54 protein-coding genes and 6 tRNA genes (2 of these 60 cut by a window edge) are annotated in these 57,671 nt (G+C 43.9%); 21 read left to right on the top strand and 39 right to left on the bottom strand.

The window, feature by feature from the left end; all coding sequences use genetic code 11:
- The 5 genes from IMZ28_RS09960 to rdgB form a co-directional block, all read right to left on the bottom strand.
- Positions 1-352, bottom strand: partial view of an adenylosuccinate synthase gene (locus IMZ28_RS09960; RefSeq protein WP_197548451.1) — the start only. It extends 899 nt beyond the left edge of the window; 352 of the gene's 1,251 nt are visible here — the first part of the coding sequence; its start codon is at positions 350-352; its stop codon lies off the left edge, out of view.
- Between the two features lie 8 nt (positions 353-360).
- Positions 361-1,206, bottom strand: a complete 846-nt coding sequence (locus IMZ28_RS09965) for an ATP phosphoribosyltransferase regulatory subunit (protein ID WP_197548452.1) — start codon at positions 1,204-1,206, stop codon at positions 361-363.
- Positions 1,203-2,330: a pyridoxal-phosphate-dependent aminotransferase family protein gene (locus tag IMZ28_RS09970; RefSeq protein ID WP_197548453.1), complete on the bottom strand. Its 1,128-nt coding sequence runs from the start codon at positions 2,328-2,330 to the stop codon at positions 1,203-1,205. The genes IMZ28_RS09965 and IMZ28_RS09970 overlap by 4 nt, the downstream gene beginning before the upstream one ends.
- A gap of 255 nt (positions 2,331-2,585) precedes the next feature.
- Positions 2,586-4,418, bottom strand: coding sequence for an invasion protein CiaB (gene ciaB, locus IMZ28_RS09975; RefSeq protein WP_232087473.1), 1,833 nt, complete (start codon positions 4,416-4,418; stop codon positions 2,586-2,588).
- On the bottom strand, positions 4,415-5,029 hold the full coding sequence (gene rdgB / locus IMZ28_RS09980) for an RdgB/HAM1 family non-canonical purine NTP pyrophosphatase (RefSeq protein ID WP_197548454.1): 615 nt from the start codon (positions 5,027-5,029) through the stop codon (positions 4,415-4,417). Before rdgB ends, ciaB begins: the two co-directional genes overlap by 4 nt.
- A gap of 60 nt (positions 5,030-5,089) precedes the next feature.
- On the opposite strand from rdgB, the gene IMZ28_RS09985 reads away from it, so the two are divergent.
- Positions 5,090-6,424 (top strand): MFS transporter, encoded by a 1,335-nt coding sequence (locus IMZ28_RS09985; RefSeq protein WP_197548455.1) that lies wholly within the window; start codon positions 5,090-5,092, stop codon positions 6,422-6,424.
- Between the two features lies 1 nt (position 6,425).
- Here IMZ28_RS09985 and IMZ28_RS09990 read toward each other — a convergent pair.
- From IMZ28_RS09990 to IMZ28_RS10000, 3 genes are all read right to left on the bottom strand, one after another.
- Positions 6,426-6,503, bottom strand: a tRNA-Pro gene (locus IMZ28_RS09990).
- 85 nt (positions 6,504-6,588) lie between these two features.
- Positions 6,589-8,571 carry a transketolase gene (tkt, locus tag IMZ28_RS09995; RefSeq protein ID WP_197548456.1) on the bottom strand — a complete coding sequence of 661 codons (1,983 nt, stop codon included), beginning with the start codon at positions 8,569-8,571 and terminating at the stop codon, positions 6,589-6,591.
- A 106-nt stretch (positions 8,572-8,677) separates the two neighbouring features.
- Positions 8,678-9,526 (bottom strand): polyprenyl synthetase family protein, encoded by an 849-nt coding sequence (locus IMZ28_RS10000; protein ID WP_197548457.1) that lies wholly within the window; start codon positions 9,524-9,526, stop codon positions 8,678-8,680.
- Positions 9,527-9,582: 56 nt separating this feature from the next.
- On the opposite strand from IMZ28_RS10000, the gene IMZ28_RS10005 reads away from it, so the two are divergent.
- Entirely contained in the window at positions 9,583-9,807 is a 225-nt protein-coding gene (locus tag IMZ28_RS10005; RefSeq protein WP_197548458.1) for a hypothetical protein, read from the top strand.
- A gap of 53 nt (positions 9,808-9,860) precedes the next feature.
- Here IMZ28_RS10005 and IMZ28_RS10010 read toward each other — a convergent pair whose 3' ends face one another.
- Together IMZ28_RS10010 and IMZ28_RS10015 are read right to left on the bottom strand one after the other, a co-directional pair.
- Positions 9,861-10,373: a shikimate kinase gene (locus tag IMZ28_RS10010; RefSeq protein WP_232087474.1), complete on the bottom strand. Its 513-nt coding sequence runs from the start codon at positions 10,371-10,373 to the stop codon at positions 9,861-9,863.
- Positions 10,374-10,462: 89 nt separating this feature from the next.
- Positions 10,463-10,702, bottom strand: a complete 240-nt coding sequence (locus tag IMZ28_RS10015) for a hypothetical protein (protein WP_197548459.1) — start codon at positions 10,700-10,702, stop codon at positions 10,463-10,465.
- Positions 10,703-10,774: 72 nt separating this feature from the next.
- On the opposite strand from IMZ28_RS10015, the gene IMZ28_RS10020 reads away from it, so the two are divergent.
- Positions 10,775-11,470 carry an SDR family NAD(P)-dependent oxidoreductase gene (locus tag IMZ28_RS10020; RefSeq protein ID WP_197548460.1) on the top strand — a complete coding sequence of 232 codons (696 nt, stop codon included), beginning with the start codon at positions 10,775-10,777 and terminating at the stop codon, positions 11,468-11,470.
- Between the two features lie 140 nt (positions 11,471-11,610).
- On the opposite strand, the gene IMZ28_RS10025 is transcribed toward IMZ28_RS10020, so the two are convergent.
- From IMZ28_RS10025 to IMZ28_RS10040, 4 genes are all read right to left on the bottom strand, one after another.
- Complete coding sequence (locus tag IMZ28_RS10025; protein ID WP_197548461.1) at positions 11,611-12,936, bottom strand: MATE family efflux transporter; 1,326 nt, start codon at positions 12,934-12,936, stop codon at positions 11,611-11,613.
- A 40-nt stretch (positions 12,937-12,976) separates the two neighbouring features.
- Positions 12,977-13,333 carry a hypothetical protein gene (locus IMZ28_RS10030; RefSeq protein WP_197548462.1) on the bottom strand — a complete coding sequence of 119 codons (357 nt, stop codon included), beginning with the start codon at positions 13,331-13,333 and terminating at the stop codon, positions 12,977-12,979.
- A 156-nt stretch (positions 13,334-13,489) separates the two neighbouring features.
- Complete coding sequence (gene purN, locus IMZ28_RS10035) at positions 13,490-14,044, bottom strand: phosphoribosylglycinamide formyltransferase (RefSeq protein WP_197548463.1); 555 nt, start codon at positions 14,042-14,044, stop codon at positions 13,490-13,492.
- A 99-nt stretch (positions 14,045-14,143) separates the two neighbouring features.
- Positions 14,144-15,559, bottom strand: a complete 1,416-nt coding sequence (locus tag IMZ28_RS10040) for an NAD(P)H-hydrate dehydratase (RefSeq protein ID WP_197548464.1) — start codon at positions 15,557-15,559, stop codon at positions 14,144-14,146.
- 187 nt (positions 15,560-15,746) lie between these two features.
- On the opposite strand from IMZ28_RS10040, the gene rpsU reads away from it, so the two are divergent.
- The 6 genes from rpsU to IMZ28_RS10070 all read left to right on the top strand — a co-directional run bounded on the left by rpsU (position 15,747) and on the right by IMZ28_RS10070 (position 21,124).
- On the top strand, positions 15,747-15,959 hold the full coding sequence (gene rpsU / locus IMZ28_RS10045; protein WP_197548465.1) for a 30S ribosomal protein S21: 213 nt from the start codon (positions 15,747-15,749) through the stop codon (positions 15,957-15,959).
- 170 nt (positions 15,960-16,129) lie between these two features.
- Positions 16,130-17,296, top strand: coding sequence for a formate-dependent phosphoribosylglycinamide formyltransferase (purT, locus tag IMZ28_RS10050; RefSeq protein ID WP_197548466.1), 1,167 nt, complete (start codon positions 16,130-16,132; stop codon positions 17,294-17,296).
- Between the two features lie 37 nt (positions 17,297-17,333).
- Entirely contained in the window at positions 17,334-17,702 is a 369-nt protein-coding gene (locus IMZ28_RS10055) for a secondary thiamine-phosphate synthase enzyme YjbQ (RefSeq protein ID WP_197548467.1), read from the top strand.
- Positions 17,703-17,704: 2 nt separating this feature from the next.
- Positions 17,705-18,649 (top strand): D-2-hydroxyacid dehydrogenase, encoded by a 945-nt coding sequence (locus tag IMZ28_RS10060; RefSeq protein ID WP_197548468.1) that lies wholly within the window; start codon positions 17,705-17,707, stop codon positions 18,647-18,649.
- A 109-nt stretch (positions 18,650-18,758) separates the two neighbouring features.
- Positions 18,759-20,399 (top strand): FAD-dependent oxidoreductase, encoded by a 1,641-nt coding sequence (locus IMZ28_RS10065; RefSeq protein WP_197548469.1) that lies wholly within the window; start codon positions 18,759-18,761, stop codon positions 20,397-20,399.
- Complete coding sequence (locus IMZ28_RS10070) at positions 20,396-21,124, top strand: succinate dehydrogenase/fumarate reductase iron-sulfur subunit (RefSeq protein WP_197548470.1); 729 nt, start codon at positions 20,396-20,398, stop codon at positions 21,122-21,124. The genes IMZ28_RS10065 and IMZ28_RS10070 overlap by 4 nt, the downstream gene beginning before the upstream one ends.
- A gap of 230 nt (positions 21,125-21,354) precedes the next feature.
- Here IMZ28_RS10070 and IMZ28_RS10075 read toward each other — a convergent pair whose 3' ends face one another.
- Complete coding sequence (locus IMZ28_RS10075; RefSeq protein ID WP_197548471.1) at positions 21,355-22,635, bottom strand: 3-isopropylmalate dehydratase large subunit; 1,281 nt, start codon at positions 22,633-22,635, stop codon at positions 21,355-21,357.
- A gap of 204 nt (positions 22,636-22,839) precedes the next feature.
- Here IMZ28_RS10075 and IMZ28_RS10080 point away from each other — a divergent pair, with 204 nt between their 5' ends.
- The 9 genes from IMZ28_RS10080 to IMZ28_RS10120 all read left to right on the top strand — a co-directional run bounded on the left by IMZ28_RS10080 (position 22,840) and on the right by IMZ28_RS10120 (position 32,804).
- Positions 22,840-24,201 (top strand): NFACT RNA binding domain-containing protein, encoded by a 1,362-nt coding sequence (locus IMZ28_RS10080; protein ID WP_197548472.1) that lies wholly within the window; start codon positions 22,840-22,842, stop codon positions 24,199-24,201.
- Positions 24,202-24,256: 55 nt separating this feature from the next.
- On the top strand, positions 24,257-25,015 hold the full coding sequence (locus IMZ28_RS10085; protein ID WP_197548473.1) for a phosphatidate cytidylyltransferase: 759 nt from the start codon (positions 24,257-24,259) through the stop codon (positions 25,013-25,015).
- 148 nt (positions 25,016-25,163) lie between these two features.
- The gene (dxr, locus tag IMZ28_RS10090; RefSeq protein WP_197549853.1) at positions 25,164-26,237 is read left to right on the top strand and encodes a 1-deoxy-D-xylulose-5-phosphate reductoisomerase; all 1,074 of its coding nucleotides are present in this window, start codon (positions 25,164-25,166) and stop codon (positions 26,235-26,237) included.
- Between the two features lie 138 nt (positions 26,238-26,375).
- Positions 26,376-26,909, top strand: a complete 534-nt coding sequence (locus IMZ28_RS10095) for an RBBP9/YdeN family alpha/beta hydrolase (protein ID WP_197548474.1) — start codon at positions 26,376-26,378, stop codon at positions 26,907-26,909.
- Between the two features lie 121 nt (positions 26,910-27,030).
- The gene (tsaD, locus tag IMZ28_RS10100) at positions 27,031-28,044 is read left to right on the top strand and encodes a tRNA (adenosine(37)-N6)-threonylcarbamoyltransferase complex transferase subunit TsaD (RefSeq protein WP_197548475.1); all 1,014 of its coding nucleotides are present in this window, start codon (positions 27,031-27,033) and stop codon (positions 28,042-28,044) included.
- Between the two features lie 309 nt (positions 28,045-28,353).
- Positions 28,354-30,669, top strand: coding sequence for a DNA topoisomerase (ATP-hydrolyzing) subunit B (gene gyrB, locus IMZ28_RS10105; RefSeq protein WP_197548476.1), 2,316 nt, complete (start codon positions 28,354-28,356; stop codon positions 30,667-30,669).
- Positions 30,669-32,096 carry an EAL domain-containing protein gene (locus IMZ28_RS10110; RefSeq protein ID WP_197548477.1) on the top strand — a complete coding sequence of 476 codons (1,428 nt, stop codon included), beginning with the start codon at positions 30,669-30,671 and terminating at the stop codon, positions 32,094-32,096. Before gyrB ends, IMZ28_RS10110 begins: the two co-directional genes overlap by 1 nt.
- A 9-nt stretch (positions 32,097-32,105) precedes the next feature.
- Complete coding sequence (queF, locus tag IMZ28_RS10115; protein WP_197548478.1) at positions 32,106-32,483, top strand: preQ(1) synthase; 378 nt, start codon at positions 32,106-32,108, stop codon at positions 32,481-32,483.
- A 78-nt stretch (positions 32,484-32,561) separates the two neighbouring features.
- Entirely contained in the window at positions 32,562-32,804 is a 243-nt protein-coding gene (locus tag IMZ28_RS10120) for a hypothetical protein (RefSeq protein WP_197548479.1), read from the top strand.
- Here IMZ28_RS10120 and IMZ28_RS10125 read toward each other — a convergent pair.
- The 19 genes from IMZ28_RS10125 to IMZ28_RS10215 form a co-directional block, all read right to left on the bottom strand.
- The gene (locus IMZ28_RS10125) at positions 32,794-33,159 is read right to left on the bottom strand and encodes a hypothetical protein (RefSeq protein ID WP_197548480.1); all 366 of its coding nucleotides are present in this window, start codon (positions 33,157-33,159) and stop codon (positions 32,794-32,796) included. The two genes, IMZ28_RS10120 and IMZ28_RS10125, sit on opposite strands and share 11 nt — an antisense overlap.
- Before the next feature lie 202 nt (positions 33,160-33,361).
- Entirely contained in the window at positions 33,362-35,452 is a 2,091-nt protein-coding gene (gene fusA / locus IMZ28_RS10130) for an elongation factor G (RefSeq protein ID WP_197548481.1), read from the bottom strand.
- A gap of 11 nt (positions 35,453-35,463) precedes the next feature.
- On the bottom strand, positions 35,464-35,931 hold the full coding sequence (rpsG, locus tag IMZ28_RS10135) for a 30S ribosomal protein S7 (RefSeq protein ID WP_197548482.1): 468 nt from the start codon (positions 35,929-35,931) through the stop codon (positions 35,464-35,466).
- A gap of 249 nt (positions 35,932-36,180) precedes the next feature.
- Positions 36,181-36,552, bottom strand: coding sequence for a 30S ribosomal protein S12 (gene rpsL / locus IMZ28_RS10140; RefSeq protein WP_197548483.1), 372 nt, complete (start codon positions 36,550-36,552; stop codon positions 36,181-36,183).
- Between the two features lie 385 nt (positions 36,553-36,937).
- Positions 36,938-41,467 carry a DNA-directed RNA polymerase subunit beta' gene (gene rpoC / locus IMZ28_RS10145; RefSeq protein ID WP_197548484.1) on the bottom strand — a complete coding sequence of 1,510 codons (4,530 nt, stop codon included), beginning with the start codon at positions 41,465-41,467 and terminating at the stop codon, positions 36,938-36,940.
- Positions 41,460-45,617, bottom strand: a complete 4,158-nt coding sequence (gene rpoB, locus IMZ28_RS10150; RefSeq protein WP_197548485.1) for a DNA-directed RNA polymerase subunit beta — start codon at positions 45,615-45,617, stop codon at positions 41,460-41,462. Before rpoB ends, rpoC begins: the two co-directional genes overlap by 8 nt.
- Positions 45,618-45,818: 201 nt before the next feature.
- Positions 45,819-46,193 carry a 50S ribosomal protein L7/L12 gene (gene rplL, locus IMZ28_RS10155; RefSeq protein WP_197548486.1) on the bottom strand — a complete coding sequence of 125 codons (375 nt, stop codon included), beginning with the start codon at positions 46,191-46,193 and terminating at the stop codon, positions 45,819-45,821.
- An 81-nt stretch (positions 46,194-46,274) separates the two neighbouring features.
- Positions 46,275-46,763: a 50S ribosomal protein L10 gene (rplJ, locus tag IMZ28_RS10160; protein ID WP_197548487.1), complete on the bottom strand. Its 489-nt coding sequence runs from the start codon at positions 46,761-46,763 to the stop codon at positions 46,275-46,277.
- A gap of 236 nt (positions 46,764-46,999) precedes the next feature.
- Positions 47,000-47,704, bottom strand: a complete 705-nt coding sequence (gene rplA / locus IMZ28_RS10165) for a 50S ribosomal protein L1 (RefSeq protein ID WP_197548488.1) — start codon at positions 47,702-47,704, stop codon at positions 47,000-47,002.
- A gap of 77 nt (positions 47,705-47,781) precedes the next feature.
- Positions 47,782-48,207 (bottom strand): 50S ribosomal protein L11, encoded by a 426-nt coding sequence (gene rplK, locus IMZ28_RS10170; RefSeq protein WP_197548489.1) that lies wholly within the window; start codon positions 48,205-48,207, stop codon positions 47,782-47,784.
- Between the two features lie 36 nt (positions 48,208-48,243).
- Positions 48,244-48,774 carry a transcription termination/antitermination protein NusG gene (gene nusG, locus IMZ28_RS10175; RefSeq protein WP_197548490.1) on the bottom strand — a complete coding sequence of 177 codons (531 nt, stop codon included), beginning with the start codon at positions 48,772-48,774 and terminating at the stop codon, positions 48,244-48,246.
- An 8-nt stretch (positions 48,775-48,782) separates the two neighbouring features.
- Entirely contained in the window at positions 48,783-48,962 is a 180-nt protein-coding gene (secE, locus tag IMZ28_RS10180; RefSeq protein WP_197548491.1) for a preprotein translocase subunit SecE, read from the bottom strand.
- Positions 48,963-48,980: 18 nt separating this feature from the next.
- Positions 48,981-49,056: transfer RNA gene (locus IMZ28_RS10185), tRNA-Trp, on the bottom strand.
- 18 nt (positions 49,057-49,074) lie between these two features.
- Positions 49,075-49,227, bottom strand: coding sequence for a 50S ribosomal protein L33 (rpmG, locus tag IMZ28_RS10190; RefSeq protein WP_011979817.1), 153 nt, complete (start codon positions 49,225-49,227; stop codon positions 49,075-49,077).
- Positions 49,228-49,282: 55 nt separating this feature from the next.
- A complete protein-coding gene (gene tuf / locus IMZ28_RS10195) occupies positions 49,283-50,491 on the bottom strand; it encodes an elongation factor Tu (RefSeq protein WP_197548492.1) in 1,209 nt (402 codons plus the stop codon).
- Between the two features lie 112 nt (positions 50,492-50,603).
- Positions 50,604-50,678 (bottom strand) — tRNA-Thr (locus IMZ28_RS10200).
- A gap of 125 nt (positions 50,679-50,803) precedes the next feature.
- Positions 50,804-50,880 (bottom strand) — tRNA-Gly (locus IMZ28_RS10205).
- A 21-nt stretch (positions 50,881-50,901) separates the two neighbouring features.
- Positions 50,902-50,986: transfer RNA gene (locus tag IMZ28_RS10210), tRNA-Tyr, on the bottom strand.
- 47 nt (positions 50,987-51,033) lie between these two features.
- A tRNA-Thr gene (locus tag IMZ28_RS10215) sits at positions 51,034-51,109 on the bottom strand.
- A gap of 157 nt (positions 51,110-51,266) precedes the next feature.
- Between IMZ28_RS10215 and IMZ28_RS10220 the strand changes: the two genes are divergently transcribed.
- Together IMZ28_RS10220 and IMZ28_RS10225 are read left to right on the top strand one after the other, a co-directional pair.
- Positions 51,267-52,004: a YaaA family protein gene (locus IMZ28_RS10220; protein WP_197548493.1), complete on the top strand. Its 738-nt coding sequence runs from the start codon at positions 51,267-51,269 to the stop codon at positions 52,002-52,004.
- A 105-nt stretch (positions 52,005-52,109) separates the two neighbouring features.
- Positions 52,110-52,442 carry an SUI1 family translation initiation factor gene (locus IMZ28_RS10225; RefSeq protein ID WP_197548494.1) on the top strand — a complete coding sequence of 111 codons (333 nt, stop codon included), beginning with the start codon at positions 52,110-52,112 and terminating at the stop codon, positions 52,440-52,442.
- Here IMZ28_RS10225 and IMZ28_RS10230 read toward each other — a convergent pair.
- The 5 genes from IMZ28_RS10230 to IMZ28_RS10250 all read right to left on the bottom strand — a co-directional run bounded on the left by IMZ28_RS10230 (position 52,439) and on the right by IMZ28_RS10250 (position 57,442).
- Positions 52,439-53,101, bottom strand: a complete 663-nt coding sequence (locus IMZ28_RS10230; RefSeq protein WP_197548495.1) for a YeeE/YedE thiosulfate transporter family protein — start codon at positions 53,099-53,101, stop codon at positions 52,439-52,441. The genes IMZ28_RS10225 and IMZ28_RS10230 overlap by 4 nt on opposite strands.
- A gap of 1 nt (position 53,102) precedes the next feature.
- Entirely contained in the window at positions 53,103-53,609 is a 507-nt protein-coding gene (locus IMZ28_RS10235; RefSeq protein ID WP_197548496.1) for a YeeE/YedE thiosulfate transporter family protein, read from the bottom strand.
- Positions 53,610-53,704: 95 nt separating this feature from the next.
- On the bottom strand, positions 53,705-54,979 hold the full coding sequence (locus IMZ28_RS10240) for a nitroreductase family protein (RefSeq protein WP_197548497.1): 1,275 nt from the start codon (positions 54,977-54,979) through the stop codon (positions 53,705-53,707).
- Positions 54,979-55,329 (bottom strand): DUF309 domain-containing protein, encoded by a 351-nt coding sequence (locus tag IMZ28_RS10245; RefSeq protein WP_232087475.1) that lies wholly within the window; start codon positions 55,327-55,329, stop codon positions 54,979-54,981. Before IMZ28_RS10245 ends, IMZ28_RS10240 begins: the two co-directional genes overlap by 1 nt.
- 91 nt (positions 55,330-55,420) lie before the next feature.
- A complete protein-coding gene (locus IMZ28_RS10250) occupies positions 55,421-57,442 on the bottom strand; it encodes a thioredoxin domain-containing protein (protein WP_197548498.1) in 2,022 nt (673 codons plus the stop codon).
- 58 nt (positions 57,443-57,500) lie between these two features.
- On the opposite strand from IMZ28_RS10250, the gene IMZ28_RS10255 reads away from it, so the two are divergent.
- Positions 57,501-57,671 carry the 5' portion of a TraR/DksA family transcriptional regulator gene (locus IMZ28_RS10255; RefSeq protein WP_197548499.1) on the top strand. Its footprint extends 168 nt past the window's final position, so 171 of the gene's 339 nt are visible here — the first part of the coding sequence; it begins with the start codon at positions 57,501-57,503; the stop codon falls past the right edge of the window.

Raw genomic sequence — 57,671 nt, forward strand, 5'->3', positions numbered from 1 at the left:
TAAGACGTTCACGTGCCTGATCTATCTCTGCATGGTAAGGTAACAGCACATGTGCTTTGTCCGAAAGGAAAAGTCTGCCTTCAAGATTCTCGAACTGCTCCATCTCTTTGATAAAGTCTTTTGGGGAGAGTACCACACCGTTACCGACAATATTCTTCGCCTTGGGGTTGAGTACCCCGGAAGGGATCAGGTGCAGCGCATACTTCTTCTTGCCAATAACAATGGTGTGCCCCGCATTGTGACCACCGGCAAAACGGCATACATAGTCATGCGTCTGTGCCATATGGTCAACAATCTTCCCTTTTCCTTCATCTCCCCACTGGAGTCCTACAATCAAATCTGCTTTACTCATAAATTACCCTATCCTCTTTTCATTTTACTCACAATACACTCATCAGTATAGAGTGCAAATCCCGCTGCTTCTACATCATCTATCATATAGATGCCTCCCATTGCCAGGAGACAATTGCCCTCGAACATCCGGAATGTCAAAGAGTCATAATAACGCATCTTTGCATAAAAGAGCGGGGAGATTACCATATTGGCAGACTCCACCTTTCCCGTTGCCTCTTTGATCTTCTCAAGTTCTGCCTGAATATCTTCCGGGAATGCACTTAGGTCATCCAGATCTTCAACACTGTTAAGTCTTACCAGCTGCTCTATCCATGGAAGGTCCGCTTCCAGTATCTGCTCTACATGCATCGCTTTGAGCACGTCAAGCGACACACCGTATTTCTCATTAAGCAGATGGGGAATACGGATATTGGCTACCTGCATCACCGGTTCAGCTCCGATCTCTTTTAAAAGCATACTACTCGTACGAACGATCTCTTCAAAGCTGCCGCCAAGTATTTCAGCACCGATCTGATACTGTTCTCTTGTCGGGAAAGAGACAGTCGGCTGAATATAGAACCACTTCTTGGACTCGGTAGAACGTCCCAGTCTTTTGGTCACGATACGCACCACATCGGCCGTAGAGTCCGCACGGAGTGTTACTTCATGATTTTCAGCATCGCCCAGTCTGACCAAAGGCTTCTTGTCGTCGAAATACTCATGCTGATGGTAAGAAAACAGTGGCGTAACGATCTCTTCAAAACCAAGATTTTCCAACATCTCGGCAGAAACAAACTCAATCTCCCTTTTAACCTTGGCAGACTCTGCAAAATAGAGTTTTGATCCACTCGGAATTTCATGTTCAAATATCATGTGTCTTCTTTTTTCAATATGCTTTTGAAATACTCTTTGTTAAAAACCCTGCTGGCTGTTCCGTCATACTCTCTGCGTCCCAGTTTTGCCAAGGCAAGCTCTATGGCATTGACCACCCATACCATTTCATACGGTTCAATAAGACCCATCTGGTTGATACGGAAAATCTTACCCTTAAGATGATCCTGTCCGCCTGCGACATTGACACCAAAGTCTGTCTTGAGCAGACTTCTTATCTCTGAAGCATTCTCATCATCGATCGTCGTCATAGAACGTGCCGGCATTTTCGGATAGGAATGCAGTCCCAACGCTTCAAGCGCAAAACGTGTTGCTTTGGCACGGCGGGCCGTATCACAATAGAGTTTACCGAACCCCTCACCCTCTTTGATCTGCCTTAGTACCGTACCAAGTCCGATAATGAGTGTCGTTGCTGCAGTATAGGCAGTAGTATTCTGACGCTGTTTTTTGATCTCGCTTGCAAGATTCAGATAATATCCCTTGCCTTCACCGATCTTCTCTATTGCTGCATTGCTCAACCCCAGTATCGCCAGTCCCGGAGGGAGCATCAGTGCTTTTTGGCTTCCTGCGATCAGACAGTCGATATGTGTCACATCAATACGCTCCACACCAACAGCCGTGATTCCGTCAGCGATGATCATCACCTCCGGTCTGACTTCCTTGACTGCCTTGGCAATCTCTTCGACCGGATGCCTGAGTCCGCCTGCCGATTCGCTGATCTGAATGGCAATGGCATCAACAGCCGGGTTGGCTTTGAGTACTTCAAGTACCTCTTCAACCGTTGCAGGCATATCCCACTCATGCTTGATCTCAACATTATTCAACCCATGAGCCTTGGCGATCTTCCCAAAACGTTCGCCGAACTTTCCGGCATTCACATTGAGCAGCGTATCATGACAGAGGTTGATCACTGCTGCTTCCATCGCACCCGTTCCGGTACTTGCCAGCATCACCACTTCATCGGTAGCCAACAGTTCAAACAAAAGTTCACGGGTATCCTTGAAGATCGCTTCAAACTCTGGTGTTCTGTGATGCAGTGTCGGTTCAGCCATTGCCAAACGTACGGATTCCGGTACTGGTGTAGGTCCTGGGGTAAAAAGTAGCATACATAATCCTCACAAAAACCGTTTTTATGACGGCATAGTTGTGAGGATTATAGCTAAAAACAGGTTATATGTTGGTGAAAGTCAAAGAATGCCCTTCACAGCTTTACTTCTTCTCCTTGTTACTTGCATCGAAAACACTCTTTAGATTCAAAAGTCCGCAGGAAAATATATCCTCTTTCAATCCAGGAAAGACTGACTTTTCATAAAAAAACTGCCTGTTTTACCTTGTAATACTACGGATTTTTTCTATCGTTGTCATGCCACCGTCTGCTGACCGATCTCTTTATAACGTGCGTAGTAGTGCTCAACAAAGGCTCTGACCTCTGATTGAAGTGGAAGGAAAAAACCATCTTCTTTTTGTGCATAGCGACTTAGGTACTCATTGGCATCGGCTTTATTGAGGTAATGTTGGGCCAGCATTTCATAAGCTTCAATATAGGCAGACTTCATTGCTTCATATCTGTCATAATCGATCCTGATCTGTCCATTATATGCAATCACCCCGGAACCAAAAAGGATATCAAGATGGATCAGGCCCTCACAGTAGTAAGGTAGTACTTCCCCCACCTCCCTCCATGCCATCAGACCCACTGCACGTGAAACAAGATCATCAATAATATGCTTTTTTAAAGCCTCTTCTTCATGATTGAAAAATGCCATCAATCCTCCTGTCGTTGCCTTAAACTCTTCAATATTCTTGAACTGCCCTGTAGCATTCATTTTGGTTTCGGTATCAGAATCAATCCATAATATATGCCCATACTCATGTCCTATCGTCGAGATATCATAAATCTTGTGCCAGAGTTCCGGTTCATTCTCTGCCAATGCTCTCTGCTTTTTGACAAACTCCTCTCCCATTATTTCTACAGAAAGTTTCATGACCGGTTTGCTTTTTTTGCTCTCGAGGACAAAATCTGCATAAGCGAAGATCTTTTTGCCCAGTTCAGTTGAGACCTGTTCATCATTTGGTACCACCTGTGCAGAAAAAAGTCCGTTGAACTCTGCCGCATAGTAAAGCATCGGTTGGCCGATGTAGAGCTGGGTCTGGTCAACCTGCAACAGGTTCTTGCTCATTGTCTGCAGCGCATCTTCACCAAATTTCTGTGCCATCTCATAGGCAAAAAGCTTAATGTTGTTGCGGGTATGGGAACCTTCCTGAAGTCTGGGGTTCACAATACGCAGATCCCACTCAAGCGCCACTGCCTTACGGTAATGGTCTTCATAGTACTCCAAAGGATGTCCTACCTGAAGTGGTGTGGTGATCGCCATCCAGCGTCTGTCAACTTCCGCCCACATCTTGATCAACTCATCAGTTTTGGTATGTGCAAATGCCTCTTTGAGTGCAGTAAAATAGGCAATCCACTCCTGTTTCTGTCCATAAACTTCATCTTCGTGCTGATTCAAAAGTGCAATAAGCTGTTCAAGGGCTACAACGACTGCATTCACTTCATTTTTAAATGCCTCCGCATACGAAACGCTCTTATATCCTTCTCCTTCTTTGACAAGTACAGAATAGCAACGGTCCCCGATACACCCCTCTTCTGTTCTGTCCAACAGTGACTCAGCCTGCAACACTTCAAAAACTTTGGCATCATCACCGTTGAACATCTCACTAAGCTGTGGATTGACCGTATGAAGAATGTGGTGTGTCCAGTGACTCTGCCACTCCGAAAGGCGCAGACCGACAAAGTGTACACCAAAGATCAACGCACGGTAAAAAGGGGAAAGAAGTTTTTGCTGTTCAATCCACCCTATCAGACTTTCATGACGGGTAATATGCAGCATACTGACAAAACCGTATGCCAACTCTTTTTTGACTCGCACCTCCTCTTCACTGAGTTCCAGCCTGCCAAGTACCTGTTCAAGTGCATCTTCACGCAAATTAACAATGCGTGTCAGTGCTGCCATTTCACTCTCTCTGTCCCTGGGAAGATCCAACAGTTTCAAAAAGGCATTAACTACCTCATCCGCTTTACTGTGCTCTTTGTTCTTATCCAGAAGATCATAATAGCCGTTAAGTTCCGCCTGTCTATCCTGTAACTCCAGATAAACTGCCTGAAGATCATTCATAAATTGTTGCTTTGTCAATGTATATCCTTCCTACGTAACATCTGTATAATCGGTTTAGCCAAAGCCAATGCTTTCCCACGGTGCGAGATCTTCGACTTTACTTCATCATCGAGTTCTCCAAGCGTTTTCTCAAACCCGGAGGGTATAAACATCGGATCATAGCCAAACCCTTTATCACCTCTGACCTTATCGATCACTTTGCCGTGCATCCATCCATGCACCACATATTCACCATATTGGGAGACAATGGCGATCGCAGCTGTATAATAGGCAGGAGTCTCTTTCAATCCTTTGGCTTTGACCGCATTTATCAGCTTATAGAGATTGTCTTTATCATTTGCACCCTCACCGGCATAACGTGCGGAGTAGATACCCGGTGCACCATCCAGTACCGGCAGAGAGATACCGCTGTCATCTGAAATCACAAAGTAGTTGCCGGACGGATACGTTTCTTTAAGCTTCTTATAAATCGTACGTGCCTTTATGAGTGCGTTTTCAGCAAAGGTTGCCCCATCCTCAACGATATCAAATGCTCCCAGAAGATCTGAGAAAGCTACCACCTCATCCTGGCACATCTGCCTGAACTCACGCAATTTACCTTTATTTCCCGTTGCTAAGACCAATTTCATGGCTAATTAACCTTTACGTATTATAATTAAGACAAATTTTACCCTATTGGAGATATTAAGATGATTAAACAGATCATGCCATTGAGCCTCATTGTAGCACTGCGTTTTTTCGGACTCTTTATTGTCCTTCCAGTTCTCTCCATCTACGCGCTTGAAATGGAGGGGGCCACTCCGTTTCTGGCCGGGCTGGTCGTAGGGGGATATGCTTTGACACAAGCGGGCTTCCAAGTGCCTTTCGGGCTGATGAGTGATAAAATAGGACGAAAAAAAACGCTGCTTTTTGGTCTTCTTATCTTCATTGCAGGTTCTGTCACTGCCGCAATGAGCGATAATATCTATATGCTTCTCGCTGGACGTTTCCTGCAGGGAGCAGGTGCTATTGGTTCTGTTGTTTCAGCCATGATCTCCGATCTGGTCAAAGAAGAAGAAAGAGCTCACGCCATGGCGATCATGGGAGGAACCATTGCGCTAAGTTTTGCCGCAGCAATGATAGTCGCACCTGTTGTAGGAGGCCACTGGGGTATCGATAAGCTGTTCTGGCTGACTGCCATTCTCTCAGTCATGGCGATCGGCATTTTGTTTACTGCCGTACCTCAGCCTCCAAAGATCGTCCACTCCTATGCGGAAGAGGAGTCCAAGATGCTCGACGTATTCAAGGATAAGTCGCTGACTCGAATGTACATCACTTTCCTCTTCCACTCCTCCATTATGACAATGGCATTCTTCATCATCCCCCTCGTCATGACCCAGTCACTTAGTGAAGGCGGTTTTGGATGGGAAAAAGCCGAACTTTGGAAAGTCTATCTGCCAGCTATGGTTTTCGGACTGATCGCCATGGGACCAGCTGCAGTCTTTGGAGAGAAGTACGGCAAAGGCCGTGAAGTATTCATGATCTCTGTTACTGTCATCCTCTTTGGCTTCCTCGCTATGGGCTTTGCCACTTCTCCCTGGCTCTTCATTATTGGTGTCATACTTTTTTTCATCGGGTTTAACATGTTCGAACCGCTGCTTCAGAGTTTCGTAAGCAAATTTGCCAAAGTACACCAAAAAGGTGCGGCACTGGGTGTTGCAAATACCTTTGCCTATATAGGAATCTTTATAGGTGGTCTGCTTGCAGGATATCTGATGCAGCACTTTGGAAGGGAGACTCTGGCAATCTTTGTTGCCCTGCTCTCAGCTGTGTGGTTCATCTGGGTAGCGACCATGCCAAATCCCAATAACAGAGGCAATATTTATCTGCCGCTTGACATCTTTGACAGAGATAAGATTGCAGCATTGACAGAGCACCCTGCCATTGTTGAAAGCTATGTGAATGAAACTGAAAACATTGCTGTAGTCAAATATGAAAAAGAGATGATCGACGAAGATGAAGTAAGAGGGATGTTATTAGATTAAATGGTCGGAGCGACAGGACTTGAACCTGCGACCTCTACCACCCCAAGGTAGCACGCTAGCCAGACTGCGCCACGCCCCGATAGTTGAAGAGCAGCATTATAAAGCAGTTGCTCTTAAAGAAGGTTGAGACTTACCGGAAGATCCTTCTGCCGGCAAGACTGGAATTAACATTTTCCAAGATCCACCACTCGATACTCAGCACCCATCAGATCACATGCTCTTTTGGTGATGTTCTGAACGGTAAAGCCGAACTTCTCGAAAAGCTGGTTTGCCGGAGCGGATGCACCGAAGCTCTCCATGCCGAGTACCTCATCCGCATAGCGGTAATACTCTGATGCTGTCGCTGCTTCTATGGCAAGGACTTTGGTGTTCGGATCGATGACGGCTGCTTTGTATTCGGTATCTTGTTCATTGAAGAGGTCAAGACACGGTACAGAAACCACATTGGCTTTGACACCAAGTACTTCCAGATGGCATGCTGCCTGAAGAGACGGCATTAGCTCAGAACCGCTTGCCATCAGTGTCAGAGTAGCTCCTTCACGTTTTTTGACAATGTAGGCACCTTTGCTTACATCACCAAAGTCTCTTTTGGGTTTGAGTGTTTTAAGCTTTTGGCGGCTCAATACAAAAGCCTGCGGTGCTTTAATAGTAAGCGCTGTCTTCCACGCTTCGACATTTTCTGTTGCATCCGCCGGTCTCCATACATAGAAATTCGGCAAAGCTCTAAACTGGCTTAAGTGTTCGATCGGCTCATGCGTAGGCCCATCTTCTCCTACACCGATACTGTCATGTGTCCAGACAAAAAAGTTCTGAATACCTGTCAGTGCCGCAATACGAGCTGCTGGCTTAAGGTAGTCAGAGAAGACAAAGAATGTTGCATTGAACGGGATCGTCGTACCGTAGAGTGCAATAGCATTGGTGACCGCTGCCATTGCATGTTCACGGATACCAAAATGTATATTTTTACCTTTAGGGAACTCTCCCATATCTTTAAGCTCCGTCTTGTTACTCGGAGCAAGATCGGCAGAACCTCCGATAAATGATGGTACCGCTTTTGCAATCGCATTAAGGATCTTTCCGTTGGAATCTCTGGTTGCGACTTCTGCATCATTGCTGAAGTCAGGGTAGTCAATAGCAGAGAAGTCAGGGTTCAGCAGTTTTTCAAGAGCAATATTCTGCTCTACAAGCGGTGCCTCTTTTTGTCTGTGTATCCACTCTTTTTCTGCCAGCTCTCCCTTTTCAACAGCACATCTGAACCTGATAAGTACATCTTCAGGAATCTGAAAAGTTTTATCCGGATCAAACCCTTCTTTGGCTTTGGATTCACGGATAATCTCCTCACCAAGCGGTGCACCATGTGTATGGTGGCTTCCTTCAAGCTCACACGCACCTTTGCCGATGATCGTATTGGCGATGATAATGGTCGGTTTGCTTGCCGACTTTGCTTCATTCAACGCTTTGTCTATATCATCATAGCAATGGCCGTTGATCTTCAGTACATTCCAGTTCTGTGCCTCGAAACGCTTGGCAACATCCTCACTCCATGCAATACTTGTATCTCCCTCGATAGTAATCTCGTTGGAGTCATAGATAAGAATAAGATCCTTTAGCCCAAGGTGACCTGCCAATGCACACGCTTCGTAGCTAATACCCTCTTGAAGGTCACCATCACCACACAGACAGTAGACTTTATGGTCAATAAGCTCACATGTTTCGGAGTTAACCTGCTTTTTGGTGAAAGCTTCTGCCATAGCAAATCCTACTGCATTGGCAATCCCCTGTCCTAGCGGACCTGTAGTCATTTCAACACCGGCAGTATGCCCATATTCAGGATGTCCCGGTGTTCTGGAGTCAAGCTGACGAAAACTCTTAAGATCATCAAGGCTTACATCGTATCCCCAAAGATGGAGCAGTGAGTAGATAAGCCCTGTTCCATGTCCTCCGGAAAAGACAAGACGGTCACGGTTAAGCCATTTTGGGTTCTTTGGATTATGGTTAAGGTGTTCACCAAGAACCACAGCGATATCTGCAAGCCCCATAGGAGCACCCGGGTGTCCAGAGTTCGCTTTTTGCACCATATCCGCTGCCAAAAAACGTATCGTATTCGCCATCTTTTTACGCATTTGATTCTGCTCTGTCATTGCCATTGTTTATCCTTAAAATTATATGCAAGTACGTCATTTTGAACTTGATTCAGGGCCCTGTTCGGTTTCATCCCCTGAGATCCTGAATCAAGTTCAGGATGACACTGTATCATTGATGTCTATATAGATATTTCTCCATCAAAGGACGGAGTGCCTCTTGCAGCTTTGGATCAAACGCTGCAAATCGTTTTTGCAGATCTTCTGCCAGATCATTTGCTTCTGTAACACTCTGCTCAAGTCCCAAAAGCGTCACAAAACTGTTTTTATCAGTATCATTCCCTGTCGTTTTTCCTGCTTCTTCTTCACTCTGTGTCTCATCTATAATATCATCTTGTATCTGAAAGAGCAGACCAAGATCGATCCCGAAATCATAGAGTGCCTTTTGTACCTCAGCTTCAAGTCTGACGATCACTGCACCCATTTGCAGACTTGCAGCGATCAGTTTTGCTGTTTTATTCGTATGCAGTACCTTTACCTGATCAAGTGTGAGCGGCTGATTTTCAAAATAACAATCGATCGCCTGCCCCAGTACCATTCCCCGACTCCCGCCATCACGTGAAAGCAGCTCAACCAGTTTGATTTTCACATCCTCACGCAGCGGTGCTTTGGCTATCAGGTAAAAAGCATCAGAATTAAGTGCATCACCTGCCAGTATCGCAGTTACTTCATCAAAACGTTTATGCAGTGTCTGATGTCCACGGCGCAGATCGGCATTGTCCATTGCGGGAAGGTCATCATGTATGAGTGAATAAGTATGAAACATCTCCAGAGCCAAAGCAACGGGAAGTGCAGAATCATACAGCATCGGTTCATAGGCATCAACAATGCTTAAGAGCAGCATCGGACGGAAACGCTTTCCGCCAGCAGTCAGCATCGTTCCCAGTGCCTCTTCATAGACAGGGTGGAAACTGGTTACTTTAGGTAGGTTTTGGGCCAGATAGGTTTCAAATCTCTGCATATATGCTCACTCTATAATATTCTTGGAATTATATCTAATTTCGATAAAATAAGCATATGAGAGATAAACAGTTGCAAAATATCATAAAATGGTTAAAGCGCTTATTGGCTGCAGCAGCAGTTGGTGTATGGGTCTATGTCATGAGTATATTTCTTATAGAACCAGCACCTTTTTCCGAACTTGCACCCTACTGTATGGGCAGCACAATGCTGATCTTTGGTGTACTTACAGGGATATTCAAGGGACTGGAGTATTGGGAACAGCACGCAGGTAGCAGATAGCAGGTATATATTTTTATAACCTCTTTGTGCTCCCTATTTCTTACTTCTGTTCCTCATATCTTGCACTTTTTAGCAATCTCTTTTAAGATCTCTTCCATCTCTTTGCCTTCAACATTGACAACTACATCAGCTACTTTTTTGTATGCCTTTTCCCGCTCTCCGTAGAGCTTCTTTGCTTTTTTCTGGTCCTGAAAAAGCGGTCGTTTGGCAAGCTTCTGTTTACTGTTTTTGGCTGTTTTAAGGCGGTTATGTATCCACTCGAACGAAGCATCAAGCAGTACGACCGTTCCCAGTTTTTTAAGGTTTTTCACCTTGTAAAATCCACCGCCGCAGGAGATCAGTGTACCGGTCACACACTTTTCTATCCAGTCTGCTGTCTGCTGTTCACATTCACGGAAATAGGCTTCACCTTTCTTTTCAAAGATCTTTTTGATCTCTTTGTTCTCTTTGGACTCAATAAGGTCATCCGTGTCAATGTTGTAGACACCATACTCTTTGGCAAACGCCCGTGCAGTCGTCCCCTTGCCAACCCCCATGAAACCGATCAAAATAATATTTTTTTTCACACTCTACCACCTGACAAAAGCATTGCAGAGCAATGCATACATTCACTCTTCACTTCTCACTCCTCACTCGATGAAGCAATGCTTCATCACTACACCATATTGTAACGATCGATAATCTTTTTCAGACGTTTACGCAAATTTTTCAATGCGGCTTCCGCACTTTCACCCTCTGCAACAAGAGATTCAAATTCATCAAACTGGATCTTCGCTACCCATCCGATTTTAGTGTGTTTTTTAATTCCTACAAAACGCACCTCTCCAAAGTGCTCTTTTGCCATTCTATAGATACGTTCGATTCTTTCATCCAGTGTTTTAACGTCTTTGCTCATCTTCACTCTTCCTTTTTAGCTATAATTATAACATAGTAATGAACACAAAAGTATTACAGGAAGGAGAGTAGGATGAAGAGAGTCCTGATCACAGGCATTGGTTCAGGTTTGGGAGAGGCATTGGCACATACCTATTTGGAAAAAGGAGATCTGGTCTATGCTATAGGAAGGACGTTTCCAAAAATTTTTGAAAGCTATGCAAACTTTCACTTCTTCCCCTTCGACCTCAGTCAAGTCCGTCTGCTCAGATACAAAGTAGGGCCTTTTGTCGAAAACAACACTTTCGATCTTGTTATTCTAAATGCCGGCATACTCGGAGAGATCAAAGTGCTTTCTCAAACCGATATCATGGAAATCCAAAAGGTGATGGATATCAATGTATGGGCAAACAAAGAGCTGCTCGACCTACTCTCGGAAAAAGCAGAGGTTAAACAAGTAGTAGGTATCAGCTCCGGAGCTGCGGTGAATGGTTCAAAAGGATGGGGTGCCTACTCTCTTTCCAAATCGGCACTCAATATGCTGCTGAAGGTCTATGCCAAAGAGACACCGCATATCCACTTTACTGCACTGGCACCGGGTGTCATTGCAACACCAATGGTAGCCTATATCATTAACAATGTGGATACAAAGACATATCCCTCTGTCCGGCGTCTTAAAGAAGGGGTTATCCAAACTCCCAAAGAGGCTGCGGATAATCTGATATCTCTCTTTCCAAAACTTTTAGAGTATGAGAACGGCGCCTTTCTGGATATACGAACAATGACCTAACCGAATAGTTTTTTCATCTTATTGAAAAGAACAGCCATAATTCTGATCTGCTCCCACAAACGGTTCAACTTTATTCGTAAAGTAGTGTAATCATAATCAGATTAGACAATTATCGTAGAAATATTTGAAAACTCAAAAACTCATATAGTGATCTTCTGCCACTTCCCTTTACTGAAAGTACGCCAAAGCCACACTGCTTTTACAAAAGTATCAGAGATCATGGCAAGATAGACCAGTAGAATAGTGTGAAAATACCATGAGAGTAAAAAGGCAGGTACAATTCGCACAAACCACAATGAAACAAGATTTATCTTCAGTGTCCGCTTTGTATCACCTGCTCCTCTAAGTGCTCCGGAAAGCACAAAATTAAATGCCAAAGGTATTTGCGAAACTCCTACAATACGAAGATAGAGACTTGCCTCCTCTATGGTCCGGACATCATCAGTAAAGAACCATACGATCTTTTCGGGTATGAAGATCATAAAAAAGGAGAGGAAGAACATGAAGCCGGTAGTGTACTTCAATACCAAAAGCACATCCTCTCTGGCGCGTTCAGGGTCTTTTGCGCCTAACCCCTGTCCCATCAGTGCCATCGCTGCAATGGTAAACCCGATACCGGGCATAAAAGCAAGTCCTTCCACCCTCAACCCTATCTGATAGCCTGCAAGTTCTGCCGTTCCGTACTGCGCGATAATTGCCGTAAAGAGCATGAAGCTTCCAAAGGTCAAAGCACGTTCAACTGATGCAGGAATTCCCACTTTCAATGCCCGTCCCAACAGCCTTTTGGAGTAGTACCAAACAGGGAGATAGGGGGTATGTCTGCGCAAATAAAGCACCAGATAGACCACAAACTCCACCATATTGACGATTACCGTACCTACAGCCGCCCCCAGAACACCCAGCTGAGGGAAACCAAACGAACCAAAGATAAGGAGGTAGTTTAAGGTGACATTGAGAGCAATAGAGACAATTTTCACCTTCATCGGTGTCTTTGTATCTCCTGCAGCATTGAGTGCCGAAACAAAAACCAGCTTCATAAAAACAAACGGCATCATCCATGTAAGCATCCGGACATAATGCTCTCCGAGAACCACTACTTCAGAGACTGTACCAAACCAGACATAGATCGACGAAGCCAGAAAATACCAGGCTGCCATCGCGGGAATACTCAGAAAAAAGGCAAAACGAAGCAGTGTTGAGAGCCCTATGGAAGCACGCTTGAAACGCTGTGCTCCTACAAAACGTGAAAGCAGCGCCGAGGTTCCTACATGCAAGACGGTCAACACAGCAAAGACGAACATCAAAGACTGTAAGCCGAGGCCCACTGCTGCCACTGCAAAAGCAGAAAGCCGTCCGACCATGATCAGGTCAGTGATCACCTGCAGCATATCAAGCAGTGAATTGACAGCAGCGGGAATGGAAAGCTTAAGAATTTTTTGGTGTTTGGAAGGAAAGTATCTTAACAAAGCGACTCTTTTTGGGTTGATAATATGGGATTCTTCAAAATTATACTCCGACTAACTGAGAAAGAAAGGCATAGAGCAGAACAATAAACAGAGACGCCCATCCAAGCATCCAGCCTATAGCTCGAAGATACTTCTGCTTTCGGAACATTCTGCGTGTTTTATAAAGTACAACCGGATAGGCAAACATTACAAAAAGTACAGGTATATATACCATAAAAGTCAAATGGTACCTGGCAATCGCCAGTTTTAATGCTGATAAAGAAGTATAGACGAAACTATACACGATCAAAAGCATTAAAATCTGCAGGGCTGTAAAAACAAAATAGGCACCTCTGGCGTTCTCCTCATCACTGTAGTACTGCATACCATTTTTCCCTTTCTCATTTTCCGGAATCATACTATATCTCTCTTACGGTTTTGTAAAGTTGCAGCACAATACCTCCTTGAGAATCTTTACTGCATCATCTGTTAGGGAGGGGGAAGAAGCAGACAACCGTAACTCTATAGCATATCAAGAAGGTGATCTCAGACAAAGGTCCTGCCGATATGTATCCTATGACGATCCGAGAACTTTCATGATCGCTTCAGCCAATGCTTCTTTTTCAATAGTACGTATCTTTTTTTCATAACTTTCCAGATCCAAACCCGTTTTACAGATCTCTTTTTGCAAAACAATCTCTCCCCCGTCAAGCTCTGATGTAACAAAATGTACACTTACCCCTCCAGTCGCATATGCATCATGATAACTCTTCTGAATGGCATGAAGTCCTTTGTGCCTTGGGAGCAGTGACGGATGCAGATTGATCGCTTTAAGCTGTTCTGTAAAGAGAGGTGTCAAAATACGCATAAATCCTGCTAAAACTGTCAAGTCAGGTTGATAGTGCTGTAAACGCTTAACCACTTCAGCATCAAATGCCTCTCTACTGTCATACCCTTTGGAATCGATGGTCTCCAGAGGTATCCCGGCTTCTACTGCGATTTTTCTTCCTTCGGCATTGGGGTTGTTTGTCAAGGCAACAACCACCTCCAGTTCTTTTTGATGTAATGTGTTGACAATATAGGCAAAGTTTGTGCCTTTACCACTGAAAAGTACGGCTATTTTCTTCATGGCGGTATTGTAGCAAAATATTCTACGTTTCCCGCAGATACGATCACCTCAGAAGTTAAATCTTCATGAAAATATAGTTGTTTTTGTCCTGCGACACGATTATTTCTGTGACATTTCAAGATACTGTATCGCATCGATCAGGTCTGTCGGGAGTATTGCATAAGAAGCACCTTTATAGTTCTGTGCTGCCAGAGTAAGTGTGAGTGAACCTTGTATAGCTGCTTCCAGTCCGGTATATCCCTGTGCAAGCAGTGCGGCAATCAGCCCCGAGAGTACATCACCGCTGCCTCCTTTGCTTAGTACCGATGTCCCAAGCGGATTGATATAGAGCCGTTCTTCCTGCATAATGAGCATATTGGCCCCCTTAAGCAGCAGTGTTACATGCGGATACCTTGCATTGAACTTTCTTACCATTTCAAAACGGTTGCACTGTATCTCGTCTACACTGATCTCCTCACCGTTTATTTGACTCCAAAGTACAGAAAACTCTTTAGGATGCGGTGTAATAACCACTTCACGTTCGTTCTGTTCCAGAATACCAAGCAGCTCTTTTGAGTAGAAGGCATCTGCATCAAGCACGATCGGCAAATGGCTCTTAATGACATACTTGTCCAGGAACTCCTGGTCAAAGTGTGCACCAAGGCCCATACCTATGGCCAGTGCCGTTGCCGATGAAGGCACAACCGTTGTATGCATTAAAAATGGCGGTTGAGAGACCTTTTCATGTACGATCAGTGTTGTCAGACCCGCACCAAAACGACTGGCAGCCATCCCGGCTATAATGCCTGCCCCCTCTTTCTCCCCACAGAAGACAGCAGCATGTCCAAATGTTCCTTTATGAGTTGATGCTGCAGTCCGGATCGGCAGCTGAAGATCTGAGGCATCCAGTACAAATGTATCACTTTGGTCTTCATACCTCTCTCTACTGACCCCCAGATCGGTACACACGATCTCTCCGACCATATCTTTACTCTCATCAAGATAAAGGCTCTCTTTAAGCGCTCCCATCGTTATGGTCACATCCGCGTCAAAAGCAAACGGCATCAATCTACCGTCACTTCCCACACCTGTAGGCACATCACATGCAAGCTTGAAGCCGTTGAGGGCATTAAGTCTGTGAAGAAGCTGCTGCGTTGCCTCATCAAGCCGGCGATTCAAACCGGCACCAAAAAGCGCATCGACGATCACATCAGCCTCTTTTGGCTCATCACAAAGTGATATGCCAAGCTTTTGTACGCGCTCAAGCTGTAATCTTGCCATAGGCGATTTCACACCAAACGGCATATAAAGATGGACCTCATAAGCACCAAAAAGCTGACGTGCTAGGACAATACCGTCTGCACCGTTATTCCCGGGACCGGAAACAATCAGTACGGACGCACCTTCCTCAAAGCGGCCTTTGATATACTCTGCCATTCCTCTTGCAGCATGCTCCATAAGAATATCTTCATTTAACCCGTATTGTTCATAGCATTTTTGATCCAGTGCATAACAGGACTTGAATAGTTTCCGCATCTGTATATCTCCTTTGTTTCTTACATATTTTAGCACAAATTAAAATTGTTTGGGTATAATCCATTTCTATTTTATCGCTTTTGCCAAAATAGGAAATCAGGAACTTGGATAACCAGTCACTCTGTGACATCTTATCTGAGGTCAGACCCATGGCAAAAAATTTTGATAAGGAAGGGGGTGCTTTGATATGCCAGGAATTAAACTTACTCCACGTGACTCTTTTGATGATGCGTACAGAAAATTCAAAAGACAGTGTGACAGAAACCTTATCGTGACTGAAGCAAGAGCTAGACAGCACTACGAGACAAAGACTGAAAAGAGAAAGAAAGAGAAGATCGCTACCCGCAAGAAGATCCTCAAGAAACTTTTCATGCTCAGAAGATACGAGTCAAGACTGTAATAACAGTTCTTTGGCAGAGCGTCAGCTCTGTCACTCGATACCACTTTTTTACTACAAACCCTGTAAAACATTTCCAAACTCATTACAACTTAGACAACTTTTTGATAGAATATCCCATCAGTATATTAACGACTCTTGTTAATTATAAATTCAAAACCGAAGGTTTCCCTATGACATTTACTGCCCCCTTACAAAAAGATGCTATCAAGATCATGCTGCTTGGTTCGGGAGAACTGGGTAAAGAGGTTGCCATCGAAGCCCAAAGGCTCGGCATCGAAGTGATCGCCGTGGACAAATATGAGAATGCCCCTGCCCATCTTGTCTCAAACAGAAGCTATACGATCAATATGCAGGATGAAGCTGCCGTTCTTGAAGTGATCAAAAAGGAGCATCCGACTTACATCCTGCCCGAAGTAGAAGCCATCTCGATCTCCGCACTCTTTGAAGCAGAAAAACGCGGTTTTCATGTCATTCCAAATGCCGAAGCAGTCAACAAGACGATGAACCGAAAGAATATCCGTGTCTTTGCTGCAGAAACACTTGGGCTTAAAACCTCAAAGTATGAATTTGTCACAACCCTTGAAGGACTCAAAGCTGCCGCAGAGCGTATGGGCTTTCCTTGTGTCATCAAGCCTGTAATGAGCTCTTCGGGACACGGGCAGAGCATTGCAAAAACACCCGATGATATTGAAAAATCATGGGAGATCGCAAAAGAGGCCCGCGGAGATGCATCTGAACTCATTGTCGAAGAGTTCGTTCCTTTTGATTACGAGATCACACTCCTGACTGTGCGCAACGAAACAGGTACTGTCTTTTGTAAGCCCATTGGTCACATACAAAAAGACGGGGACTTCATCCTCTCCTGGCAGCCAATGCCTATGAGTAATGCTGCCCTTGAGAAAGCGCAGGATATCGCCAAAGCAGTTACAGACGGACTTGGCGGCCGCGGGATCTTCGGTGTCGAATTTTTTGTCAAAGGAGAAGAAGTCTATTTCTCAGAGCTGAGCCCGCGCCCGCATGATACAGGGATGGTTACGCTCATAACCCAAAGCCAGAGCGAATTTGCCCTGCATGTACGCGCTGTCCTGGGACTGCCGCTTGACTTTACCTTCTACGGTGCTGGTGCCTGTGGAGCTTACAAAGCAAAGAATGAAAGCTGCACACCGGTACTTGATATCCCCGATGATGCCTTTACGGCAAACAGTTTCGTGCGTGTCTTTGGAAAACCTGAATCACACATCGGCCGTCGTATGGCTGTCAGTCTTGTACTTGACAACGATGTCGAAGCAGCTAAAACACGTGCTACACAGATCATTTCACAGATCGATGACCACTAAGCAGTTCACACTGACTCTCCCTCCCCTTTCCCGGGGTATGCACCTGATCACAGAACAGATCGAAGCGAAGATCAAAGGCGGTATCTCCATCGGTTTGGCACATCTTTTTCTCCAGCACACCAGTGCCTCACTCTGTATCAACGAGAATATCGACCCGACCGTACGCAGCGATGCGGAAACCTTTTTAAATGACCTTGTGCCTGAAGATTATCCGAAGTTCCGCCATACTTACGAAGGAAGTGACGATATGCCTGCTCATTTGAAGAATATGTTTCTGGGCACTTCATTGACAATTCCCATAACTCATGGTAAGCTTGCTTTAGGTACATGGCAGGGGATATACCTTTTCGAACACAGGGATCATGCCGGAAGCAGAGCCATTATCATAACACTGCAAGGAGATTAGAGATGCGAAAACAGATCGTCATACTCGATATGCTAACACTCGGAGAAGACCTTGATCTTACAGTACTTGAAAAGTTCGGTGACGTAAGAGCCTATAAGAACAGTACGGTTGACGCAACTCTTGAGCGTATACAAAACGCGGATATCGTAATCAGCAACAAAGCCGTACTTACTGAGGAGATGATGCAAAAGTCACCAAAACTTGCATTGATCTGTATCGCTGCAACAGGGATGAACAATGTCGATCTCAATGCTGCCCAAAAACTTGGGATCGCCGTTAAAAATGTTGCCGGCTACTCTACCCAGTCTGTCGTACAACATACCTTCGGCATGCTCTTCTATCTTCTAGAACATCTCAATTACTATAATGATGCTGTACAGACAGGTCTTTGGAGTATGTCGGGTCTCTTTACAGATCTCAGCCATCCTTTTCATGAGATTTCCGGGAAAAAATGGGGAATTATCGGTATGGGGACCATCGGCAAGGAGGTCGCTAAAGTAGCTACAGCCTTTGGCGCAAAGATCAGTTACTACTCTACCAGCGGAGACAATCTCGACCAACCATATATCAACCAGCCTCTTGATGTACTTTTAAGTACCAGTGATATCATATCCATACATGCGCCGCTCAATGAGAAAACCTATGCCCTGATAAATGAGACCAATCTACCTCTTCTCAAAAAGAAAGCTGTCCTGCTCAACCTTGGCCGAGGAGGGATCATTAATGAAACTGACCTTGCATATGAGCTTGACAGACGGGAGATCTATGCAGGACTGGATGTACTGGAAAAAGAGCCTCTTGATCCACACAACCGACTCAATCAGATAGAGCATAAAGAGAGACTGCTTATAACCCCTCATATCGCATGGACAAGCATTGAAGCGAGAAAAAGACTGCTTGAGGGTATTGTTGCAAACATCAAATCATTTTTGGAGAATAAACGATGAAACTGCTTCTGTCATCAACTATAGTGAAGAGTAACAGTAATAAAAATACATTGGTTTTCCTCTATAACTATCCACTATCACAATACACTTTGTTTCAAAAGGAAACTCTATGATAGACGTACTCATTATCGGGTCCGGCGGTGCCGGACTCTCTGCTGCACTTGCCGCCAAAGAAGCCGGAGCATCAGTACTTGTCGTCGGGAAAATGTACCCGACCAACTCCCAGACTTCTATGGCACAGGGAGGGATGAATGCCTCACTTGGCAATATGGGTGAAGATCATATCTCTCTGCACGTTCAGGATACTGTGAAATCCGCCAAAGGTCTTTGCGATGAAGATATGGTACGCCATATGTGCGCAGATGCTCCCAAAACCATTGCGTGGCTTGAAAAACTGGGCGTTCCGTTTAGTCGTATCAATAAAGAAGCTCTGCAAAATGATAGAGACCCTAACGCTTCACTAAAAACAATTGCCCAGCGGCAACTCGGTGGTGCTTCGGCAAAACGTGCCTGTTATGCACAGGACTATACCGGACTGAAGATCCTGCATACACTGTATGATACCTGTCTTAAAGAGGGAATCAACTTCCTGGATGAACACTTTCTTCTTAATCTCATCGTACCTGAAGATACAGTAAAAGGCGCTACTTTTCTTGATATCCGTACAGGAGAGGTCAAACAGATCGATGCCAAGTCCGTGATACTTGCTACAGGCGGATACGCAGGCATCTATCACGGTTTTACGACCAATATGTACGGAGCCAGCGGCGATGGTGCTGCTGCGGTACTTCGTGCAGGCGGTGCCGTAAGCGATATGGAGTTCATACAGTTCCATCCTACTGCACTCAAACATTCCTGCATTCTTGTCAGCGAGAGTGCCCGGGGAGAGGGCGGATACCTGCTCAATGAAGCAGGGGATCGGTTCATCGATGAACTCAAGCCGCGTGATGAAGTGGCACGCGCCATCTTTTCACAGATCCAGGCAGGGCAACATGTCTATTTGGATGTACGCCATTTGGGAGAAGAAAAACTGACCGAGCTGCTTCCCCAGGAGGTGGAACTATGTAAACTGCATGAACATGTAGACCCTGCGCATGAGCTTATCCCCATCAAACCAGTAGCCCACTACTCCATGGGCGGAATTGATGTTGACTATGCTCTTGAGGTAAATGGTATCAAAGGATGTTTTGCCGCAGGAGAGTGCTCCAATGCCAAAGTGCATGGAGCCAACCGTCTTGGTGGAAATTCTCTGCTTGAGATCACTGCATTTGGGCGCTTTGCAGGGGAAAATGCCTATAAACACAGTATCTATGCCAGTTCAAAACCTGCAGATGAAACACAACTTCAAAAAGACCGCAGAGAGATAGCTTCTATTTTCTCCAAAAAAAGCAGTATCAGCTTCTACAGTTACAGAGAAAAGCTGGGGAGCCTCTTCTATAAAAAAGTAGGGATCATCCGTGAGAACTCCCGACTCCAGGAAGCACTTGAAGAGGTAATTTCAATGCAGATAGCACAAAAAGAGATGGGGATCACAGACAAAAACAAAACCAATAACCAAAACCTCATAGAGTTTCTGGAGTTCCAAAACACTCTGCTTCTGGCACCTGCCATCATCTCTGCCGCTATTGCCAGAGACGAAAGCCGCGGGGCACACTACAAAGTCGGATTTGAAGAAGAAGACGAAGACTTTAAAAAACATATTGTTTTACAGTGGAAGAGAGATAATCAAGAAGGGGAGAGTACTCTATGAACATAAAGATCCTGAGAAGCGAAACAAACACCCACCAAAGCTACACACTTCCTGCCGGAGAGATCCCTCTTCTAAGTGCTCTTGTATACATCAAGGAGACACAGGATGCAACACTCACTTTCTCAGCTGGATGCCGTGCTTCGGTATGTGGTACCTGTGCAGTAAGAGTCAATGGCAGAGAAGAGCTTGCCTGTAGCTACAAGGTTAAACCTGGAGATATCATAGAGCCGTTGCAGTATCACCCGGTACTGCGTGACCTCAAAGTAGACAAAAGCAAGGCACAAGAGACACTCAGAAGAGGTACGACCTGGTTACAGCAGTTCCAGGAAAGCCCACTGTCACATGAAGATGAAAAGCGCACAGAGAAACAGACCGACTGTATCTTGTGCGACTCCTGCTATTCAGCCTGCCCTGTCTTTGCTGTCAACCCTGATTTTTTAGGACCTTTCGCCCTGACACGTGCCTATCGATACACGGAAGACAAACGTGAGGGCAATGCCAAAACAATCATTGACAATATTCAGAATAATGGTGTATGGGACTGTACCCTGTGCGGAGAGTGTACAGCGGTCTGCCCCAAAAATATCGACCCAAAAATGGATATCACAATGCTTAGAAGTACCTCACTGCAGTATGGTCATTCTGACCCCTCATTTGCTGCACAAAGTTTTGGAACACCTGATTTTGGCGGTGGATTCGGCTTCGATCCCAATGCAGGATTCTAGAGGGAAAGAGCTTACTATTCAGAAAGTATTAAGCTGATGACACCTTTCATTACGTCTCTTTGGGACGTAACGCATACTTCAACTTGATATAAGTACAATGTATGCATTCACCACTTGTGAAAAAAGTTATCATTACATTTTTGTCTGACAATAGATCGCAGGCCTGTTTTTGAAATATGTTTCAGTATGCACTCCCGCTCAAAAGAGCAGGAACAAAGTTAAAAGAAGAATTAAATATCTCTTGGGTCGACGATCTTTCCGGCAATAGCACTTGCCGCAGCAACAGCTGAGTTTGCCAGATAGATTTCAGAAGTTCTCGCCCCCATACGGCCGACAAAGTTACGATTGGTTGTTGCCACACAACGCTCACCATCTCCCAAAATCCCCATGTAACCGCCAAGGCAGGCGCCGCAGGTAGGATTGGAGACGACAGCTCCTGCCTCGATAAGTGTATCAATAAGACCTTCATGCTGCGCCTGCATTAAGATCTTCTGCGTTGCAGGAGTAACGATCATACGGGTATGTCTCGCCACACGTTTGCCTTTAACGATCTCAGCTGCAATACGCAGGTCTTCCAGACGTCCGTTTGTACAGCTTCCGATCATAACCTGATCGATCCTGAGATCATCTTCTACCGCCTGCTCAACCGGTTTACCGTTAGACGGCAAGAACGGATAGGCGATCACCGGAGAGAGATTCGCCATATCAATGGTAATCTCCTGACAATAGGTTGCATCCTCGTCAGAGTAATGGATCTTCGGCTCGCTTCTTAGTCCGCCGTTCGCCTCCGCTCTTTCGTCAAGATATGCCTGACAAATCTCATCAACGGCAAAGATACCGCTTTTTGCTCCCGCTTCGATCGCCATGTTACACATGGAGAACCTGTCCGACATACCAAGGTACTGTACACCCTCCCCTGTAAATTCTATCGCTTTGTAAAGTGCGCCATCCACACCCAGAATACGTATAAGTTCAAGGATGATGTCTTTCCCGTAGATGCAATTGCCCGGTTTGCCGACAAGATTAACCTTGATAGACTCCGGTACTTTGAACCAGTTGCCTCCGGTAATGATGGAGAAAGAGATGTCTGTACTTCCCATTCCGGTAGCAAACGCTCCCAGTGCTCCGTGTGTACAGGTATGAGAGTCTGCACCTATAATCACATCACCGGGAACTACAAGCCCTTTTTCAGGAAGAAGTGCATGCTCGATTCCCATATCTTTCTCATCAAAGAAGTACTTCAAATCATGTTTATAGGCAAATTCTCTACTGATCTTCGCCTGATTGGCAGAAGCGATGTCTTTAGCCGGAATGTAGTGGTCCATCACGATTGCAAAACCATCAGGATTGGCAAGTTCCTTGGCCCCGCTCTCTTCAAATGCTTTAATAGAGATAGGCGTAGTAATATCGTTACCAATAGTCATATCGATCGGTACTCTGACAATCTCTCCCGCATAAACTTCACGTCCTGCATGTTCAGAGAAGATCTTTTCTGTAATGGTCTGTCCCATTGTATATCCTTGTATATATAATCATTAATTACGCGAATTATAGCGAAATAAAATTATGCTAGAATTTCATTCAACAAGTATACCCCTCGTTCCACGGTCTCCGTAGGAATGCCTACAGAAAGAAAAGGCTTTGGAGTTTTCTTTTTTAGCAGTTGAATTATGCATTCCCGCGCTGTATACAGGACGAGAACATTTAGGGAAAACATGAAACTTTACGAATTAAAAGCCATTGCCAAACGTCTCGGAGAATTCTCTTTCATCTCCCGCGCCAGACGCGTAGAGGACAATACCGTCGAGATCGTCTTTGACAAGCAGCACAGCTACTTTTTTAATATGACCAGAGGACACAGCGTTGTCTATAAAGCACCCAGCCAGCGTCCGCTTCAGGGCTACAACGCTCCCTTTGATACCCTGCTGCACTCACTGCTCTCCGCAGGTAGACTTCTTGAAGTGGCCGTTTGGGGAAATGACCGTATTCTCCGCTTCAAAGTCGCTCCTAAAAGTGCCTACAAGAACCAAATTATCTATCTGCAGTTGGAGTTCACCGGCAAAAATACCAATGCCATTTTGATCGATGAGAATGAGGTCATTATTGAAGCTCTCCGCCATATTGATGCAGAGAGCTCTTTCCGTATCATCCGTCCAGGTGTAGAGCTGCTCCCTGTTCCGGCTCGTGAAACTACTGCCTCAATGCTCAGCATTCAGCGCTCAGCACTTTCTTCAGATATTGATACCCTTTTGGAAAAAAAATATCGTCAGATTCAGCAACAACGTCTCAAAGAGATGAAAAAACAGAAGCTCTCCTCTACAGAAAAGAAGATCAGAAAACTCCGGAACGAACTCAGTAAACTGCCCGATCAGGCACAACTGGAAGCCGAAGCACAGACATGGCAGAATTACGGCAACCTCATTTTAGCGAACCTCTACCAGATAAAGCCCTATGATACCAAACTGAAAACATACGATTTTGAAGGCAGCGAGATCACCATCAAGCTTCCAAAACATATCAAGGTCAACCGGATGAGTGACTATTTTTTCAACCTCTCCAAACGCGCAAAGAACAAAGCAAAGAACATCCACATCGAAAAAGAGAATCTTGAGAGCAAAAAAACCTTCTATGAAAATATCTACTATGCCATAGAACAGGCAAAAGAACCTTATGAGCTTGAACTTCTCGTTCCCAAACGCGGCAAATCCCAACGTAAAAAAGAGAAGGTAAAGGAGGGGGAACTCTTCTGGATAGACGACTACAAAGTGATGGTCGGACGCAACAGTACAGAGAACCAGAAACTGCTCTCCCAGGCCAAAAGCAACGATATCTGGATGCATACACGTGACATTCCCGGCTCCCATGTCATCATACGTACAGATAAACAAAATCTGCCTGATTCCGTCATAGAAGCAGCTGCCAAACTCTGTGTGGACTTCTCAGTAAAAAGCCCGGGGGACTATCTGGTAGACTACACCAAACGGAAATTTGTCAAGATCCAGGAAGGGTCTCATGTGGAGTATAACAAATATCAGACTCTCAGTATTACCAAAGAAGGAGTTGAGATACGCATATAGGCACTTCTAACGCAAATCGTGGTATAATCATTGCTAATATGATCAAGGATAGAAAATGATAAAAATTTTTACAGACCATCAGGAGCGTTGGCTTACGGGCATCGGACTGCTCGCACTGGTTGGCTTCATCGGATGGATGGACAGTTTTTTTGTAATGTGGACATTTTTGGGAATCATCTATGTTTTTGCCTTTTATGAAGCGATGAAGCTCTTCAGGCTGGTTGGTCCTTCTGCCTATTTCTGGGCTGTTCTGCTTTGGTTTTTTGCCTATTTCTATCCCAATCCCGATGATCTTTTCTACTTTGTAGCTATCATTTTCGGAGCTTCAATCGCCTATTTCCATAATTTTGACAAACGACTGATACTCCCTTTTCTCTACCCTGTCAGCGGCATATTCTTCTTTCTTATCCTCTATAGTGACTTTGGTATTCAGGCAATGTTCTGGCTGCTTGTCACTGTGGCTCTAACAGATGTAATGGCATTCTTTACAGGAAAAGCTATCGGGAAGACCAAGTTTTCCGATACATCACCAAACAAGACACTTGAAGGGGTCATCGGCGGGGTCATCATTGCCACGGCCATCGGTACCTATGTAGGCCTCTATGTCGCCCCGGGGTGGATCGCCTTTATAGTTACACTGCTGACATCCGTTGCTTCAGTATTTGGCGACCTCTTCGAGAGCTACCTCAAACGTGAAGCAGGTGTCAAGGACAGCGGAGACCTTCTTCCCGGGCATGGTGGTATTCTCGACAGAATAGACGGCTATCTCTTCGGTGCACCTATGATGGTCATAGCTTTAAGAGCATTTTTATAATAAAGGACCCAAAGTGAGCGAAGCCCATTTTTGTCTCTTGAAAAAAACTTGCCGTTTAGACAGTTTTCTTTTCAGAAAGCTGCTAACACCGGATTTGCTTCAGCAGCAGACTGGCACAACCTGTTTTGTTTTGGATTAATCTATGTCTATTGTACTTCTTGGTTCCACCGGTTCGATCGGGGTCAACACACTCATTATCGCCCAACGCTACAACATAGAGATCGAAGCGCTCATAGCAGGAAACAACATCCGCCTGCTCAATGAACAGATCAGTCTATATAAACCCAAAATGGTTGCGATTGCCAATGCATCCGACAGGGAAAAAGTCAACCACCCCGATGTACGTATTGGTACAGAAGGAATACTCTCTGTCATTGAAGAATCTGAAAGCACCACCGTAGTCAATGCTCTGGTAGGCTACGCAGGATTGGCCCCCACCCTCAAAGCTACCGAACTTGGCAAAAAAGTTGCTCTTGCAAACAAAGAATCTCTTGTGGTTGCAGGTGAATTCATCGATATTTCGCTTATTACCCCTATCGACTCTGAGCATTTTGGACTCTGGTATCTCATGGGAGAACGTCCTTTTTCCAAACTCTATATCACGGCAAGCGGTGGTGCCTTCAGAGACTGGAAGATCAAGAAAATGAAAGATGCCACGTTTGCTGATGCCCTTAAACATCCTAACTGGTCAATGGGGAATAAGATCACCATCGATAGTGCCACCATGACAAACAAACTCTTTGAACTCCTGGAAGCAAAATGGCTCTTTGGCACATCAAAGATCGATGCAGTCATTGAAAAAAAGTCCATTATTCATGCTCTGACAGAGTTTCGAGACGGCTCCACCACTGCCCACTTTGCCGGTGTTGATATGAAACTTCCCATTGCCTTTGCACTTAGAGAGAAGGTAGAAGAGGAGATTCTCTCCCCGGTCAACCTTTTAGAGATCGGTGCACTGGAGTTCCTCCGTATCACTGCAGAACGCTATCCGATCTGGAATATCAAAGAGCATCTTTTACACCATCCCCATTTAGGTGTCGTGGTCAACGCTGCCAATGAGATCGCCATAGAGAAGTTCCAAAAAGAGCAATGCTCTTTCTTTGGCATGAGTGACCTGGTACTGGATGCCTATAAAAAGTTTGAAAATGTCAAACCGGCAAATATCAAAGAGATTATTGAGATTGACAGGGAGGTCAGAGCATATGCGACGCATATTAGTTAAGAGTGATGCGCGAAGAGTGACGCACGAAGGTATGCTTCCCCACAGAAAGCCTCTATCCTTCAATAAAAGCATTGCAAAGCAATGCATACCAACACTATTCACTATTCACTATTCACTATTCACTGATCAGGAGCCGCTATGCGCCTCCTGATCTTACATGGGTGGGGAGGCTCCGATGCACCACACTGGCAGGCGGAACTTGCCGCTGAAGTAGCCAAAAACTACGGTACAGTCTCTTTTCCACTGCTGGACAACTGCCACTTTCCCAGCAAGAACAGGTGGCTCAGACAGGTTAAAGAGATCCTTGAAGATTTTAAGCCCGATACGGTTGTCTGCCACTCATTGGCAAATACCCTCTGGTTCTGGCTTTGTGAAGAGGGTGTCACACCGATAGAGCGTCTATTTATGGTTGCACCGCCCAGTCTGCAAACAGAGGAACAGACCATCAGAACCTTCTTCCCCGCCCCAATGCCCACAGAGCTGTATGCCAAAGAAATACAGATGATCATCTCTGACAATGATCCATGGGTTGATACAGAAGAAGCAGAGACCATTGCCAAATACTACAACATCCCGCTGACCACCATCAAAAATGCCGGACATATCAATGCCGAAAGCGGGTATGGAAAGTGGGAACTGATAGAGAAACTAGTAATGAGGAATGAGCCATGAGTAACCGAAAAACAAACACACCATCCACCCCAATAACAAAAGCATTGTGGAGCCATACATACCAGCATTACGCATTACTCACTGCTCATGGCTCATTAAAAAATCTTCCAAGGAGATTTTCATGATTCTCAGTATCGAGTCCAGCTGCGACGACAGCTCAATTGCCGTTACCGAGATCAGCACAAAAAAAGTACTCTACCACAAAAAGATCTCCCAGGAGACAGAACACGCCTGTTACGGGGGAGTAGTACCCGAACTCGCTTCCAGACTGCATGCAGTAGCTCTTCCAAATATTCTTCAAGAGACGAAACCATGGTTTGACCGCCTCAAAGCAGTTGCAGTCACCAACCAGCCCGGACTGGGAGTTACCCTGCTTGAAGGGATCGCTATGGCAAAAACACTGGCAACTCTCCTGAACATCCCTCTGATCCCTGTACATCATCTCAAAGGACATATCTACTCTCTCTTTATTGCACAGGAAACCAGGCTGCCGCTTTTGGTCCTGCTGATCTCCGGTGGGCATACGATGGTACTTCGGGTGGAAAGTTTTGAAAAGATGGAAATCCTTGCCACTTCTATGGATGACAGTGTGGGAGAGAGTTTTGACAAGACAGCCAAAATGATGGGGCTGGGGTATCCCGGAGGGCCTATCATTGAATCCTTGGCAGAAGAGGGAGATGAGAACCGTTTTAACCTACCCGTACCGCTGCGAAATTCAAAACTCATCGCTTTTTCACTTTCAGGGCTCAAAAATGCTGTACGACTCGAAATAGAAAAGCTTGGCGGAGCCGACGCAATGAGCAGACAGGACAAATGTGACCTCGCCGCTTCCTTCCAGAAAGCAGTCAAACTCCACCTTCTCCAAAAAAGCAAAAAGATCTTCAAAACCGAACCAATAAAAGATTTTGCCATCGTCGGAGGTGCCTCTGCCAACCGCTACATCCGTAATGCCTATAAGATATTATGCAAAGAGTTCGGCAAAACCCTGCATGTTGCTCCACTGCAATACTGTTCTGATAATGCTGCCATGATAGGCAGATACGCCATCGATGCCTATGAAAGGGAACAGTTCATTGAGACTGCTGCCATAGATATTGTCAGTACAAAAAAACAGCAGGCAGGAACATTGCTGTAGAGACGATTCCTTGTAGCTGCCCTTATATCTTTATTGTTGCAGAGTACCCACAGGCAAAACAGACTTGTTTGTTAACTTTTTTAACAAAATTATATCAACATACCATGTAGAGTACTGTATCTCTCAGCACCGTTCAATACAAAGCCGAAACAAACATTTTTCCTATCACCGCACCGATCCTCTCAGGAGACAATACCCTACAATGCAGCATTCTCCCAAAAAACCGCCAAATGCCCACTATATCACACTTTCTGTAAGTTTATTTCGATAAAATATATATAATTTAACCCCCAGAAACGGAGTCTCAATATGGCAGAATACGGCGCAAGTAATATTAAGGTCCTTAAAGGTCTGGAAGCGGTACGGAAAAGACCGGGAATGTACATTGGTGACACCTCTACAAAAGGACTTCACCACCTGGTCTATGAAGTAGTGGACAACTCTATCGATGAAGCTATGGCTGGCTACTGTGACACCATCAAGGTCACTTTGACAAAAGAAGGTTCTGCGATCATTGAAGATAACGGTCGTGGTATTCCTGTCACTGAACACCCGACAGAGAAGATCTCTGCTGCAACGGTTGTACTTACCGTACTTCATGCCGGGGGAAAGTTTGATAAAGATACATACAAGGTTTCAGGCGGTCTGCATGGAGTTGGGGTCTCTGTTGTCAACGCTCTCTCCAAAAACCTGCACCTGACCATATTCAAAGATGGTGAGATCCATGAACAATCCTTTCAAAAAGGGATTCCGCAAGATATACTTAAAACTACCGGAACTACACGCAAAAAAGGTACCAAGATAGAGTTCTGGCCGGATGAAACGATCTTTACGGAAGGTGTTACCTTCCAGAAAGAGATCCTGATGAAACGCTTCAGGGAACTCTGTTACCTCAATCCCCGTATCACCATCGAATTCAAAGATGAACGTGACGGCACCAAAGAGAAGTACCATTTTGAAGGCGGGATCAAACAGTTCGTTGAAGATATGAATACCAAGCCGCCACTCTCCACTGCCCAGTTCTTTCAGGGAAAAATGGATGATATAGAGATCGATATTGCCCTGATGTACTGCGATGCGGACTCTGAAAAATCACTCTCGTTTGTAAACAACATCAAAACCCCTGACGGAGGTACCCATGAAGCAGGCTTCAGAGCAGGCTTGACCCGTTCACTCTCCTCTTATATCTCAAAAAATGCTTCTGCCAAAGAGAAAGGGGTAAAGATCACCGGGGATGACTGTAAAGAGGGGCTTATCGCCATTGTTTCCGTACGTGTCCCGGAACCACAGTTCGAAGGACAGACCAAAGGGAAACTTGGATCAAGCTATGTCCGTCCGTTGGTACAGAAATTCTTTACCGAACAGTTCAATAAATATCTTGAAGAGAATCCTATTGAAGCCAAAGCCATCATGGCACAGGTACTTCTGGCGGCACGTGGACGTGACGCGGCAAAAAGAGCCAAGGACCTTGTCAAGCGTAAAGACTCCATGAGTGTGGGAACACTCCCTGGGAAACTGGCTGATTGCCAGAGCAAGGATCCGGAGATCTCGGAGATCTATCTAGTCGAAGGTGACTCAGCAGGCGGTTCTGCAAAACAGGGACGGGACAGAGTTTTTCAGGCTATTTTACCGCTGAAGGGGAAGATCCTCAATGTCGAGAAAGCAAGACTTGAGAAGATACTCAAATCTGATGAGATCAAGAACATGATTACTGCACTCGGATGCGGGATCGGTGATGAGTTCGATGAAGAGAAACTCCGTTACCACAAGATCATTATCATGACCGATGCCGATGTCGACGGTTCACATATCCAAACCCTTTTAATGACTTTCTTCTTCAGGTTCCTTCAGCCAATTATAGAAAAAGGGTATCTGTACCTGGCACAGCCGCCGCTTTACCGTTACAAAAAAGGGAAAAATGAAACCTATCTCAAAGATGACAAAGCACTCAACGACTTCCTTATAGAGAACGGTATTTCAGCTATAGAAAGCGAAACTATGGGTCAAAATGACCTCATTGACCTCTTCAAGCTGGTTGCCTATTACAAAATGACCCTCAAAGAGATCGAAAAACGCTTTGCCCTCCTTGAGGTACTCCGTTATATGATCGAACATCCCGATGTTGTAGGTACCGACAACAAGACACTGGCAGGAACACTTGAGAAGTACATTTCTGATCTCGGATACAATATTCTTAACAAGACCATTACCGAAGAGAAGCTGCACTACTTCGTACAGACCAAGGACGGACTTGAAGAGTTGATCGTTGATGATGTTCTCTTTACCAACCCCCATTACAACGAGGCGATCCATATCTACCAGAAGATCAAAGAGCATATTACTGATGAATTTAAAGATAAAGATCTGCTTGCTCTCTTTGAAGAAGTAGAAGCCAGTGCCAAAAAGGGTGCTTATATCCAGCGATACAAAGGTCTGGGGGAGATGAACCCTGAACAGCTCTGGGAGACAACTATGACCCCGGAGAACAGACGTCTGCTTCAAGTAAGAATCCACGACATAGAAGAGGCAAGTGAAACCTTTACTCTCTTTATGGGTGATGAGGTAGAACCAAGAAGAAACTACATCGAAAGCCATGCAAAAGATGTAAAACACCTGGATGTCTAATGCTTCTTTCTGAACTTGAAGAGCGGGAACGCCGATTTAAACTTGCACTGCGTGCAGGCATCCCTCTTCTTCTTCTTATCTCCCTTGTTTTTTACAGTACCCTTTTTAGAGAAAAACACGTTTCTTTAGGTATTGAAATAATAGTTCTTTTTGGAAGCCTGCTTTTTATTACTGTGTATTTTATCTATTTTCTAATGGAGCTTAGTGTCAAAGAGAGTCTGCTAGATCAGACTACACAGGGCTTCAATGAAAGAGCTTTTGTCGAAAAACTAAAAAGCTATCAACCCAAAACACTGGTTATGCTGATCATCAAAAACCTCTCTACCATCAATGAAAACTACAGTACAGAAGAGGTCAATGACTTACTCTATACCTTTACACACAAGCTTAACGATACACTGCAAACAGAAGGCCTCTCCAAAGCACTTATCGCAAGACGTTACGGGGCAGAGTTCCTTATCGCTATCGATCAGAACGGCAGAGATATAGAGAAGATATTTAAGACATTCATTGAAAAAAACCACCTCATTGATCAGATTGAAGTTGATTATGCCTTTGCCGCCATTACCAATACCGCTGATGATTTGGAAAAAGATCTGCTACACCTTAAAGACCTTATAGCTATCCAGTCCAAAAACAGCGATACAACTAGGCTTGAGAGTACTATCAAGGACTCCAGAGAACTATCAGAAATAGAAGAATCGATTCTCTTTGCATTGAAAAAAAAGGACCTTGTTCTCTCTTTTAGACCTTTGCTTAATACCAAAACAGAAGAGATTGATATTTATGAGATCTCAGTAAAACTGAGATCTGCTGACAGGGGAGAAATCCTTCCCAGAACCTATCTTCCAATCATCAACAGACTCGGACTGGGAAGAGAGTATGATATGGCACTCTTTCAACATGTACTGAAACTATTGCCGCTGGTTGACGATGCCATCTCGCTCTCCTTTAATCTCTCCCCTTTCTCACTAAGAGATAAAACCTTTCAGAGGGAATACTTTCACCAGCTTGATCAGAGCAAAGTCGATCCTAAACGCCTGATAATTGAACTTTATGAGAGAAAAACACACCATAATCTCAGTGGTTATCTTAAAACTCTCGATCAATTCCGGGCAAAAGGGGTACGTATTGCCATTGATAACTTTGGCTCTTCCAATGCTTCTATGGAGTATATGAAACATTTCCATTTTGACATTGTACAGTTTGACAGGGACTATGTCACCAAACTTGAAGACAAGAACACTTATGCGATGCTCAATTCACTTATTCAAATGGCTAACGAGCTTAATATCATAACAGTAGCCAAATGGGTTGATAAGCCGGAGCAAAAAAAGAAACTTATCCAAATGGGTATCGATTACCTACAGGGGTTTGGCATTGCCAAAGCTGTTACAGAGTACGAACTCATTAAAACTTATAACTAAAGGATTATTATGAAATATGGTGAAAAAGAGATACGCGAATTTGATATTAATGCCGAAGAGAACTTCTGGCCGAACAAACATGAAAAGAACTATACCATCAATATCGAACTTCCCGAATTTATGTGTCTGTGCCCCCGTTCAGGCTACCCCGACTTTGCAACCATCAAACTCTCTTACGTACCGGATAAGACCGTTATAGAACTCAAGGCACTCAAGCTCTACATTAACTCGTTCATGTTCCGCTACATATCTCATGAAAACTCTGCGAACGAGATCTTTGATACACTCTATAAAAAACTGCAACCACGATCGATGAAACTTATCGCAGACTATAATCCTAGAGGAAATGTACATACGGTCATTGAGATTGATTCGGAAAAAATGTAAAATATGACATTATGACATTATTTTAACTCAAAATCCAAAATAAAGCTATCATACGATTATTCCATTTAAAGGAGCACTATGATAGCCTTTATCGATGTCATGCATCGTGTACGTGAAGTTCTTATGCTTCAGACACAACAACCCAGGATACGAGACAGGGATATCGCCTATGCATTAGGTTTGGAACCGCAATATTTTGCTGTTATCAAACGGCGCAACAAGATCCCCTATGAAGCGCTAGCCTACTTTTGTAAAAAATACCATATCAGTATGAACTGGGTTCTTTTGGCACAAACACCATGCCATCTGCCTACATCCTGATAAAAAGGAGATAGCGTTTCATCTCCTCATTCTTTCCAAAACCAATAATCTCCATGTCGTTATACTGTGTATTTACATCTATTCTAAGCTCGTACATCATCTTATCCATATCCAGTATCAGAAGTTGCGGGATAAGCTCTCCAATTGTCACTCTCCTGTTACTTCCATCTATTTTAAATACAAGCTGCCTACTTTCATCATCTAAACGAAACAGATTAAGATAGGCTTCTCCTACATAAATCAACTTCGAAGGATCGGTCTTTTCCTCCCTCAAGAGCCCTGCCATAAGTTCATACTCCTCTGCATTGGCGATTGATTCTCTGATATCTTCTATAAGATCGATAATAACCTTCATACTATTCCCTAATTCTTGTAATGCAGTATTATAGTGTAAAAGTATTGGATTTCAATTTGTTGTTTTGCAAATGGTTTTTAATTCTTGAAATAGTTAAGAGTTTTATTGGATTGTATTCAGGTTTGAATATTTGGGTAAAGGAGCTTACTGTAGTAAGTGACTGCATCCATCTTTCAAAGATGGATGCGAATCAACGAAAAGATTAACTATTTCTCTTTTCGATGATCTCTTTGGCTACATTCGCCGGAACTTCTTCATAGTGATCAAATTCCATTGCATATGTCGCACGACCTTGTGTCATAGAACGAAGGTCCGTAGAGTAACCGAACATTTCAGAGAGTGGAACAAATGCATTAACGATCTTGTTACCTGCTCTGTCATCCATACCTGTAACATTACCTCTACGCTTGGCAACATCACCGATAACATCTCCCATGAACTCTTCAGGAACTTCAACTTCAACTTTCATCATTGGCTCAAGGATAACCGGGTTAGCCTCTTTTGCACCTTCACGGAATCCCATAGAACCTGCAAGTTTAAATGCCATCTCAGAAGAGTCAACATCATGGTAAGAACCATCATAAAGTGTTACTTTGACATCCTCTACAGGGTAACCTGCCTGAATACCTCTTTGCATAGCTTCCTGGATACCTTTATCAACAGGTCCGATGAATTCTTTTGGAATAACCCCACCTTTGATCTCATCAACAAACTCATATCCGCTACCTGGCTCAAGCGGCTCGATCTTGAGATAAACGTGACCGAACTGTCCACGACCACCAGACTGTTTTGCATATTTGTACTCTTTTTGAACCGGTTTTCTGATCGTTTCACGGTAAGCAACCTGAGGAGCACCAACTTCTGCTTCAACTTTGAATTCTCTTTTCATACGGTCGACGATGATCTCGAGGTGAAGTTCACCCATACCGGAGATAATAGTCTGACCGGACTCTTCGTCTGTAGATACACGGAAAGATGGATCTTCTGCAGCAAGTTTACCAAGTGCGATACCCATTTTTTCCTGGTCAGCTTTTGTTTTCGGTTCAACAGCAACAGAGATAACCGGATCCGGGAAATCCATTCTTTCAAGTACCACTTTGTCCTTTTCCGAACAGAGTGTATCACCAGTCGTTGTATTCTTAAGACCAACAACCGCACCGATCTCACCAGCATAGATCTCAGAAACCTCTTCTCTTTTGATCGCATGCATTTTCATGATACGACCAACACGCTCTTTTTTACCCTTGGTAGAGTTAAGTACATAAGAACCTGACTGCAAAGAACCTCTGTAAACACGGATAAATGTCAACTGTCCAACAAACGGGTCAGTCATAATTTTAAATGCAAGTGATGCGAATTCACCGTCATCGGTAGACTCTACTGTCACTTCTGTATCCGGATCATCCATCAATGTACCTTTGATCGCTGGTGCTTCTACAGGAGAAGGAAGGTAGTCGACAACTGCGTCAAGCAGTGTCTGTACACCTTTATTCTTGAATGCTGTACCACAAGTCATCGGAACAATATGCATATTGATCGTTGCATCTTTAAGACCCTTCATGATCTCTTCAGTGGTAAGCTCTTCTCCTTCCATATATTTTTCCATAAGCTCTTCGTTACCGTCAACAGAAGAGATCTCTTCGATCATTTTCTCTCTGTACTCTTCAGCAATCTCTTGAAGTTCTTCACGGATATCCTGCTCATGGTATGCTGAACCCATTGCAGCATCTTCGTCCCATACGATCTCTTTCATTTTAACAAGGTCGACTACACCTTCAAAGTTCTCTTCTGCACCGATAGGAAGCTGGAAAGGAACCGGATTCCCTTTAAGTCTTTCACGAATCTGTCTCTCAACTTCGTAGAAGTCTGCACCGGTTCTGTCCATTTTGTTAACGAAAACGATAGATGGTACACCATATCTGTTTCTTTGTCTCCAAACTGTTTCAGATTGTGGCTGAACCCCACCAACCGCACAGAATACAGAAACCGCACCGTCAAGTACTCTCATTGAACGCTCAACTTCGATAGTGAAGTCAACGTGGCCCGGAGTGTCAATAATATTGATCTGCTTTCCTCTCCACTCACATGTGGTTGCCGCAGAAGTAATGGTAATACCACGCTCCTGCTCCTGCTCCATCCAGTCCATGGTTGCAGCACCATCGTGAACCTCACCAATCTTATGCTCAACACCTGTATAGAAAAGAATTCTTTCTGTTGTTGTCGTTTTCCCTGCATCGATGTGTGCAGCAATACCAATGTTTCTTACATCTTCAAGTTTATGACTTCTAGGCATACTTTACTTCCTTACCATCTGTAGTGAGCAAATGCTTTATTCGCTTCTGCCATTTTGTATGTGTCTTCTTTCTTTTTGAAAGCAGCACCTTTCTCAGTTGCAGCATCCATAAGCTCATTGCTTAGACGCTCCATCATTGTTCTTTCATTTCTTTTTCTTGCTGCATCAACGATCCATCTGATACCGAGTGATTGTTGTCTTACAGGTCTGACTTCGATAGGCACCTGATAAGTAGCACCACCGACACGTCTACTTTTAACTTCCATAACAGGTTTTACATTGTCCATTGCTTTGTTAAAGACTTCAATCGCCTTCTCACCTGTTTTCGATTCAATTCTCTCAAGCGCAGAGTAAACAACTTTTTGCGCAACACTTTTTTTACCATCAAGCATTACAGCGTTGATGAATTTTGTCAATACTTTAGAACCGTATACTGGATCTGGCAATACCGGTCTGACGGGAGCTTTTCTTCTTCTCATTATTCTTTCCTTATCTTCAATTAATTATGACGCATCTAAAGCTAAGCTTCATCTGCTACGCTGACGCTGTGTCAACTTCAGCAGTTGGCTCTCGCGGTTAGCCGCTCTTCATTACGTCAATGTAATTTACTCAAGTATCATCCCCGAAGGTCTATCGATGAATACCTGCTCAAGCTCATTACTAAGCTAAACTCAACCTATCTGTTTCACGCTGCCGTGACAACTTCACTTAAATCCGGAGGATTTAAATTACTTAGGTCTCTTAGTTCCGTATTTGGATCTTGCAACTTTTCTGTTGGCAACACCGGAAGCATCAAGTGCACCACGAACGATGTGATACTTAACCCCTGGTAAATCCTTTACCCTACCACCACGTACAAGTACGATAGAGTGTTCTTGAAGGTTGTGACCTTCACCACCGATATATGAAATAACCTCATATCCTGATGTCAATCTTACTTTCGCTACTTTTCTCAAAGCAGAGTTTGGTTTTTTAGGAGTCGTTGTATATACTCTTGTACATACCCCTCTTCTTTGAGGACAACTCTCAAGCGCTGGTGATTTAGACTTTTTGATCACCTTTTTACGTTCTTTACGAATCAATTGGTTAATTGTTGGCAAATCGTTTCCTTTCTAATATTGTTTTTACTCTTTTATAGAGTGAATTGAATCTGGCTGTTACACCATATATAAATACTGGAGATCACACAAGTACTCATATATGGTGTAAAATAACTGGTCCTTACACTACCAGAGGGCATTTCATACAGCTGTCCAAGGCTGAAGTAAACCTGAGTTGATACAATTTTTGAGACTTCTTCCAAAGATACTCTCATACCATGAGCTCTCTCTTCACTATGCAAGAACAGTCAATAAACCGCTTTCAAATAGCACTGCAGATAGAAAAATGGATGTGTATTATATCGAGATATTCTTTGATTTTTCTGAAGTTTATAATAGGGGCTTATACTCCTCCCCCCATACGGAGGGGGGAATATAAAGAGAATCACTCAGCCGGTTGAAGCTTGATATCGTCATTGTTGATCATACCTGTACCAACAGGAATGAGACGTCCGATGACAACATTCTCTTTAAGATCTTCAAGCGTATCTATCGTACCTGCAATAGATGCAGAGGTAAGTACTTTTGTTGTATCCTGGAAGGATGCTGCAGAGATGATGGAGTCTGCACCGACTGCTGCACGGGTGATACCGACAAGCATAGGCTCAGCGATCGCCGGCTCTCCGCCAAGCTTGATTACACGCTCATTCTCTTCCTGGAACTTACGGCGTGACACAATGTCTCCGGCAATAAAGTTACTATTACCGCTGTCAACTACTTTCACCTGTCTCATCATCTGGGAAGTCACGATCTCAATATGCTTGTCAGAGATATTAACCCCCTGACGACGATAGACCATCTGTACTTCAGAAACAATATACTCGTAAAGTGCTTTTTCTCCGAGTGCTGCAAGAATATCATGGCTTGAAACAACACCATCGGTAAGTTTCTCCCCGGCATGAACATATTCACCAGCGTGTACCAATACAACCTTTCCTTTGTCAACAAACTGCTCTGTTACCTGGCCGTTGTCACCTGTGATGATCAGTCTCTCCTTGCCGCGCAGCGGTTTACCAAAGCTTACCACACCGTCGATCTGTGCGATTAGAGCAATATCTTTTGGACGACGTGCTTCAAAAAGCTCGGAAACTCTTGGAAGACCCCCGGTAATATCTTTTGACTTAATCGCAGCTTTTGGCGTTTTTGCCAAGATATCAGCAATATTCACTTCATCACCGTCATTTACGAAAAGTATCGTTTTCGGGTCCAACTGATACCTGATCAACTCTCCTGAGTCTGTTGCCAGTACGATCGCCGGTTTGTATGCTGCAGGAATATGCTCATTCAGCTCAAGCCTTGTATCACCGGTTACTTCATCGAACTGTTCAACTACTGTAACACCCGGGATAATATCTTCAAACTTCAATGTTCCCTTCTGCTCAGCAATGATCGGTTCAGAATAAGGATCCCACTCAGCAATCACTACCTGTGTTGAAACTTCCGGAGCAGAGAGTGTTGTTCCTCTTTCCACTTTCGCATCATTGTCGATCTGAAGCACGGAACCCCTTGAGATATAGTGTCTTGCCGCTTCTCTGTTGTTCTCATCAACGATCACAGCAAAGAGACCTTTCTCATCCACTTTATCTCCGGCTTTAACCCCTTTGTGTGCCTCAAGGTAGTCACCTTTAAGTAGGAAGAACTTTACCGTGCCTCTTGACTCTGCAAGAACATTCTGTGTAACCGGTGCACCATCTTCCACTTTCAGTTCAGATGCAAACGGAATACGGCTAGGTACTGACCATCCCTCTTTGATCACTTCAACAATAGAGTCACCCTCCTCTACCATATCTCCGTCCTTAAGAGGCAGGAAGAGTTTTCCTTCAACCTTCCCGGCAACACCGGCAAGCTCATTGGACTTGGCAACATCAGATTTTCTCAAGTTGTACTTAACTTCATCCTGGCCATCCGCCTGAACAGAAACGATATACTCATCATGTGTCACAATAACAGAGACTTTACCTTTGATCACCGCCTTGATCTTCGGTTCAACCAAAAGTACACCGGCATTTCTTCTGTTTGCTACGATCAACTTACCTTCAGTGTTTCTATAGACAGAGAGATTGTAGTAACGTACAAAACCTTCCTGTGTCGCAACAACCTGACGCTCCTCTTTACCTGCAGTCGCAGTACCACCTGTGTGGAAAGTACGAAGTGTCAACTGTGTTCCCGGCTCACCGATCGACTGTGCTGCAATAACACCTACAGCTTCACCCGGTTTGACCATTTTATTGTCTGCCATGTTCAGACCGTAACATTTTGCACAGATGCCTTTAGGTGCTTTACAGGAAGACGGTGCTCTCATAACTACTGAACGTACACCCGCTTCCTCTACACGTTTTGCCGTCTCTTCATCGATCATTGTACCTTCACTGACCAATACTTCATTGGTAATAGGGTCAATAATATCTTCCGCAAGTACTCTTCCGTAGATTCTGTCTGCAAGCGGTTCGATCATTTCATTACCTACAACAATATCAGAGACTTCTACACCTTCATGTGTCCCACAGTCCGCCATAGAAATCTTCACATTTTGTGCCACGTCGATAAGCTTTCTTGTCAGGTAACCGGCATTTGCTGTTTTAAGCGCGGTATCGGCAAGACCTTTTCTCGCACCGTGGGTTGAAATAAAGTATTCAAGTACATTTAGTCCTTCACGGAAGTTTGATGTAATCGGAGTTTCAATAATCGATCCGTCAGACTTTGCCATAAGACCCCTCATACCTGAAAGCTGTCTGATCTGTGCAGCAGAACCCCTCGCACCGGAATCCGCCATCATGTGAACAGAGTTGAATCCATCTTTGTCTTTTTTGATCAGTTCCATCAACGCTTCAGCAATAGAGTTGTTCGCATCGGTCCAGATATCAATGATCTTGTTATAGCGTTCCTGATCGGTCAATAGACCCGCACCGAACTGTCTCTGGATCTCTTTCACTTCTTCTTTGGCTTTACGTACAATCTCATTTTTGACTTCAGGGATCTTAATATCATCCACAGAGATGGAAACACCGACTTTAGTTGCATATTTGAAACCCATATCCTTAAGATCATCAAGGAATCCTGCACTCTCAGCTACACCACCCTCTTTATAGATATAGTCAACCAACGCACCAATATCTTTTTTCTTAAGAACTTTGTTCCAGTACTTTTCCGGTACATAATCCGGAATGATCGACTTCAGGATCAGACGACCGGCTGTCGAAGTCGTAATACGTCCGTCAATGATCGTTCTGATACGTGCATTCAGATCCAGCGCCTGCTGTTCGAATGCGATCTCAACCTCTTCAACATTAGCAAATAGCTTATGTTCGCCTTTAACATCATTCTTCTCCAGTGTCAGATAGTAAAGACCCAAAATCATATCCTGTGAAGGTACCGCAATTGCTTTACCTGATGCCGGGAGCAAGATATTCATAGATGCAAGCATCAAAACTTTTGCTTCGGCAATCGCTTCATCTGAAAGCGGTACGTGTACAGCCATCTGGTCACCATCGAAGTCGGCATTGAACGCCGAACAGACAAGTGGATGAAGCTGGATCGCTTTACCTTCGATAAGTCTTGGATGGAATGCCTGAATCGAAAGCTTGTGAAGTGTCGGTGCACGGTTGAGAAGAACCGGATAGTTATCAACAACCTCTTCCAGACACTCCCATACCTCGTTTTCCTGCTTTTCAATCATCTTCTTGGCTTGCTTCAGTGTCGTCGCATAACCCTTCTCTTCGAGTTTCGCCATCAAATGCGGCTTAAAGAGTTCAATAGCCATCTTCTTAGGCAGACCACACTGGTCCATTCTCAAATCCGGACCGACAACGATAACAGAACGTCCGGAGAAGTCAACACGCTTACCAAGCAGGTTCTGACGGAAACGCCCCTGCTTCCCTTTGATCACTTCAGAGAGTGATTTCAGTGGTCTTTTGTTTGCGCCTTTTACGGCATTTCCGCGTCTACCATTGTCAAAGAGTGCATCAACTGCTTCCTGAAGCATACGCTTTTCATTTCTAACGATGATCTCCGGTGCATCAAGCTCTACCAGTCTCTTCAGACGCTGGTTACGGTTAATAACTCTTCTATAGAGATCATTTACATCAGAAACAGCAAATTTTCCACCATCAAGGCTTACCAATGGTCTCAAATCTGGCGGAAGTACCGGAAGCTGTGTCAGCATCATCCACTCAGGACGGTTACCTGAATGAAGGAATGCTTCGATCACTTTCAGTCTTTTAACGATCGTCTTTCTCTTTGCCTCAGATTTCGTTGCTGCAATCTCTTCTTTAAGCTGAGAGAACATCTCTACAAGATCAAGCTCTGCGAGCAGTTCCTGTACGATCTCACCACCCATACGTGCATCCAGCCCCGTATCTCCGAAACGTGAAGAGATCTGCTGATACTGCTCTTCATTGAGCACATCATACTTTTGGAGCGGGTTAAGGCCCTCGTTGTCGTAACTTGCCTCACCAGGGTTCTTAACAATATATGCTTCATAGTAGAGTACACGCTCAAGGTCTTTCATTTTGACGCCTAGAAGAGTACCAATACGTGATGGGAGTGAAGAGACATACCAAATATGTGCTACCGGTGCGATAAGATCGATATGACCCATTCTGTTTCTTCTTACTTTAGATGAAGTGACTTCAACACCACACTTCTCACAGACTACCCCTTTATAGCGCATCTTCTTGTATTTTCCGCACAGACACTCATAGTCTCTTATCGGTCCGAAGATCTTCGCACAGAAAAGTCCGTCACGCTCAGGTTTCAAGGTTCTGTAATTGATCGTCTCAGGTTTTTTTACTTCACCGTAACTCCATGAGAGGATCTTCTCTGGGCTTGCCACTTTTAGTTGAAGGGCTGCAATATCCTGTGGTTTTTCATCGCTGTTCAGGTCGATCGGTACCAAATTCTCTAATACATTACTCATCTTCACTCTCCACTTCTTTTTTACTCTCATATAGTTCTGCATCAAGTCCAAGTGCCTGAAGCTCTTTGGTCAGGACAAACATGGTTTCCGGCACACCTGACTCCGGTACTGCTTCACCTTTGGTAATAGCTCTGTAGGCTCTTGCTCTACCCTCAACATCATCCGACTTGATGGTCAGCATCTCTTTAAGAATATGTGATGCTCCGTATGCTTCAAGTGCCCATACCTCCATCTCTCCAAATCTCTGTCCACCGAAGAGTGCTTTACCGCCGACTGGCTGTTGTGTCACAAGTGAGTAAGGTCCAGTTGAACGTGCATGAACCTTCTCATCAACAAGGTGATGCAGTTTCAGCATATACATATAACCGACATTAACCCGTTCGATCATCTTCTCACCGGTTTTACCATCATAAAGTGTCATCTTGCCATCGCTCTCGATCTTCGCCAATTCAAAGAGTTTCTCAAATTCTGCCTGATTTGTACCTTCAAATACAGGAGCAGCGAATTTTACACCTTTTGCCCAGTCTCTACCATAAGCAAGAAGCTCTTCGTCACTCATATTATTCAGCGTCTCTTTGGCATTCATCAACTTCGCCACATCTGCGATCTCGATCATTTTTGCCCTAAGCTCTTTGATGAAATCTTCTGTCTTATTGTCAAACATCTCCTGGATCTGCTCACCCAGCCTCTTACCTACAAGACCAAGGTGTACTTCGAGGATCTGTCCGATGTTCATACGTGACGGTACCCCTAGAGGGTTCAGAATAATCTCAACAGGCCTTCCGTCTTCAAGGTACGGCATATCGATCTCCGGCACAATGTTGGAGACAATACCTTTGTTCCCGTGACGTCCTGCCATTTTATCCCCGACTTTCAGCTTACGCTTGGTGGCGATATAAACTTTAACCAACTTGGTCACACCTGAAGGGAGAATATCGTCTTTTTCAAGGATCGCCAACTTCTCTTCATGCTCATTCTTGAGTCTCTTTTTCTGTTTGAGGAAGTAGTTCTTGAGTGATTCATACTCATTCTGTACTTCATTACTGTAAGACTGTACCACTCCTCTAAGGGCGAATCTGTTCACTCCCTTTACAATATCTACCGGGATCTTCTCTCCCGCCTTATATTCACTCTCTCCGATGGTAACATCTTTAAGAAGCTCCTGTTCTGAAAGGTAGTGTGCAATTCTCAGAATCTCTTCTCTGTCGATCATCAGAAGCTTATCGTGGTGGTCACTGTCAAGTGTTGCTTTCTCCTCTTCATAGGCCTGGATCGCACGTGCGTCTTTCTCATATCCTTTTTTAGTGAATACTTTGATGTCAACAACAACCCCTTCCATTGAAGCAGGACAGTAGAGTGATTTGTTCACCACATGACCCGCTTTTTCACCAAAGATTGCTCTGAGAAGTCTCTCTTCCGGAGTTGGTTTGATCTCACCTTTTGGAGAGACCTTTCCTACAAGGATCATTCCCGGCTTCACATAGGTACCGATCTTGACGATACCACTCTCATCAAGGTGCAGCAATTCATCTTCACGGATATTCGGGATATCTCTTGTGATCTCTTCTGTTCCATGCTTGAGTTCACGTGCCTCAACCTCTTTTTCATAGGTATGAACTGATGTAAAAGTATCTTCACGAATGATCTTCTCGGACACGATGATCGCATCCTCATAGTTGTATCCGTACCAAGGCATGAACGCAACCATGATGTTCTTACCGATAGCAAGCTCACCCTGATCCATGTTCGCGCCATCTGCGATCACCTGACCAGCTTCGATCATATCACCAAGCTTCACGATCGGTGTTTGTGTAAATGTTGTATTCTGGTTGGTTCTCATGTTCTTTTCAAGCGGATAATGATCGATGAATACTCCAGTCTCATCTTCACCCATAATGTAAATGTTTTTAGCATCTACTTTTTCCACTTTTCCTGAGCGCTTTGCTTTCACCGCTTCCCATGCATCACGTGAAACGACCGCTTCCATACCCGTACCGACTACCGGTGCCTCTGTCTTAAGCAGCGGTACTGCCTGTCGCTGCATGTTTGATCCCATAAGTGCACGGTTTGCATCATCATGCTCAAGGAATGGAATCAGTGCCGCAGCAGAACCGGAGATCATCAATGGAGAAATATCGATCAGGTCAACTCTGCTTCTGTCGTTAAGCTCGATATTCCCGTTGAGTCTGGTCTCAATGAGGTCTTCAACAATATATCCGTTCTCATCGACTTTTGTCGAAGCAGGAGCGATACACTTGTCCTCTTCCTGTGTTGCGGTCACATAGACAATCTCATCTGTGACTTTTCCATCTTTAACCACTTTATACGGTGCTTCAATAAACCCGTGTTCATTCACTTTCGAGTAGGTTGCAAGCGTGTTGATAAGACCGATATTCTGACCTTCCGGTGTCTCAATCGGACAGATACGTCCATAGTGTGTCGGATGAACGTCCCTAACTTCAAATCCGGCTCTTTCTTTTACAAGACCACCCTCACCAAGTGCGGAGAGACGTCTTTTGTGTGTCACTTCCGAAAGCGGGTTTGTCTGGTCCATAAACTGGGAGAGCTGCCCCGATGAGAAGAACTCAAGAATCGTGTTGGTAATCATTTTTGAGTTTACAAGATCATGTGGCATCAACTCATCAAGTGTACCCGAAATCGTTGTCATCTTATCCTTGATCGCTTTTTGCATCTTGACAAGTCCGGAGTGAAGTTCGTTACCAAGAAGCTCACCTATGGCTCTAATTCTTCTGTTACCAAGGTGATCTCTGTCATCAATATGCCCCTGGCCATTCTTTACTTTGATCAGGTACTTTACTGTATGAATAAGATCTTCTGCGGTAAGTACAGTTGCATACTCCGGAATATCCAAACCAAGCTTATGGTTCATCTTCATACGACCAACTTTGGTAAGATCATATCTTTCAGGATCGAAGAAGAGCTGCTGCAAAAATGCTTTTGCAGCTTCTGGTGTAACAGGCTCTCCCGGTCTCATCACTTTATAGATACGGATCGCGGAAAGCACATTCTCGTCATCTATCTCTTCAGTCTGCTTCAGAAGTCTGAGACTCTCATTGTCTGCGATGAATGCATTAATGATAGATCTGTCCGTACCCTCTGCAAGATCATTGATGATCTCGATACTTTCAATACCCTGCTCGATCATCTTTTTAAGCTTTGCCTCATCCAGCGGTGTCACCACATCATAAAGTACTTCACCGCTCTCCTGATCGATCACTGCTGTCGCAAGGTGTCTCTCCATCAACGTTTCAAGCGGGTATTCGATCCACTCCAAGCCCTCTTCAATAAGTTTTTGTGCTTTTTTCTTCGTCAAGCGTTTCCCGGCAGAAACAACAGTGTTCCCATTCATATCTTTTACATCATGATCTGCCCTTCCGCCAAAGTCATTCGGATCGAATTTCACGAGGAATCTGTTATCTTTGACAACTATCTCTTTTGTTGGATAGAAAAGTTTGACAATATCCTCTTTGGAATAATCCAAAGCTCTAAAGAGTATCGTAACAGGAATCTTTCGTCTTTTGTTGATACGCGCATAAAGAATATCTTTTGCATCATATTCAAAATACAACCATGAACCACGGTCAGGAATAATCTGTGCCGAATAGAGAAGACTGCTTCCTGCAGTTGTACCCTCTTCCTCCTTGAAGATAACACCGGGACTTCTGTGAAGCTGGTTAACTATAACTCTCTCAACACCATTAACGACAAAGGAGGTTCTGTCTGTCATCAAAGGGATATCACGAACAAATACTGCCTGCTGCTTGATCTCTTTTGGATCAAGTTTCTCTCCTGTCTTCTCATCTCTGTTCCAGATGATCAGTTCAATATTCATCTTGAGTGAAACAGAGTAGGTAAGTCCTCTCTCCATACACTCTCTGACAGTATATTTCGGCTTAATGATCTCTGAGTTTTTATAGGTAAGTGTCAGTCTGTTCTGCTGATCGTGAATCGGAAAAGCTGATCTGAAAACTTTTTCCAAAGTAGAGTTTTTTCTATCTTTTTCACCGAGCATCAAAAAATTTTCATAACTTTTTTGTTGAAGTTGGAGCAGGTTGGGAATCTCTATCTCTCTGGGGGTTTTTGAAAAATCGACGCGAAGTCTATTACCAGAATGCAAAGAATTTAACATGTTTATCCTTATGGTAGTTGGTTGGTATGTATGTTTGTTTAGACGTCTATATGAACTCGTATAAAGGTTCATGTGTTTAGATACACAAAGAAACTATTAGAGGAGGGTATGAAATGTCTCCGAATAGTTTATCACTGTACCTAAGGTAGTGGGTATCGCTGGACTCAGGCAGATGCCTGAAGTCCTCTTAAATAACCGTAATTATTTAAGCTCACAAGAAGCACCAGCTTCTTCGATTTGTTTTTTAAGCTCTTCAGCTTCTTCTTTAGAAACACCCTCTTTAAGTACAGATGGAGTCTCTTCAACAGCAGCTTTCGCTTCTTTAAGTCCAAGACCTGTGATCGCTCTTACAACTTTAATTGTGTTGATCTTCTTCGCACCAGCGTCTGTAAGAACAACGTTGAACTCTGTCTGCTCTTCAGCAGCTTCAGCAGCACCACCGGCAGCACCAGCTGCAACTACTGTAGCTTGTGCAGTTACACCAAATTTTTCTTCAAATTCTTTTACAAGCTCAGAAAGCTCAAGTACTGAAAGGTTAGAAATAAATTCTAATACATCTTCTTTTGTTGTTGCCATAGTTAATCCTTTTATGAACATTTTTCAAATTTATCAAGAGTTTCCTCCTGCCAAAAGAGAGCCTGTGGCTCTCACCACACATTAAGCCTCTTCTGCTTCTTTTTTATCAGCAAGCGCTTTCAAGCCGATAGTAAAGTTCTGAACCGGTGCATTCCATACATTGAGAAGCATACCGATAAGTTCATCTCTAGTTGGAAGTTTAGCCATCGCATTGATGGTTTCCATAGAGGCAACTTTACCTTCGATCAAACCAGTTTTGATCGCAAAGCTCCCTTTGAACTGAGTAGCAGCTTTGTCAGCGATCTTACAAGGCAATACTTGTGTATCACCCCAGATTACAAGGTTAGTGTCTTTAAAATCAACGGCTTCACAACCGGCATTTTCCAATGCGATTGCAGCAAGCTTGTTTTTAATGACCTTGACTTTTGTATCTTCTTCACGAGCCATATTACGTACAGTCTCGAGAGCTTCAACAGTCATCCCTTTATAATCACAGACGATGATCGCACCAGCATCTTTGAATTCTGCTGTCATCTCTGCAACCAGCTCTTCTTTTCTAGTTCTTGTCATTTCTACTCCTTCCGACCTTCTAACAGGGTGTATGGTTTACCATACACATCTACCTTTTCAGATAGATTAATTAAGCTTTCGCCCCCGTTATCTTCAGTCTAAGATCAAGACCTAAGTCTTCAGCCGTACAAGCAAAGCTTGGACCGATGAAAATTTATGATCTACAGAGGTGAAATCCCTCTGCTTCAAAATGTGACTCTTCACATAAGCCGTCCGTTTAGGACGACAATAGATATTTATTTGATGTCCATTACTTCTGCAGTATCCAAAGTAACAGATGGGCTCATTGTCAATGATACCGCTGCATTGGTAATATATCTTCCTTTAGCGGAAGCAGGTTTTGCTTTATTGATCGCCTCAATAAATGTATTGAAATTCTCTCTGATCTTTTCAATATCAAAAGAGACTTTACCGATACCTGCATGGATGTTACCTTTTTTGTCAACTCTAAAGTTCACCTGTCCGCCTTTTGCATTTTCAACGGCTTTGGTCACATCCATCGTTACTGTACCTGTTTTAGGATTTGGCATTAAACCTTTTGGGCCAAGTACTCTTGCTACTTTTCCAAGTACACCCATCATGTCAGGCGTAGAGATCACGATATCAAAATCGATCTTCCCTGCCTGAATCTGCTCGATAAGCTCGTCAGAACCTACAAGATCTGCACCTGCCGCTTTTGCTTCATCAGCTTTAGCATCTTTTGCGAATACAGCTACTCTTACTGTTTTACCCGTTCCATGAGGAAGGACAACGGACCCTCTTACCATTTGATCTGCATGTCTTGGGTCAACATTCAAGTTAAGTGCTACTTCAACAGTTTCGTCGAATTTTGCCGACTTGAGCTCTTTAAGTGTAGCCATTGCTTCATCTACACTGTACTCTTTTGTTGCATCTACTTTTTTAAGTAGTGCTTCTCTTCTTTTACTTACTTTTTTTGCCATTGTTTTCTCCGCTTCATTGCTCCCACATTTTTTAAATCATGTGGTTCAGATTTTATATTTAATGTTTCAACGTAGACTTAGTCTACAATCTCAATACCCATACTTCTACAGCTTCCCGCAAGAATTCTCGCAGCCGCTTCTCTGTCAGTTGTATTAAGGTCAGCGATCTTTTGGTCAATGATCTCTTCGAGTTTCGCTTTAGTGATAGATCCTACTTTGTTCAAAAGTGGGTTATCAGTACCTTTTTTCACACCTGCTGCCTTAAGAATAAGATCTGAAGCCGGTGGCTGTTTTGTTTCAAACGTAAAGCTTCTGTCTGTATACACTGTAACGATTACAGGAATCTTGAATCCCATTTTATCTTTAGTCTTCTCGTTGAATGCTTTACAAAACTCCATAATGTTAACACCACGCTGACCAAGTGCAGGTCCGACTGGCGGTGATGGGTTAGCAGATCCGGCTGGGATCATCATTTTAAACTTTTCAGCTATCTTTTTTGCCATCTGTTCTTCCTTTGTTTGATTTGACCGTCAACGGTCTTATATGATTTTCTCTACTTGTGTGTAGAGGATTTCAACTGGTGTGTTTCTACCAAAGATCGAAACATTTAACTTCAACTTTCCATGGTCAAGATCATACTCTTCTACCATTCCTGTAAAGTTTGCAAACGGTCCGTCAATAATACGTACCATTTCACCTGCCTCGAAATCGACTTTTGGACGTGGAGCCGATTTCTGCTCCATTTTGTCCAGAATCACTTTGATATCCGCTTCAGTAAGAGGGGTTGGTGTCTTTTGTTCACCGATAAATCTAGATACTCTTGGCAGAGACTGTATCTTGTGCCAAAGATTAGTATCCAGGTCTATCTGTGCAAATACGTAACCTGAATAAAGTGTTCTCTCTGTGATCTTCTTTTCGCCATTTTTAACCTCGATGACCTCTTCGGTAGGGACAACGATTCTTTCAACTTTATCTTCAATACCATAGTCCGCGGCTAACTGCTCGATGGCTCTTTTAACTGCCTGCTCACTTCCCGCATATGTTTGAATTGCATACCATTGATAAGCCATTGTTTATCCTATAAAACTGTAGATACGATGGATGACATCATCAGGTCAACCAATGCTAAAAATATTGAAATGACAGTTACTACGAGAACAACTGCTAAAAATGCTTGTCTTACTTGTACTTTGGTTGGAAATATTACTTTATGGAGCTCTGCTCTTGCATGTGCAATGAATGTTGAAATTTTTTCCATAGTATGTTACCTTTGTTATGGCAGGCCAAGAGGGACTCGAACCCCCGGCACCTGGTTTTGGAGACCAGTGCTCTACCAACTGAGCTATTGGCCTAAAGAGAGAGAAGAAACTTTACAGCTTCATCTCTTTATGCACAGTGTGCTCTTTGCACCACTTACAATACTTCTTTAGTGCAAGTTTTTCTGTTGTTGTTTTTTTATTTTTAGTTGTGTGATAGTTACGTCTAGTACACTTCTCACATCCTAAATGAACGGTTTCTCTCATGGTTATCTCCTAATAGATAAGACAGTGCAAGAGGCAGGCCTCTCGCAAAGGTGTCTTAAGCGATGATCTTAGAAACAACACCAGCACCAACAGTTCTACCACCCTCACGGATAGCGAATCTTGTACCTTCTTCAAGTGCGATTGGTGCGATAAGCTCAACATCGATTTTTACGTTGTCACCTGGCATAACCATTTCAGTACCTTCCTGAAGTTGAACTGAACCAGTTACGTCTGTTGTACGTACATAGAACTGAGGTCTATAGTTGTTAAAGAATGGAGTGTGTCTACCACCTTCTTCTTTAGTAAGTACATATACTTCAGCTTCGAACTTAGTGTGTGGAGTGATTGAACCCGGCTTACAAAGAACCATACCTCTTTGTACTTCTTCTTTACCGATACCACGGATAAGAACACCACAGTTGTCACCAGCTTGACCACAATCCATTTCCTTACGGAACATTTCAACACCAGTTACAGTTGTTTTAAGTGTGTCTTTAAGGCCAACGATCTCAACTTCATCACCAACACATACTTGTCCTCTGTCAACTTTACCAGTTACAACAGTACCACGTCCTTGAATTGTAAAGATATCTTCGATTGGCATCAAGAAGTCTTTGTCAGTCTCACGTACAGGCTCAGGAATGTATGTATCAACAGCTTCCATCAATGCAAGGATCTTCTCAGACCATGGCCCGATGTTACCAGCTTTTGCTTCTTCAAGTGCTTGGAATGCAGAACCTGCGATGATTGGAGTATCGTCACCTGGGAAGTCATACTCAGAAAGAAGTTCACGTACTTCCATCTCTACCAGTTCGAGCATCTCTTCTTTGTCTTCATCATCAAGTTGATCTTCTTTATTCAGGAATACAACGATATATGGAACACCTACCTGCTTGGAAAGAAGAATGTGCTCTCTAGTTTGAGCCATTGGTCCATCAGTAGCAGCAATAACAAGAATAGCACCATCCATTTGAGCAGCACCGGTAATCATGTTTTTAACGTAGTCAGCGTGACCTGGACAGTCTACGTGTGCGTAGTGTCTTGTATCAGTTTCGTACTCTACGTGAGAAGTTGCGATCGTAATCCCTCTTTCTCTCTCTTCCGGAGCGTTATCGATCTGATCATAGTCCATAAGAGCAGTGTCGTTTTTAGTTGCAAGTACCGCTGTAATTGCAGCAGTCAAAGTAGTTTTACCGTGGTCAACGTGACCGATAGTACCGATGTTAACATGCGGTTTCGTTCGTTCGAATTTTTCTTTAGCCATGCTTTTCTCCTAGCTTAAATTGATGTTTTAAAGGCAATATTATAGCCAAAACTTCTTAACCTATATGGACAGAACTATTACAAGGCTGTAATACTTTTGTCCATACAAATCCTGGAGCCCATAGTGAGACTTGAACTCACGACCTCTTCCTTACCAAGGAAGTGCTCTACCCCTGAGCCATATGGGCAAAAATTATCAGTTAAACACAGAATATCTCTATTGACAGATTTATTCATGACTGTATGGTATTTGGAAAGCTTTGTATGTGAAGTAATTTCTGTTAAGTACATAATTCACACAGCTCCCAGTTTATGGAGCGGGAAACGAGACTCGAACTCGCGACCCTCAGCTTGGAAGGCTGACGCTCTAGCCAACTGAGCTATTCCCGCGTCTTTATATGTGACTTAACATGGTGGTGAGTGAAGGATTCGAACCTTCGAAGACATAGTCAGCAGATTTACAGTCTGCCCTCGTTGGCCACTTGAGTAACTCACCACGTAGATGTTTGTCGTATTACTGGTCAAACACTGATAATTATATTATGGAGCTGGTGAAGGGACTCGAACCCCCGACCTGCTGATTACAAATCAGCTGCTCTACCAGCTGAGCTACACCAGCACCATTTCACATTAAAAGTAGTTACACTTAAAATGGACGGGAATTATAGACAAAAAGTTTTCAAATGTCAAGTGTTTTTTTAAAAAAAATCAAAAAATCTCTTTTTTTATCAACTTCATACTACAATGCAGTCAAAAAATGCCAAGGAACTCACAACATGAAGATACTTCTTGCCCCCAGTGAAACCAAAAAAAGCGGAGGGGAAGCGCCTTTCAGACTTGAAGCCCTTCTCTTTGATGCACTGCTTCCCTATCGGACCAGACTTCTGCATACCTATATGAACATCCTGCAAAAAAAAGATATGGCAGAGCTAAGTGCTATGTTTGGGCTCAAAAAAGAGGCAGATATCAAAATGCATATTAAAGATATAATACATGAGCCTGCAATGAAAGCCATAGAACGTTATACCGGAGTTGCTTTCGATCATCTCAACTATCCGTCTTTGTCTCCTGAGGCACAAAACTATGTGGATGAACATGTCATCCTCTGCTCAAATCTTTTTGGCTTTCTGCGTGCGGACGACATGATCCCGGAATACCGTCTCAAACAGGGAGCATCGGTAAGCGATATCAAAGTAGAGAAATACTACCAGGAGCATGGTGCAGCACTGATGGAGGCCTATCTTAAAGACGAAGAGATCCTTGATCTGCGTGCGGGATTTTACGACAAGTTCTACAAACCGACCAAGCCCTACACTACCCTCAAGTTCATCAAGGAGGGAAAAGTGGTCAGCCACTGGGCAAAAGCGTATCGCGGTATTGTTTTAAGAGAAGTTGCGACAGCAGGTATCGAAACGATCAATGATTTTATGAAGCTGCCTCTTGAAGGTCTTTCTATCGCAGAGATACAGACAAAGAAAAACAGAACCGAGATCATTTATGATATCGAACTATAAATGAAACTGCCCAATGAAAAGACTCTTTACAGGACCATGCTCTTTTTGCTCTTTGGTGCTGTATTGTTTGGCATACTTTTTAACACAAAATATTGAAGGATAAAAATGAAAGAGAACCTGTTTGAAATGGGTGCCGATATTGGAGACGGTTGGTCGTCGGACAATAAAGAAAAAACTGTTACTAAAAAAAAGGTAGAGATCAAACCTCCCCAAAAGCATCAACTCTATCTTGCCAAAGAGAAGCGCAGGGGAAAGATCGTAACCATCGTCAAACCCTTCCACCTTGCCAGGCAGGAGCTTAAGGCACTACTTAAAACACTCAAGAAGAAACTCGGTACGGGAGGAACGCTTAAGGAGGAGAGCCTTGAGTTTCAGGGAGACATCCCCGACAAACTCCGTACAACCCTGGAAGAGATGCACTACCGCTTCAGAGTCTAAAGCTTTTTATCGGGCCGCTGATCATCCGGAAGCTTACACAGATCTGCTTCATCAAACATCTCGACTTTGGGAATGGCTATAGCGATCAAGGCAAGCACAATACCAAAAATCAGCACAACCATATGTTCATTGCCTTTGAAAAAATCTGTCAATACCATCTTCCCTGTGTTCTCTCCCATCAGTGGCTTAAAGAAGTCATCATAGTAGAGTGTGAAGACCAGACCACCCAGCAAACCTCCAATCGCTCCTACCAGCACATCAATACGCCCCTCAGCAATAGAGACCGGCCCTGTTCCCGGACATTTCCCAAAAATCGCCATAGAGATACCAAAAAGAATTCCTCCTATGACCAGTCCCGGCCACATGATCGGCTTGACATGGTAATGTGCATCACCGGCTTCGATCATGAAATAAAGCCCTATACTGGTCAGTCCCACTGCGAGGAAAAGCATCTTTGGTACAATAGTGTCCTTAAGCATTGCAAAGCCTGCGATCTTCTCAAACTTGTCTACACGGGAGTATTGGATGATCCCGCCGAAGATCACACCGATGAGAAACACCAGTGCCAAAGAGCCGTGTCCCTGATTGATCACATTTTCGAACATCTGTATGATACGTGAAGCCAGGTCGTCACCCTGCAGTTTAACAATAACATCCATCCTACTTCTCCTTCACGTTGTAGAACAGGCGACCGGTAACGATCACTGTCACCAACACTACACCGCCAAAGATCATTGAAGAGATCGCCATCTGGCTCATTCCGGATAGAAAATGCCCCGAAGTGCACCCGCCTGCCATTCTTGCCCCGATGATCATAATGAATCCTGAAGCAAAGCTCCAAAGTAGCCTGGAGAGTACTGACGTGTTCTTATACTTTTTCCATCCGCTTGGGATAAGGGAAAAACGGAAGCTTTTCGTAATAAATACTGAAGTAATAAATCCTCCGAACAATGCACCAAAAAGCATCACTCCTTCCCAGGCACCGGGATCTTGAATATGTTTGAGATAACTGTATTGCTCAGGGTCAAGATCAAAAATGATCCCGGCAAAGTAGGGAACATAGGTCGAAGCACCGATCGGCCTGTCAGCACCGAAAATAGAGAAAGTCAATAAAAGCAGCAGAGACATCAAAATACCGCCCATCCACCAAGGTAATCTGTTCATCATCTGAAAATTCCTTAATTTTTTCAGAATTATAACAAAAATATATGCATAGTATAATATTTAATTATCTTATATTCTTCTTCAGTCTCTTTGAAAATCTATTCCCCCACAGCCAGGGCATAAAGTACCATCTCTTCGTTTTCCAAAAAGGCATTGACCTCATCATCATAATAGGCACCGATTCCCGAACACCCAAGCCCAAGGTAATTTGCTGCAATATAGAGACGGTGCCCCACAATACCCGCTTTTTGATAAAGTGCCTGATAGTTTCTTCCCCTGGAAGTCAGAAAAAATGCCAATGCCCCTTGTGTAGAAAGATTATACTGCTCCAGAGAGAGATACCCTGCCTCTTTACTGAAGTCACCATATTTCAGATATTCACCATCTTTATAGAGTCCCAACGGCATATCAAGTACTCTGTTGACAAAAACATAAACACTTACCTCTTCATCACAGTCACTCAAAACAGGCTGTGAGAGTATTTCCATAATGTAATTGAATTGCCCCTTGGTAATAGCCTGTGTATCAAATTGTCGTTGTGATCTTCGGGTAAAGATCGTCTCTTTAAGTTTTTGGGGTTCATAGGTAAACGCAGGGGCTTTGATCTGTTTTTGACACCCGGAAAGTGTCATACTCTCGATATAGGCTTGTACTATGATCTCATTTTCTTCAAAAGTACGGCTGCCATCCACATAGGGCAGAGAGAATTCGAGGGGATTGACCTCCTGTCCCGGTACCGGTACGGCAACACTTGCTCCTCCCAAAAACCACTCCCGCTCCGTAAACCCGAACATACTATTCAGTTTCTTACGATCGATCAGGTAACGTATCTGTGTTGCATGAGGTTTGAGCAGAGCACTGGCTTCAATACATCCAAGCAGATGACCTGCATCCAGAAGAGCGTAGCGGAAGGCTCTGTTCCTGTATTTCCATGCCGAACGCCAATAGACAGCAGAAACAAGGAATAGATACCCTTTCATTGCTCTTTTATACCCAAAGTAAGGTTCTATTCCCTCTTTATCAGTAATTTTATGTAACAGTGTCAACGAAGAGCTGCTTACTTCAAAATGATAGATACCGTCTTGCTTTCCCTGAACACCCCGTATCTGCATATACAATTCATTGGGGTAAAGTGCTCCGGCACTGGGATTGATGCGCAAGTAGTACTCAATACCGGGATATGATTTTTTGGCACTCAGCCCTGCAATATGATACAAAAAGAGATCTTCAGGGTCTTCCATCTTCAAGCTAAAACGTTCACAGTTTTCCGGATAAACCTTGTAAGTAGAAGGCTGATCTTCCCAACTTAGCCGGTTGGGGGATGTCCGTACCGAAGCATAAGAGTGTTTTGTCTCAGTATGATACCAGAACATCAGCCAAAAATCTCCTGGTGTTGACTTTTCAGCGACTCTATTTTTTTACATGCTGATACGAACAGCTCGTAATGTGCTATCCCTGTCTGACAAAGGTGCTTGTGTCGCTCATAGGAGGCAATAACTCTGTATGCCTTCCCTGCATAGTTATCCCTGTGGCGCTTGATATGCTCAAAACTTACCGCACCGTTGATCAATCCCTTAACCAGGTTGGCAAGCGGATGCTTTTGCAAACGTAGAGGGTGCCATGCCTCTTCCAATACTTCGTGTGCTTCAAAATACTTTTCTGCATCCAACAGTTCCAGATAGTGTTTCAAAGCTCCTTCAAGATCTTCATTCATTGTCAACATCAATTATTCCTTATACGATAATAGGGGAGTAACCCGCCTTCTGCTATTACAACCACTTTCCTCTTTCCAGGAACAGCGTACGTACCGGGACCTATTTCTGCCATAGAGGTCCAACCTGGTCTTTTTTCATCTGCTCTATCTTCTCAATCAGCTTGTCAATATCCTTCTCCTGTGCAAAACACTGGCCGATACCACAGGCAAGATACCCCTCTGCTTCTTGTGCTTTGCTTAAAACGAATGGATACCGTATACTGTCGATCTGTTTGTGTGCCTTCTGTAACACCCTCTTCTCTGCATGGATCGTTACATCTCCCTGTTTCAGCCTCATATAGGTCTGAAACAGCTTTGGTGCCTTAGAAGGCTCTGTCTCTAAAATACCGCCATGCTCGGCAATACTCTCCTCTACGATCTTCAAATAGCTTCTCTTCTCCGTCAAACTTGCCAGACGCAACAGGCTCTCCAGCATAACACTGAGTGCCGAAGTATAATAGCGGTCATCAAAATCTGCCAATACTCCTATCTTACTGCTGCTTAGATACCACTGCTTTTTTCTATAAAACTTTTCTATTGATTCTTTGGCAAGCTGTTCAGAGTATTTCAGGTACTCTGCATGATAGGTTTGTTCATACCCTTCGATAAGCGCATCCGTCAAAAAAGCATAATCCTCAAGGATCGCTTTTTGTACGGGCACCGTTTCAGGGAGCGTATAGTGGTAGAGTACTCCATCCCGAAACATTGTTTCAAACAGCTTTTTCAAATGCTTTTTGCCCAATTCTGTATACTTGGCATCGATTTTCCCGGCATAGAACAGTGCTTTTATCATCATGGCATTCCAGGCAGTAATGATCTTTCTGTCCACAAAAGGAAAGTGTCGTTTTTGTCTCACACTCTGTAAATACTTCTTCAGCTCTTCTGCACGATTTGGCTTTGTGCCTGAGCTTATATGCAGATGGGAAAATTCTCCATCCACATTACCATCCTCTTCTATACCATAGTAGTTCAGTACTGCTTCAACCTCTTCTTTTCCCCACCCTTCTGCCAAAAGTGCTTCCTGGACTTTGAGATAGTCATAAATGTAATATCCTCCTTCTTCCCCGTCACTATCCGCATCACTTGCAGAGAGAAAGAGACCCTCACAGGTAAAATGTTTTTCCATATGGGCAATCGTCTCTTCAACGACCTGTTTGCAGACAGGATCTTCTGTCAGCAGATACATTTGTACATAAACCGGTATCATCTCAGCATTGGTATAGAGCATTTTCTCAAAATGGGGGTTTAGCCAGGCCTCATCAGTCGTATAACGGAAAAAGCCTCCTTCCACCTGATCATAAACACCGCTCTGTGCCATTTTATGAAGAGTCTCTTTAGCCATTTTCAAAGCATCTCTGTCACCACTTAACCTGTAGGCAGTCAACAGAAGTTCGATTTTGGATGCCTCAGGATATTTGGGTCTGAAAGCAAATCCGCCATACTGTTCATCATAGGTTTTGGCTATCTCACTCACAGCCTGTTGTATCATCTGACTCAATACCCCTGCTTTCAACTCTTGACGTTTACTCTCTTCCTCTGCCAATTTTTTGTAAAAATCAATTCTTCTGTTAAATACTTTTGGCTTCTTTTGCAATGCAGCAAACTCCGGCAGCAGCTTCATCAGTCCTTTAGAGCCGTATCCCTCCTCTTTTGGAATATAGGTTGCCAGATGGAATACTTCTCTATTAGGAGAGAGAAACACACTTAACGGCCATCCACCGCGCTTGCCGTATCTCTGTAAAAAAAGCTTCTGGTACTTCTTATCGATCTGAGGATACTCTTCTCTGTCAACTTTTATGGAAATATAATGATCATTCAGGAGTTTGGCCACACTTTCATCGCGAAAACTCTCCTGCTCCATCTCATGACACCAGTGACAGGTACTGTATCCAATGGAAAGAAAGATCAGCTTCTGTTCTATTTTGGCTTTTTCAAATGCTTCTTCTCCCCACGGATACCAGTGAACAGGATTATGTGCATGTTGCTGAAGATAGGGGGATTTTTCATCAACAAGCGCATTGGTATAGTTGTGTTCAGCATGTAACAGAACCATACAGGCAATCAACACCATCCACTTTTTCATACTTATCTTCTCACTTATGTTATACTTTACATCAACTATACCATAAAAAGCAGTCATCATGAGAAAAGAAGAGAAAGAGATACTCAAAAAAAAGATTGAAGACGATATTGCCAAACTTAAAGTACAGATAGCCGCCCTTGAAGAAAAGACCAGGCCCATTACACCGGACTGTTCTCTTGGAAGGCTCACCAGACTTGAGGCGATGGGAGAACAGCATGTCAATAACAGA

Source organism: Sulfurovum indicum, from assembly GCF_014931715.1.
GTDB classification, from domain to species: domain Bacteria; phylum Campylobacterota; class Campylobacteria; order Campylobacterales; family Sulfurovaceae; genus Sulfurovum; species Sulfurovum indicum.

Excerpts from the sequence above, each read along its gene's own strand:
- IMZ28_RS09965 (WP_197548452.1), bottom strand. The coding sequence starts at position 1,206 with ATGATATTTGAACATGAAATTCCGAGTGGATCAAAACTCTATTTTGCA.
- IMZ28_RS09970 (WP_197548453.1), bottom strand. The coding sequence starts at position 2,330 with ATGCTACTTTTTACCCCAGGACCTACACCAGTACCGGAATCCGTACGT.
- rdgB (WP_197548454.1), bottom strand. The coding sequence starts at position 5,029 with ATGAAATTGGTCTTAGCAACGGGAAATAAAGGTAAATTGCGTGAGTTC.
- IMZ28_RS09985 (WP_197548455.1), top strand. The coding sequence starts at position 5,090 with ATGATTAAACAGATCATGCCATTGAGCCTCATTGTAGCACTGCGTTTT.
- tkt (WP_197548456.1), bottom strand. The coding sequence starts at position 8,571 with ATGGCAATGACAGAGCAGAATCAAATGCGTAAAAAGATGGCGAATACG.
- IMZ28_RS10000 (WP_197548457.1), bottom strand. The coding sequence starts at position 9,526 with ATGCAGAGATTTGAAACCTATCTGGCCCAAAACCTACCTAAAGTAACC.
- IMZ28_RS10005 (WP_197548458.1), top strand. The coding sequence starts at position 9,583 with ATGAGAGATAAACAGTTGCAAAATATCATAAAATGGTTAAAGCGCTTA.
- IMZ28_RS10015 (WP_197548459.1), bottom strand. The coding sequence starts at position 10,702 with ATGAGCAAAGACGTTAAAACACTGGATGAAAGAATCGAACGTATCTAT.
- IMZ28_RS10020 (WP_197548460.1), top strand. The coding sequence starts at position 10,775 with ATGAAGAGAGTCCTGATCACAGGCATTGGTTCAGGTTTGGGAGAGGCA.
- IMZ28_RS10030 (WP_197548462.1), bottom strand. The coding sequence starts at position 13,333 with ATGATTCCGGAAAATGAGAAAGGGAAAAATGGTATGCAGTACTACAGT.
- purN (WP_197548463.1), bottom strand. The coding sequence starts at position 14,044 with ATGAAGAAAATAGCCGTACTTTTCAGTGGTAAAGGCACAAACTTTGCC.
- IMZ28_RS10040 (WP_197548464.1), bottom strand. The coding sequence starts at position 15,559 with ATGCGGAAACTATTCAAGTCCTGTTATGCACTGGATCAAAAATGCTAT.
- rpsU (WP_197548465.1), top strand. The coding sequence starts at position 15,747 with ATGCCAGGAATTAAACTTACTCCACGTGACTCTTTTGATGATGCGTAC.
- purT (WP_197548466.1), top strand. The coding sequence starts at position 16,130 with ATGACATTTACTGCCCCCTTACAAAAAGATGCTATCAAGATCATGCTG.
- IMZ28_RS10055 (WP_197548467.1), top strand. The coding sequence starts at position 17,334 with ATGCACCTGATCACAGAACAGATCGAAGCGAAGATCAAAGGCGGTATC.
- IMZ28_RS10060 (WP_197548468.1), top strand. The coding sequence starts at position 17,705 with ATGCGAAAACAGATCGTCATACTCGATATGCTAACACTCGGAGAAGAC.
- IMZ28_RS10065 (WP_197548469.1), top strand. The coding sequence starts at position 18,759 with ATGATAGACGTACTCATTATCGGGTCCGGCGGTGCCGGACTCTCTGCT.
- IMZ28_RS10070 (WP_197548470.1), top strand. The coding sequence starts at position 20,396 with ATGAACATAAAGATCCTGAGAAGCGAAACAAACACCCACCAAAGCTAC.
- IMZ28_RS10075 (WP_197548471.1), bottom strand. The coding sequence starts at position 22,635 with ATGGGACAGACCATTACAGAAAAGATCTTCTCTGAACATGCAGGACGT.
- IMZ28_RS10080 (WP_197548472.1), top strand. The coding sequence starts at position 22,840 with ATGAAACTTTACGAATTAAAAGCCATTGCCAAACGTCTCGGAGAATTC.
- IMZ28_RS10085 (WP_197548473.1), top strand. The coding sequence starts at position 24,257 with ATGATAAAAATTTTTACAGACCATCAGGAGCGTTGGCTTACGGGCATC.
- IMZ28_RS10095 (WP_197548474.1), top strand. The coding sequence starts at position 26,376 with ATGCGCCTCCTGATCTTACATGGGTGGGGAGGCTCCGATGCACCACAC.
- tsaD (WP_197548475.1), top strand. The coding sequence starts at position 27,031 with ATGATTCTCAGTATCGAGTCCAGCTGCGACGACAGCTCAATTGCCGTT.
- gyrB (WP_197548476.1), top strand. The coding sequence starts at position 28,354 with ATGGCAGAATACGGCGCAAGTAATATTAAGGTCCTTAAAGGTCTGGAA.
- IMZ28_RS10110 (WP_197548477.1), top strand. The coding sequence starts at position 30,669 with ATGCTTCTTTCTGAACTTGAAGAGCGGGAACGCCGATTTAAACTTGCA.
- queF (WP_197548478.1), top strand. The coding sequence starts at position 32,106 with ATGAAATATGGTGAAAAAGAGATACGCGAATTTGATATTAATGCCGAA.
- IMZ28_RS10120 (WP_197548479.1), top strand. The coding sequence starts at position 32,562 with ATGATAGCCTTTATCGATGTCATGCATCGTGTACGTGAAGTTCTTATG.
- IMZ28_RS10125 (WP_197548480.1), bottom strand. The coding sequence starts at position 33,159 with ATGAAGGTTATTATCGATCTTATAGAAGATATCAGAGAATCAATCGCC.
- fusA (WP_197548481.1), bottom strand. The coding sequence starts at position 35,452 with ATGCCTAGAAGTCATAAACTTGAAGATGTAAGAAACATTGGTATTGCT.
- rpsG (WP_197548482.1), bottom strand. The coding sequence starts at position 35,931 with ATGAGAAGAAGAAAAGCTCCCGTCAGACCGGTATTGCCAGATCCAGTA.
- rpoC (WP_197548484.1), bottom strand. The coding sequence starts at position 41,467 with ATGAGTAATGTATTAGAGAATTTGGTACCGATCGACCTGAACAGCGAT.
- rpoB (WP_197548485.1), bottom strand. The coding sequence starts at position 45,617 with ATGTTAAATTCTTTGCATTCTGGTAATAGACTTCGCGTCGATTTTTCA.
- rplL (WP_197548486.1), bottom strand. The coding sequence starts at position 46,193 with ATGGCAACAACAAAAGAAGATGTATTAGAATTTATTTCTAACCTTTCA.
- rplJ (WP_197548487.1), bottom strand. The coding sequence starts at position 46,763 with ATGACAAGAACTAGAAAAGAAGAGCTGGTTGCAGAGATGACAGCAGAA.
- rplA (WP_197548488.1), bottom strand. The coding sequence starts at position 47,704 with ATGGCAAAAAAAGTAAGTAAAAGAAGAGAAGCACTACTTAAAAAAGTA.
- rplK (WP_197548489.1), bottom strand. The coding sequence starts at position 48,207 with ATGGCAAAAAAGATAGCTGAAAAGTTTAAAATGATGATCCCAGCCGGA.
- nusG (WP_197548490.1), bottom strand. The coding sequence starts at position 48,774 with ATGGCTTATCAATGGTATGCAATTCAAACATATGCGGGAAGTGAGCAG.
- secE (WP_197548491.1), bottom strand. The coding sequence starts at position 48,962 with ATGGAAAAAATTTCAACATTCATTGCACATGCAAGAGCAGAGCTCCAT.
- rpmG (WP_011979817.1), bottom strand. The coding sequence starts at position 49,227 with ATGAGAGAAACCGTTCATTTAGGATGTGAGAAGTGTACTAGACGTAAC.
- tuf (WP_197548492.1), bottom strand. The coding sequence starts at position 50,491 with ATGGCTAAAGAAAAATTCGAACGAACGAAACCGCATGTTAACATCGGT.
- IMZ28_RS10220 (WP_197548493.1), top strand. The coding sequence starts at position 51,267 with ATGAAGATACTTCTTGCCCCCAGTGAAACCAAAAAAAGCGGAGGGGAA.
- IMZ28_RS10225 (WP_197548494.1), top strand. The coding sequence starts at position 52,110 with ATGAAAGAGAACCTGTTTGAAATGGGTGCCGATATTGGAGACGGTTGG.
- IMZ28_RS10230 (WP_197548495.1), bottom strand. The coding sequence starts at position 53,101 with ATGGATGTTATTGTTAAACTGCAGGGTGACGACCTGGCTTCACGTATC.
- IMZ28_RS10235 (WP_197548496.1), bottom strand. The coding sequence starts at position 53,609 with ATGATGAACAGATTACCTTGGTGGATGGGCGGTATTTTGATGTCTCTG.
- IMZ28_RS10240 (WP_197548497.1), bottom strand. The coding sequence starts at position 54,979 with ATGTTCTGGTATCATACTGAGACAAAACACTCTTATGCTTCGGTACGG.
- IMZ28_RS10245 (WP_232087475.1), bottom strand. The coding sequence starts at position 55,329 with ATGTTGACAATGAATGAAGATCTTGAAGGAGCTTTGAAACACTATCTG.
- IMZ28_RS10250 (WP_197548498.1), bottom strand. The coding sequence starts at position 57,442 with ATGAAAAAGTGGATGGTGTTGATTGCCTGTATGGTTCTGTTACATGCT.